The organism is Phyllobacterium sp. RCAM01083, assembly GCF_055685835.1.
Map to the genome: position 1 here is coordinate 3,331,070 of NZ_JBVFZN010000005.1, position 57,457 is coordinate 3,388,526.

The following is a 57,457-nucleotide window of genomic DNA, read 5'->3' on the forward strand; positions in this document are numbered from 1 at the left end:
GCCTCCAAGACCACAAAATCGCGCGATAGGCAAGAGAAAGCGCAAAAAGAGCCGGGTAAGGCCCTTTTTGCGGCTAAGCCTCCGGAACTAGGCGGCGAGCGCCGTTTCCGCCACGGAAACCCAATAGCTGATGCCATAAGGAATGGCATCGTCGTTGAAATCATAGGCTGAATTGTGGAGGGCCGCCGTGTCGCCATTGCCAAGGAAAATGAAGGCGCCGGGCCGCTTTTCCAGCATGTAGGAAAAATCTTCGGCACCCATGACCGGCGGCATGTTGGTGTTCACCGCGCTGTCGCCGGCAATCAGCTGTGCGACGCCCGTGGCAAAATCCGTCTCGCGGTCGTGGTTGAACGTGACCGGATAGCCTTGATCATACTTGACTTCCGCCCGGGCGCCGAAAATGGCAGCCGTGGCTTCGGCCACTTCGGTCACGCGCTTGCGGGCGAAATCGCGCACATCAGGCATCAGCGTGCGTACCGTACCCGAAAGGGTCACGGCGTTCGGAATGACATTGGTCGCATCGCCGCCGTGAATCATCGCCACCGAGATGACCAGCGACTTGAGCGGGTCGGTTTCACGCGACACCAGTGATTGCAGGGCGAGAACCGTATGGGCGGAGACGACCACGGGATCGACTGTCGTATGCGGCTTGGCGGCATGGCCGCCGCGGCCGATGACCTTGATTTCGAATTCGTCGGTGGCCGCCATGATCGAGCCCTTGCGCAGCGCGAACTGGCCGACGGGCAGGCCCGGCGCATTGTGCATGCCATAGACTTCCTTGATCGAGAACCGGTCCATCAGGCCGTCATTGATCATGGCCAGCGCGCCCGCGCCACCTTCTTCGGCGGGCTGGAAGATGACCGCGACCGAGCCCTTGAAATTGCGGGTTTCGGCGAGATACTGCGCCGCGCCGAGCAGCATGGCGGTGTGCCCGTCATGGCCGCAGGCATGCATCTTGCCCTTGGTCTTCGAGGCCCATGGCTTGCCGCTGGCTTCAAGAATCGGCAGGGCATCCATATCGGCGCGCAGGCCGATCACCGGTCCGTCGCCATGGCGGCCGCGGATGATCCCGACCACGCCGGTCTGGCCGATGCCGGTATCGACACTGTCGCAGCCGAAGGAGCGCAGCTTGTCCGCGACAAAACGGGAGGTTTCATGCACGTCGTAAAGGATTTCCGGATTCTCATGCAGATGCCGGCGCCATTCGGCGACATTCGGTTGCATTTCATGAACTCGGTTGATCAACGGCATGGTGAAGTTCCCTTTCTGATCGTGTCGCGCACTGCAAGTCCGGCTGCCGGTCAGCGCATCCTGTTGGCTTCCGTCAGGGCGGCCTTTATCTGGTCGTCGTCGAGGCCGTCCATGAAAGAGTCAAGTTCGGGGTCGGTCAATCCGGCCCGTCTGGCGACCATGTACCAGGCGGCTGCCTTGACCGAGTCACCTTCCACGCCAAGGCCCTGATAGTAAAGCTTTGCCAGCTGGGCCTGTGCTGCGACATTACCGCCTACGGCGGCGCGCAGGGTCCAGCCGAAACCCGACACATAATCGCGCGGGCCGCCGCGCCCCTCGACCAGCCAGCGGCCAAGATCGAGCTGCGCCGTATCGTAACCGCGATTTGCCGCCTTGGCGAGATATTCCCGGGCCTTGGCGTCGTCGCGCGGAACGGCGAGCGTGCCGTTGGATAGGATCTGGCTGACCGCATAGCTGCCATCGGGCAAGCCCTGTGCCGCTGCCTTCAGAAACCAGGGATAGGCATTGTCGATACCGATGTCGCCGGGGTGCTCCTGCAGCAGGATCTGGCCGTAATTGAACTGGGCCATGGCGTTGCCGCCGTCGGCGGCAGCCTTCATGAGCGTTTTGGCCTTGGCCGGGTCCTTGGGGGCATACTTGCCCTGGAGCAGGATCGCGCCATAGCGGAACTGGGCTTCGGGAACACCCTGGTCGGCGGCCTTGCCATACCATTTGGCCGATTCGGGCAGGTTGACAGGTATGCCGAGGCCGCGGGCCAGCATATCGGCCACCAGCACTTGGGCGGCGCCATCGCCATTTTCCGCGCGCGGCAGGGCGAGATTGTAGGCCGTCTTGTACAGGCCGCGCTGGTAAGCGCCGAATGCCTCGTCCACCGCGCCCTTGCCGAAGCGCGTGGGGTTGACGATGTCGACCGCCGGATCGCTGGCGAGTTTCGGCCTGTCATGCTTGGGGGTTGTCTGCGGCGTTTCCAGATGCTGGGGCGCGTCGGTCGGCGCGGATGTCACCGAAGGCGCCTGGCTTGTTGCGGGCGCCGGAGCCGTCTGGGCCATGGCGCCATGCGTCAGGACCGGGAAGGCTGCAAGCACGGCGGCGACGGCGCAAACGAGGTTTGCAGATTTTGCTCCCATGGGCCTATTCCTCAAATCGCGGCGCGTGCTCGTCGAGCAGCCGGTTCGCTTCCTTGATGGCGTCCGCCGGTTTGTCGTTGCCGAAAACCGCCGCACCAAGGGCAATGAACTCCGCACCGGTTGCGGCCGCGTCGGTGATGCTTTCCAGCGTGTTGCCCGCCTGGACGATGCAGGGAATCTCGATCATCGATGCCCACCAGTCCGCCAGTTCGACATTGCGCGGATGGGCTTCGGGTGTCGTATCCGCGCCAATCTTGCCGAACAGGACATAATCCGGCTGGGCTTCGCCGATTTCCAGCGCCGTGTGCCGGTTCTTGATATTGCCGGTCCCCACGATCAGTTTGGGGGAAAAGCGCTCGACATTGGCGGCAAGATCGCTGGCCGGGCCCTCAAGATGCAGGCCGTCGGCCTTGACCCGTCCGGCAACCTGCGTGTTGCCGACGATGATGGCGGCAGCGCCTGCATTCTGAATGATCGGAACGGCGGCTTCGGCCATGGTCTGGAACAGGGTTTCGTCCGTCTCGTAGGCGGGCAGAAGCACGGAGGCGACATCGCCGCCGGACAAGGCTTCGCTGAGTTTCCTGGCCAGTTCGTCGGCAGTCGCGGCGGGAGGCGCGATCAGAACGATACGGCAGCGTTGGGGTGTTTGTTCGTTGTTCATGGGCTGCAACCTTACAATCGTTCTCTATAGAATGGGCAATCGTGATGGAATTCGGGCATAGAGGATGGCCGTTCATTTGAACAGCCTTTTCGATAATCCAAGCCATCACACCCTGTTGCATATTAGTCTTACGACGTAATTACTTAGTAGCAAACAGGCACATGTTGCCAAAAAGCATTTTTCAAATGCCCCGGCGATCGGCTAGAGATGGAAGGCCCTCCTTGTGGATTTCCATCATGCACGATCTCCTGTTGAACCCATGGTTCTATGCTGCCGCCGTTCCAGCCACGATCCTGATCGGGCTGTCGAAGGGCGGGCTTGGCGGGGCCATGGGGCAGGTGGGGGTGCCATTGATGGCGCTGGTGATGCCGCCGGTGCAGGCGGCCGCCATCATGCTGCCGATCCTCATCATCATGGATGTCGCCAGCCTGTGGAGCTGGCGCGGCTACCGCGATGCAAAAACCCTCAAGCTGATGCTGCCGGGTGCATTGCTGGGTGTCGGAATAGGCTGGCTGACCGCATCGGTGGTGACCGATGACATGGTCAAGCTCATTGTCGGTGCCGTCGCGATCATCTTTTTTGCCCGCTATGTCTTTGCCAGTGCCGCCAAACGCGCCACCGCACAACCGCACAATGCCGGCGCCGCAACCTTCTGGTCGACCATCGCCGGGTTCACAAGTTTCGTCGCCCATGCGGGCGGCCCGCCCTATCAGGTCTACGCCCTGCCGCTGCGTCAGGATCCGAAGGTTTACAACGGCACGAGCGTGATTTTCTTCGCGATCGTCAATGCCGTGAAGGTCATCCCGTATTTTGCCTTGGGGCAGTTCGACGCCGAAAACCTCAAGGCGGCGGCGGTTCTGGTGCCCATCGCGCCGCTGGCCACCTTTGCCGGCGCGTGGATCGTCAAACGCATGCGGCCGGAGGTGTTCTATCCCTTCATGTACATCATGATCCTATTGATGGGATTGAAGCTTTCCTACGATGGATTAGCCGCCTTGTTATAATTATGAACGAAAGTTGATCAGCCGAATCGCAACTTTCGGACTATGTAAACATTATCAACTGCAACCGTCGGACCAACCGCTCCCTCACGAGGCCGGGAGTGCTGTGATTGAATATTGCATGACAGGAATGGGTGAACGCTATGACACAGACGCAGCTCAAACAGCGGGATACCCGCATTGATGTCTTTCGGGCTTTGGCACTGCTGACCATCTTCATCAATCACGTGCCGGGAACCGTTTTCGAACATCTCACCCACAGGAATTTCGGATTTTCCGATTCGGCCGAGGCCTTTGTGCTGATCTCCGGCATTTCCGTCGGTCTTGCCTATGGGGCCAAATTTGAACCGGGCAGCCGCTTCCTGATCACGCTGAAGGCATGGCGCCGGGCGGCGACGCTGTACAGCGCCCATATCCTGACGACGGTCGCCACGCTGGCGATCTTCTGCGCCGCCGGGCTTTATCTCAACCGCCCGGAATTCATGTCCTTCATCAATATCGGGCCGTTGATGGACAGCCCCGCCGAAGCACTCATCGGCCTTGCGACGATGGGGCATCAGCTTGGCTACAACAATATCCTGTCGATGTATGGCGTGCTGCTGCTCATGCTGCCGCTGTTCCTGTTTCTCGCCAATATCAACCTGTCGCTGATGGTCGGGGTGTCCGGGCTCCTGTGGCTGGTGTCGGGTGTCTACCGGATTGCACCGCCGAATTACCCGACCGAAGGCGTCTGGTTCCTCAACCCGTTGTCATGGCAGTTCCTGTTCGTCATCGGCATTGCCGGCGTGATGCATGTGCGCCGGGGCGGGCGAATCCCGTTCAACAAATACCTGTTCGGGGTCGCGGTCGGCTATATCCTGCTGGCGTTGATCTGGGTGCGGGTACCGCTGTGGGGCGTCAATACATCGATGGGATTGCCGATGGTGATCACCGGTTTCGACAAGACGTTCCTGTCGCTGACCCGTCTGGCGCATATCCTGGCGATCGCCTATGTCATTGTCTCGGTGCCAGCCATTTCCAATCTGGCGCGGACGCCGGAAGATCACCCGCTCGCCATCCTCGGCAAGCATTCGCTGCCGGTGTTTGTTGCCGGAACGATCCTTGCCATGGTCGCGCAGATCGTCAAGGTGATGAACCCCGGCGACGAGCTGGATGACACGCTGCTGATCGCCAGCGGAATCATGGCGCAGTTTGCCCTGGCCCATTACCTGGAATGGCTGCCGAGCATCGGTTGGGGCAACACGCGTCCTGCCCTGCCGCAGGCGCTGCCGGCGAAATCGAAGCTGGTGATTGCCGGCCGGCCGGTCAATGCCGCCGCGATGAGTTCGGGCATGAAATCGGGAACCGCCAAGTCGGCGGTCTCCTGACCGCACGCACCGGCTTTTGCCGGGTAGCCCGGAAAAACCGATAGCCATCGTTTGCTGGCTTGGTCTAAGCTTTCCCCACGGAAGCGTTGGGAGGCGTGCATGGGTGGAATCTTTGATCGTGATCTTGAGCGCAATGCGGCCAATTACCAGCCGCTGACGCCGCTGACCTATCTGGAACGGGCAGCGCGGGTCTATCCGTCGAGAACGGCGATCATCCATGGTGCGGAGCGCTTCGATTACGGCACGTTCTACCGCCGCACCCGGCAGCTGGCATCGGCACTGTCGCGCCGCGGTATCGGCAAGGGCGATACGGTCACGGTGATGCTGTCCAACACGCCGCCCATGCTGGAGGCGCATTTCGGTGTGCCGATGACGAAGGCGGTGCTGCATTCAATCAACACGCGCCTCGACGCGGCGGTCATCGCGTTCCAGCTCGATCATGCGGAAACCAGGATCGCCATTGTCGATACGGAATTTTCCGGCGTTTTCCGCGAGGCGCTGGCACTCGCCAGGGTCAAGCCGCTGGTCATTGATTTCGTTGACACGCAATATCCCGCCGATGCGCCCTATCCGCAGGGTGAGCCGTTCGGCGCGGTGGACTATGAGACCTTCGTCGCAGGCGGCGATCCGGATTACGCCTGGGCGATGCCCGATGACGAATGGGATTCGATCACCCTCAACTATACATCCGGCACGACAGGCGATCCGAAGGGTGTTGTCTATCACCATCGCGGCGCGGCGCTGATGGGCTATGGCAATGTGGTGGCCTCCGGCATGGGGCGCTATCCCGTCTATCTGTGGACCCTGCCGATGTTCCACTGCAACGGCTGGTGTTTTCCATGGACGCTGGCCCTGCAGTTCGGCACCCATGTCTGCCTGCGCTGGGTACGGGCAAAGCAGATCTACGATGCCATTGCCGATCTGGGCGTTACGCATCTGTGCGGGGCGCCGATTGTCATGTCGGTGCTGATCAACGCGGCTGACAAGGACAAGCGCGATTTTCCGCAAACGGTGACGTTCAACACGGCTGCCGCACCGCCGCCGGAATCCATTCTGGCCGGCATGGCTGAGGCGGGATTTGCGGTCACGCATCTCTATGGCCTGACAGAGACCTACGGCCCTGCCGTCGTCAATGAATGGCAGGATGAATGGGATGCGCTGGAGGCATCCTCGCGCACCGCCAAGAAGGCGCGGCAGGGCGTGCGCTATACGGCGCTCGAAGATCTGACGGTGCTCGATCCCGAAACCATGCAGCCCGTGCCGGCCGACGGCGAGACGATCGGCGAGGTGATGTTCCGCGGCAATATCGTCATGAAGGGGTACCTGAAAAACCGGCCGGCCAGCGATGCAGCCTTTTCAGGCGGCTGGTTCCACTCCGGCGATCTCGGCGTGATGTATCCGGACGGTTATATCCAGTTGAAGGACCGTTCGAAGGACATCATCATTTCCGGCGGCGAAAACATTTCATCCATCGAGGTGGAGGACGCGCTCTACAAGTTCCCGGCCGTGGCCGCCTGCGCGGTCGTGGCGCGGCCGGATGACAAGTGGGGCGAGACGCCGCTTGCCTTCGTCGAGCTGAAGCCGGGCCAGACGGCGACGGAAGAGGAGCTGATCGCCCATTGCCGCACCCTGCTGGCGCGCTTCAAGGTGCCGCGGCACGTGCTGTTCGAAGACATACCGAAGACATCGACCGGGAAAATCCAGAAGTTCGAGCTGCGCAAACGCGCCAGGCCGATGCAGGATTGAGGCGTTGCGGGGCGGATTGATTGCAACTGTGCTGTCGGTATTAACCACTTGTTAAGCATTACAAGCTATAAATTGATCATCCAGTTTTCTGGATTCTTACCAAGTGGTTTGGCCACTTTGTTTGACGCCTCCCTGTTAGACTCCTGAGAGCCGCCACGTTTTGCGGCTCTTTTTTTATGTTCATATCTCTGCGGCGACCCTGACGTTAACCCTTTATTAAGGATAAACTTGCGCTCATGTGTGCATACGGGCAGGTTGATGGGGAATACTACCCGTTGGCCGTTGTGGTGATCCGCTTGCTGTCCCAGTAAGAGAGCGCTGCTTTGAGAATCAGCGGATTTTTAATGACAGGGCATGACATGGTTGAACAGGAATACCACGCTGACAATACAATCCGGCTGGCCGACCGCATGGTCCGCTCGGAAACGTTCAATCATATCTATGACGAAGGCATGGGTCTGGTCGAGGAGGCGGCTGCCTATCTCGACGGCGAGGGCCGGGCGGAAGCCAAACGGCTGAGCCGCGTTGCCGCCACGCTCTATGCGGCCGAATCCATGCGGCTGACGACGCGTCTCATGCAGGTTGCCTCGTGGCTGCTGTTGCAGCGGGCATCGCGCAGCGGTGAAATGACCCAGGAACAGGTGCTGTCCGAAAAGGCGAAAGTGCGGCTCGATACGGATTCCGCCCCGGAAACCGTTGAAGGCTGGGACGAGATTCCCTTTGATTACTGCGATCTGGTGCACCGTTCGCTGCGCCTGCAGGCCCGCGTCCGCCAGATGGATGACGAGATCTATAATGAAGGCGCCAGCACGGCCCACAGGCGGATGCTGACCACCAACCCGGTCTCGGATCAGATCAGCCTGCTGGCCACCGCCTTCGCCCATCGCTGATGACAGCACGATAATCGTGCATAACAGGGCGGTTTGTTTCTCTTTTGTTCACCTTTCTGCTGTCAAGTTCCCTGACAGCTCGATAAGGTCCCGACATGAAAGAAGCGATTCGCATCATTGGCATTGATCCCGGCCTGCGCCGCACCGGCTGGGGCATCATCGAGACGCTCGGCAATTCGCTGCGCTTTGTCGCCTCGGGTACGATCCTTTCCGACGCCAAGCTTGATCTCGCCTCGCGCCTTTGCCAGCTGCATGACGGGCTTGCCGGAATCATCCACGGCCAGATGCCGCACGAGGCGGCGGTCGAACACACCTTCGTCAACAAGGATGCCACGGCGACGCTGAAACTTGGTCAGGCGCGCGGTATCGCCCTGCTTGTTCCCGCGCTGGCGGGATTGCCCGTTGCCGAATATGCGCCCAATGCGGTCAAGAAAGCGGTGATCGGCGTCGGGCATGGGGAAAAGAAACAGATTCACATGATGGTCAAGGTGCTGATGCCCAAGGCAACGTTCGATACGGACGATGCGGCGGATGCGCTGGCGGTTGCCATCTGTCACGCGCATCACCGGCAAAGCGCCATCGGCCGCATTGCCATCGAACGGAAACTGGCGGCACAGCTATGATCGGAAAACTCAAGGGCACTGTCGATGAAATCGCCGAGGATCACGTGATTCTCGATGTGCACGGCGTCGGCTACGTCGCCTATTGCTCGGCGCGGACGCTGTCGAACATGCCGGGTCCGGGTGAAGCGGTGGTGCTGCTCATCGAAACCTATGTGCGGGAAGACCTGATCCGGCTGTTCGGCTTCGGTACGGCGCTGGAACGCGAATGGTTCCGTCTGCTGCAGAGCGTGCAGGGCATCGGCGCCAAAGTCGCGCTGAGCGTTCTGGGAACCCTGTCGCCCTCCGATCTCGCCAATGCGATTGCGCTGCGCGACATCGCCATGGTCAGCCGGGCACCGGGTGTCGGCAAGAAGGTGGCGGAACGCATCGTCATCGAACTGAAGAACAAGGCGCCAGCCTTTGCCGGCGAGGCGATGGGCACCATCGGCCTCAAGCAGGAACTGGGCGAGGGCGTTGCCCCGGCGCCGGTGGCCGATGCCGTGTCGGCGCTGACCAATCTCGGCTATTCGCGCGACCAGGCCGCCAATGCAATCAGCGCCGCCCTGCGCGATGCGGGCGAGGAGGCTGATTCCGCCAAGCTGATCCGGCTTGGCCTGAAGGAACTTTCCCGGTGACATGGTTGCCTGATACCGCACACTGTGCGAGGACATCCGCATGAGTGATGTCAGCCGATTGATAACCCCCGACAAGCGCGGCGAAGACGCCGACACGTCGCTGCGCCCGCAGACGCTTAATGATTTTGTCGGGCAGGCAGCGGCGCGCGCCAATCTGAAGGTCTTCATCGAAGCCGCCAAATCACGCGGCGAGGCGCTGGATCACGTGCTCTTCGTCGGGCCGCCCGGCCTCGGCAAGACGACGCTGGCACAGATCATGGCCAAGGAACTCGGCGTCAATTTCCGCTCCACGTCCGGGCCGGTGATTGCCAAGGCTGGCGATCTGGCTGCGCTGTTGACCAATCTGGAAGAAAACGACGTTCTCTTCATCGATGAAATCCATCGTCTCAATCCGGCGGTCGAGGAAATCCTCTATCCGGCCATGGAAGACTACCAGCTTGACCTGATCATCGGCGAGGGGCCTGCGGCGCGTTCGGTCAAGATCGATCTGGCCAAGTTCACGCTGGTGGCGGCGACGACCCGCCTCGGGCTTCTGACAACGCCGCTGCGGGATCGTTTCGGTATTCCGGTCCGGCTGAATTTCTATACGGTCGAGGAGCTTGAGCATATCGTCCGGCGCGGCGCGCGCATCATGGGCATCGGCGTGACCGATGACGGGGCGCTTGAGGTGGCGCGGCGCGCCCGCGGCACACCGCGCATTGCCGGGCGGCTTCTGCGCCGGGTGCGCGACTTTGCCATTGTCGACGGCAAGGATTCCATCGACCGTCAGACGGCCGATTCCGCGCTCCTGCGTCTCGAGGTGGATGCGCTGGGGCTCGACCAGCTCGACCGGCGCTACCTCTCGATGATTGCGCACAATTTCGGCGGCGGACCCGTCGGCATCGAAACCATCGCCGCGGGGCTTTCCGAACCGCGCGATGCGATCGAGGATATCATCGAACCCTACCTGATCCAGCAGGGCTTTATCCAGCGCACGCCGCGCGGACGCATGCTGACCGCCAATGCCTGGAAACATCTGGGCCTGAACGCACCGTCCGACACCGTCCAGCAGATCAGCCTGTTTCAGGAAGACGAGGATTGACGGGGCCTGTCCCTGGAACGCGCATGCGGCACCGCGCATAATCGCACTGGACAAAACGCTGGCTGTACCGGCAAAAGGAGGGATCATGAGCGAAAACAATCCTTCCCTGCCGCCCCTCGGCGGCCTTGCCGGTGAACTCACTTCCTTCGGCCACCGTCTCCTGGCGCGGGTCTATTATGCCGATACGGATTTCTCCGGCATTGTCTATCACGGGCGTTATCTGGAATTTCTCGAGCGCGGCCGCACCGATTATCTGCGTCTGCTTGGCGTTCACCACTCGGAACTCGCCGACGGCAAGCATGGCGAAAGCATTGTCTGGGTGGTGCGGCGCATGGAAATCGACTTCCGGGGCGCCGCCCGCATCGATGACGTGCTGACGATCGAAACGCGCACGGCGGAAATCTCCGGCGCGCGGGTCAAGATGGCCCAGACCATCAAACGGGGCGATGATCTGCTGATTTCAGCGGCTGTCGAAGCGGCGCTGATCAACAATGCCGGACGACCGCGCCGGTTTCCCGCGGAATGGATCAAACTTTTTCAGCCGGAATCCTGATGTCATGGCGTTTAGAGCGGTTTGCGACCATATTGAATCGTTCTGCCGGAGGGAATTTGGTTCAAGGTCGAGGGGTTCGGCTAGGCCGATGCCTTTCCATCGGGCGAAGCCGAAGCCCGATGGTATTGAGCCAAATTCACCCGGCCCTTCGGGTTTCCGGCTGGCGGACACCCACTTTGTCAGGCAGCTTCGTCCGATGGGTCAACATCGGCCTCGCTACCTTCCGCGTGGATTGTCTCGCCATCCGGGAAACAGAACTGATCCAATATGGCCGCAAACCGCTCTAAATGACGCACAGGTGCTGAATCATAACTGATCCTTAACCATAACAAATCATGAATAAGGCCATGAAACGGGGTGTTTTGCGTTAACGCCTTCGTTTTACCAAAATTAACCGTGAGAAGCCGCGGTATGAATACTGGAAAAAGTCCGGTCTCAGAACGTGGCTTTCGAAATTTAGTGAGCGACGATGGATGCCGGTCAGGCGTTCGGCCGGGTTCCAAAGAAATAAAGTGGCGCGTGGTCGTATTGCCGGACCATTTATACTTCGGTGGACCAAGCACGGGTATGAGAGACGATTGCAGCCCGGTTGAAATACCGGGTTTTCGGATTCGAGGGTAGTGGATATGGAAAATTTAGCGGTTGCTGTTCAGACATCGGACGTCTCCCTCTGGGGATTGTTCTGGCAGGCCGGATTCATCGTCAAGCTGGTCATGATCGGCCTTCTGGGTGCTTCCATCTGGACCTGGGCGATCATCATCGACAAGGTACTCGGCTATGGTCGCGCCAAGCGCGCCTTTGACCGTTTCGAGCAGGTTTTCTGGTCCGGCCAGTCGCTGGAAGAGCTTTACCGCAACCTGGGCGAAAAGCGCACGACCGGCATGGGCTCCATTTTCATCGCCGCGATGCGCGAGTGGAAAAAGTCCTTCGAAAAGGGCGCCCGTTCCCCCATCGCCCTGCAGATGCGTATCGACAAGGCGATGGATGTCGCCCTTTCACGCGAAAGTGATATTCTTGCCGCCCGCCTCGGCTTCTTGGCGACCATCGGTTCGGCCGGCCCCTTCATCGGCCTGTTCGGCACGGTCATCGGCATCATGACATCGTTCATGGGCATTGCCGGTTCGAAGTCCACCAGCCTCGCGGTTGTCGCTCCCGGTATCGCCGAAGCGCTGCTGGCGACGGCCATTGGCCTGGTTGCCGCCATCCCGGCGGTTATCGCCTACAACAAACTGTCAAGCGATGCGGGCAAACTGACCGCACGCATGGAAGGCTTTGCGGACGAGTTCTCCGCCATACTCTCGCGGCAAATCGATGAGAAGCTGGCGCCGCGTTCTTAAGCAACTGATTTTACAAGTGCGGGATTGAATGCCATGGGCATGTCTGTTGGTAACAAGGGTTCAGGGGGACGCGGCCGGCGCGGCCGTGCCAGCAAGGCGTTGATGAGTGAAATCAACGTGACGCCGCTGGTCGACGTCATGCTCGTGCTCCTGATCATTTTCATGGTGACGGCACCGATGATGACGGTGGGCGTGCCCATCGACATGCCGGAAACCCAGGCCAAGGCGCTGAACAGCGAAACCAACCCGATCTATGTGACGATCAACCAGAAGGGCCAGGTCTTCCTGCAGGAAACTGAAATCCCGATCGAGGAAATCGTCCCGAAACTCCAGGCGATCGCCAAGACCGGCTATGAAGAACGCATCTTTGTCAAAGGTGACAAGGCTGCCGACTATGGCACGATCATGAAGGTCATGGCGCGCATTTCCGGTTCCGGATTCAAGAATATCGGTCTCGTCAGCCTTCCGGAAGGCAGCTGATAAGTCATGAAGACGAGTGTTGCATCCTCCGCCATTATCCACGCCGTTATCCTCGGCTGGGGGCTGTTGACCTTTTCTGCGCCAAAACCGATGGATTTGGCCAATTCCGAATCGCTGCCGATCGAAATCATCTCCGATACAAGCCAGTTGCAGAAGGGTGACGTAAAGGCGCCGAAGGCCGAAAAGGCAACGCCGAAGCCGACGGAAAAGCCGCAGACCAAACCGGATGCGCAGATCATCGGCGACGCTGAAACAGATGTCGAGACCAAGCCGATCCCTTCGACCAAGCCAAAGGTCGTGGAGTCGGCCGAGGCCCCGAAGCAATCGGACGTACCTGTTGCCAAGCCGGATCCGAAGCCTGAAGTGAAGCCGGAAACCAAACCGGTTCCGGTCCCGGCGACGGAAATAGCGCCGGAGGCAAAGCCGAAGCAGGACGTCACGCCGGACCCGATCACGGCGGCGATCAATGATTCCAAGCCGGCGCCGACACCGGATGCGCCGAAGGTCGAGCCAACGCCGCAGGCGGAAAAGCCGGCCGAGGAAGCCTTCAAGCTGCCGCAGAACGTGGCGAAGCCTGAGGACAAGCCCAAGCCTGCCCAGGCACAGACCGCGACGACGCCGGAGCGCAAGGAAACCAAGGAAACGCCGAAACCCACCAAGACCGCGCCGACACCGTCCAAAGACAAGAGCGGGATTGCCGATCAGGTTGCGGAATTGCTCAATCACGAGAAGCCTTCCGGCGGCGGTGCCAAGCGTTCGACGGAGCAGGCATCGCTCGGCGCCACCAAATCGACAGGCGGCGCCAAGCTCAGCCAGAACGAGATGGACGCGCTGCGCGGACTTATCTCGAAGAACTGGATCAAGCCGGTCGGAGCGCCTGACTTCCCGGACATGGTCGTGGTGGTCAAGTTCCGCCTCACCAAGACCGGCGAAATTGACGGCACGCCGACCGTCACCGGCAGCGGCGGTGACGCTGCGGTGCTGAGTGCGGCAAAGAGCAGTGCGCTGCGGGCGGTGATGCGCACCGCTCCGTACAATCTGCCGCAGGACAAATATGCAGGTGGCTGGGACGTTGTCGAACTGACGTTCCATCCCGCTGTAGATGACTAATAGGCCAGCCAAAAGAGGGCCCTGAACTTATGCTGAAAATTACCCGGACTATTTTCCCAATCTTCGTGACGCTTGTTGCGACATTGGCAATCGCGATACTGCCAGCACGGGCTGAGCTCAAACTCGATATCACCAAGGGTGTTGTCGAGCCGATGCCCATCGCCATCACGGATTTCCTTTCCGGCGATCAGCTTGGTGCCAATATTACGGGCGTCATTGCAGCCGATCTGGAACGGTCCGGCCTTTTTGCCCCGATCGACAAGGGCGCGTTCATCGAGAAGATTTCCAATCCCGATGCCGCACCGCGTTTCGAGGACTGGAAAGTCATCAACGCGCAGGCGCTTGTCACCGGCCGTGTCACCAAGCAGCCGGATGGCAGGCTCAAGGCGGAGTTCCGCCTGTGGGATACCTTCGCCGGCCAGCAGCTTGACGGGCAGCAGTTCTTCACCTCGCCTGACAGCTGGCGCCGCGTCGCCCATATCATTGCCGATGCCATCTACCAGAAGCTGACGGGTGAAAAAGGCTACTTCGACACGCGCGTCGTGTTTGTCGATGAATCCGGCACCCGGGAAAAGCGCGTCAAGCGTCTGGCCATCATGGATCAGGACGGCGCCAATGTGCGCTATCTGACCAATGGCAAGGACCTGGTGCTGACACCGCGGTTTTCGCCGAGCCGCCAGGAAATCACCTATATGTCGTTCGAAGGTGCCAAGCCGCAGGTTTATCTCCTGCAGCTGGAAACCGGACAGCGTGAACTCGTCGGCAACTTCCCCGGCATGACGATTGCACCGCGCTTCTCCTCCGACGGGCAGAAAGTGGCCATGAGCCTTCTGCAGGATGACGGCAGCGCCAATATCTATGCGATGGATGTGCGCAGCCGCACGACGACCCGCCTGACCAGCACGAGCGCCATCGATACCGGTGCATCCTATTCACCCGACAGTTCGCAGGTTGTGTTCGGATCCGACCGTGGCGGCCGGCCACAAATCTACAAGATGGGCGCGGATGGTTCGAACCCGCAGCGCATCTCGTTCGGCGACGGTTCCTACTCCACGCCGGTCTGGTCGCCGCGCGGCGATCTGATCGCCTTCACCAAGCAGTCGGGCGGACAGTTCTCCATCGGCGTGATGAAGACGGACGGTTCGGGTGAGCGCATCCTGACCAGCGGCTATCACGATGAAGGCCCGACCTGGGCTCCGAACGGCCGCGTCCTGATGTTCTACCGCTTCCCTCCCGGATCGAACAGCCCGCATCTGTTCACGATCGACCTGACGGGCCGCAACCTGCGCCAGATCCAGACACCCAATCTGGCATCTGATCCGGCATGGTCACCGCTTCTCGAGTGATCGCATCCTGATCAATCGATGATTTAAGACCATTCGCGGCGATGTTATCTCAACATTGCCGCGAATGTCGTTTTTCCGCCGCATTGTTTGCATTAAGGATGCAGGACATTCACTGATTTCGCTGTTAATCCTGGTGTTAAGAGTGGATTAACCCTGTTTCTTGAACTGGCCTTAACCTCGATATGGTTACTGCTTGTTCACCGAAACAATTCAATTCTTAAGGAGTCCAGGCTATGCGCCGCTTCGAAATGATCGCCCGCAGTCCAGTTGTCGTCGCCCTTTTCATGGCTCTCGCTATTGCGGGCTGTGCGAAGAAACCTATCAACAGCGCCGGTGATCTTGGCCTGAACGGCGCCGGTAGTGCCCGCCCGGGTTCGACCCAGGACTTCACGGTCAATGTTGGCGATCGCATTTTCTTCGATGTCGACTCCTCCGTCATCCGTGCGGATGCCCAGCAGACCCTCTCCAAGCAGGCTCAGTGGCTGCAGCGCTACCCCAACTACACCATCACCGTTGAAGGTCATGCGGACGAACGCGGCACACGCGAATACAATCTGGCTCTCGGCCAGCGCCGTGCGGCTGCGGCCCGCAACTTCCTCGCGTCGCGCGGCCTGCCGGCTGCCCGCATCAAGACCATCTCCTACGGTAATGAACGTCCGGTTGCCGTGTGCGATGCCGACTCCTGCTGGTCGCAGAATCGCCGTGCCGTTACCGTTCTCGGCGGTGCTGGCAGCTAAGCCATACATCTCTGATGTGACTGCAGAAAAGCGGCCTTCGGGCCGCTTTTTTTGTCTCACCCGCGATCACAACAAAATTTGGCCGAAGTCGCGTTGCTCGTGTTAGATAGGTTCGCCGTAAATCGTTGCGGTGGTTAAATTCCCATATCAGGGGCGGTAAAGGAATGAACAAACGACTGAAAAGATTGGTTATGGCTGTGGCGGTTCTGCCTTTTCTGGCAACCGGCGCCAGCCATGCCTCGAACCTTGATGGCAGCTTTTTTCCCGCTGCGCCGAAGGCAAATGCCGGGAAAAGTGATGCGCCGATCCTTATGGCTCAGGCAGGCGATCCGCGTGTCAGCCAGCTGGAAGAGCAGATCAGGCAGCTGACAGGCAAGATCGAAGACCTTAATTTCCAGTTGCTGCAAATGCAGGAGCAGATGCGCAAGGTTCAGGAAGACAATGAGTTCCGTTTCCAGGAACTGGAAAAGAAGGGCGGCGGTAAGAAAACCGATGCCGGCGGCAAGGGCGACCGTACGGTTGCCGGTGCCGCGCCTTCTCGGACAACAGGGGAGGCATCGCCAGATGCCTCCGCTTACCCCGCGGCTCCGTCGCGGACATCCCCATCCGACAGCACCGATTCCGCTGCTATTGACCCTCAGCCCAATGCTCCGCAGTCTCCGCAGGTCGGCGAACCGCCGCGCGCGCTTGGACAGATTGAGTTCGATGCCAATGGCAACGTAATCGGTGAAACAAGGAACGACACCGCTCCGGCAGCCAATCCCAGCCTTGCGTCGTTGCCGCAGACGGATGATCCCAATGCGCTGTACCGGCAGGCCTATCAATTGTTCCTGTCCGGCGATTATCGCAATGCCGAAGCTGCCTTCCGCAGCCATATCGAGCGGTTCCCGAAAGATCCCTCCGATCCCGACGCGCGCTACTGGCTCGGCGAATCGCTGTATGGTCAGGAACGCTACCAGGAAGCCGCATCGGTCTTCATCGACAACCACAAGCAGTTTCCCGATTCCAAGAAGAGCCCGGAAAACCTGCTCAAGCTCGGCATGACGCTGGCGAAGATGAAGGACCACGATGTCGCCTGCGCCACCTTTGCAACGGTGAGCTCACGCTATCCCAGCCTCTCGGTCGCGCTCAAAGAGCGCGTGAAGAATGAACGTGCCGCCAACAAATGCTGACCATCGCCTCGATCCGGAAGAGATTTTCGCTGGAATCGATTTCGACCGTCTGACGGCGGTCGTCGTTGCTGTTTCCGGCGGCAGCGATTCTCTTGCTCTGCTTTTCCTGCTTGATGATCTGCGCAGAAGCCGGGGCGCGTTTCCCCGTATCGTTGCCGTCACCGTCGATCATGGGCTGCGGGCGGAATCAGCGGAGGAGGCCCTGTATGTCGCCGACCTGTGCAAGGCGGCGGGTCTCGACCACCATATTGTCAACTGGGCCGGAGCCAAGCCCGCCACCGGGCTGTCCGCCAAGGCGCGCGAGGCCCGCTACCGGCTGCTTCGCGATGCCGCCGGCGAAGCGGCAACCGATGTGATCCTGACCGGCCATACGCTGGACGATCAGAACGAGACCTTCATGATGCGCGCGGCGCGCGGCGGCGAACGCGGCCTTGCCGGCATGGCGCGGTTCACCCTGCTCGAGCGGGCGACATGGCTGGTCAGGCCGCTGCTCGGGATCCGGCGCGAAGACTTGCGCGGCTATCTGCGCGCGCGGAGAATCGTCTGGCGCGACGATCCGTCCAATGCCAATCCGCAGTCCGAACGGGTGCAGGTCAGGACGGCGCTGCAGGAACAGGGCAGCGGTGACATTCCAGCGCGCGTTGCCCGCAACGGCGCGCAGCGGCTTGCCGTCAACAGCGAGGCGGCGAAGCTCTTGCTGGGTCATGTCACGGTGACGGACGGCGTCAGGGCCGAGGTGAACACTGCGGGCTTCGATCAATACGGCGATGCTGCCCAGCGTCTCGCCATGGGGGTTCTGCTGGCGGCCATGGGCGGTCTGTCGTTTCTGCCGTCCGTGCAGGAATGCGGCAAGGCCGTCCGCCACCTCACCGGCGCGGATGACCCCCGCCGCATGAGTCTTGGCCGCTGCATAATCCAGCGGGTTAAGACGGGCGTAACCATATACCGTGAAATGCGTTCGATTCCCGATGCCGTCATCGCACCCGGTTGCAGCATCGTCTGGGATGGTCGTTACCGCGTGTCGAATGGCGCGCCGATCGCGCTGCGGATCAGGGCAGCGGGCGATGACGGGGTGGTGTTTTTGCAGGAGAGCGGCTGCGGGAATGTGCACCGCGCTTCGATCGCATCCAGCCCGGCCTTGGTGGTCGAGGGCCGGATTGTTGCCGTTCCGGCATTGCCGTATCCGGGGCCGCATCACGGGAATGTGCCTGCGGGGGTCGAGGTGACACGACACGTCGCCCTGTTCGATCATATCCTTTCAGGCTATGATGAAAACCTTGCCGCCAGCGTGGCAAAATTGTTTGGTTTGCGGGATTACAAGCGATTTTCTGTAAACCAGATTGATAAGAATTGATCTCAGTTTGATTGCCAGCCTTGGCAAGGCCACGCTTCGAACCTATGTTACGTGTAAATTCCGCGTCCTTGCGGTTGTGATTGATGGGACCCGATAATGAATCCTAACTACCGGAACTTCGCACTGTGGGCGATTATCGCTTTGCTTCTGATCGCGTTGTTCAACCTTTTTCAAAGCCCTTCCCAGCGTTCGGCATCCAGTGATGTGCCCTATTCGACGTTCATAACGGACGTGAATAATGGCCGCGTGAAAACGGTGACGATCGCCGGCAACCGCATCACGGGCACCTATGCCGACAATAACGCAACGTTCCAGACCTATTCGCCTGGAGATGCCGGCCTCGTCGGCCGCCTCGAGAGCAAGAATGTCCAGATCGCCGCCCGGCCCGAGACCGATGGCTCGACATCGTTTGTCGGCATGCTGATCAACTGGCTGCCGATGATCCTGATCGTCGGCGTGTGGATTTTCTTCATGCGCCAGATGCAGGGCGGCTCGCGTGGTGCCATGGGTTTTGGCAAGTCGAAGGCCAAGCTGCTGACCGAGGCGCATGGGCGCGTGACGTTCCAGGACGTGGCCGGCGTTGACGAAGCCAAGGAAGACCTGGAAGAAATCGTCGAATTCCTGCGCGACGCGCAGAAATTCCAGCGGCTTGGCGGGCGCATTCCGCGCGGCGTGCTGCTCGTCGGCCCTCCCGGTACCGGTAAGACGCTTCTGGCGCGCGCCATCGCCGGTGAAGCCAATGTGCCGTTCTTCACCATCTCCGGTTCCGACTTCGTTGAAATGTTTGTCGGTGTCGGTGCATCGCGTGTGCGTGACATGTTCGAACAGGCGAAGAAGAATGCGCCCTGCATCATCTTCATCGACGAAATCGATGCGGTTGGCCGTCATCGCGGCGCCGGTCTGGGCGGCGGCAATGACGAACGCGAACAGACGCTGAACCAGCTGCTGGTCGAGATGGATGGTTTCGAGGCCAATGAAGGCGTCATCCTGATCGCCGCGACCAACCGTCCCGATGTTCTCGATCCGGCCTTACTGCGTCCGGGCCGTTTCGACCGTCAGGTCGTCGTGCCCAATCCGGACGTTACCGGCCGCGAAAAGATCCTGAAGGTTCATGCCCGCAATGTTCCGCTGGCACCCAATGTCGATCTGAAGATTCTGGCCCGCGGTACCCCCGGTTTCTCCGGTGCCGATCTGATGAACCTTGTCAACGAAGCCGCCCTGATGGCAGCGCGCCGCAACAAGCGCCTTGTCACCATGCTCGAATTCGAAGACGCCAAGGACAAGATCATGATGGGTGCCGAGCGCCGCTCGACAGCCATGACCCAGGCGGAAAAGGAACTGACGGCCTATCATGAAGCCGGTCACGCCATCGTGGCGCTGAACGTGGCGATGGCCGATCCCCTGCACAAGGCGACGATCATTCCGCGCGGCCGTGCGCTTGGCATGGTCATGCAGCTGCCGGAAGCCGACCGCTATTCCATGAGCTACAAGTGGATGATCTCGCGTCTGGCGATCATGATGGGCGGCCGTATTGCCGAAGAACTGAAATTCGGCAAGGAGAACATCACCTCCGGCGCATCGTCGGATATCGAGCAGGCCACCAAGCTTGCCCGGGCGATGGTGACCCGCTGGGGCTTCTCCGACAAGCTCGGCCAGGTTGCCTATGGCGAAAACCAGGAGGAAGTGTTCCTCGGTCACTCCGTTGCCCGGACGCAGAATGTGTCCGAGGAGACGGCGCAGCTGATCGATGCGGAAGTGCGCAAGCTGATTGACGATGCCTATACGCAGGCGCGCGCCATTCTGACGAAGAAGAAGAAGGAATGGATCGCCATTGCCGAAGGTCTGCTAGAATACGAGACGCTGACCGGCGAAGAGATCAAGGCCCTCATGGCAGGCAACAAGCCAGCCCGCGATCTTGGCGATGATACGCCGCCGTCACGCGGTTCGGCTGTTCCGAAAGCCGGTTCAGCCAAGAAGCCGCGCAAGGGCGATGAGCCTGACAAGGGGTTGGAACCCCAGCCGCAATCCTGATTGCGGCACGCGCCAACAAGCAACGGCCGGTATTCACCGGCCGTTTTTGCACGGATTGTTCACGGATTGAATGATAGTATAATCGCCACATAATTTGTGAAATGCGCAGGAAAAGGTCTTCTGCAATAAGCGTGAAGATCAGGCACAAGCACAACAGGCTGAACACCGGCGCCGCCGGATAAGAGTTGGCCGCACAGTTTGGATAGACATTATGGCTCGAAAATATTTCGGCACCGACGGTATTCGCGGACAGGCAAATGCCTACCCCATGACACCGGATATCGCGATGAAGGTCGGCATGGCTGTCGGCCTCGCCTTCAAGCGCGGCAATCACCGCAACCGGGTGGTGATCGGCAAGGACACCCGTCTTTCCGGCTACATGATCGAGAACGCGCTGGTCGCCGGCTTCACTTCCACCGGCATGGATGTCTTTCTGCTCGGGCCGATACCGACGCCCGCCGTGGCCATGCTGTGCCGCTCGTTGCGTGCCGATATCGGCGTGATGATTTCCGCCTCGCATAATCCCTACCATGACAACGGTATCAAGCTTTTCGGCCCGGATGGTTTCAAGCTCTCCGACGAGATCGAGCTTGAGATCGAACGGCTGATGGACGAGGACCTGTCGGGGCGGTTGTCGAGCTTTGAAGCCCTCGGACGAGCCAAGCGCGTTGATGGCGATATCTATCGCTATATCGAGTTCGCTAAGCGGACGATGCCGAAGAACATCTCGCTCGCCGGTTTGAGGGTCGTCGTGGATTGCGCCAACGGCGCGGCCTACAAGGTCGCGCCCGCTGCCCTGTGGGAGCTTGGCGCCGATGTCGTGACGATCAACGACAAGCCGAACGGCACCAACATCAACGAGGATTGCGGCTCGACGCATCCGCTGAGCCTGATCAAGAAGGTGCACGAGGTGCGGGCGGATATCGGCATCGCGCTGGATGGCGATGCGGACCGTGTGCTCATCGTCGATGAGAAGGGCTCGATCATCGATGGTGATCAGCTGATGGCGGTGATCGCGCAGTCCTGGCAGGAATCGGACCGGCTTGTCGGCGGCGGCGTTGTCGCAACGGTCATGTCCAACCTTGGCTTTGAACGCTTTCTCGGCGATCGCGGCCTGACCCTGGCCCGCACCAATGTCGGCGACCGCTACGTGGTCGAGCATATGCGCAACCATGGCTTCAACATCGGCGGCGAACAGTCCGGCCATATCGTCATTTCTGATTTCTCCACCACCGGCGACGGACTTGTTTCTGCTCTGCAGATTCTGGCCGTGGTTCAGGAGGAGGGGAAACCCGTCAGCGAGGTCTGCCGCAAGTTCGAACCGGTGCCCCAGGTGCTCAAGAACATCCGCACGGCGGGCGGCAAGCCGCTTGAGGACAAGAAGGTCAAGACGGCGATCGATGATGCCCGCGACCGTCTTGGGACATCCGGCCGTCTGGTCATCCGCCCGTCGGGAACGGAGCCCTTGATCCGTGTCATGGCGGAAGGGGACGACAGCCAGCTGGTCGATACCGTCGTCAATGATATCATTTCGGTGATCTCGTCGGTCAAATCGGCAGCCTGATTGCCGCCAGCCGCAACGCGCTGAATGGGCCCCTTTGCGGGCCCATTTTCACATCTGCCCGGCGGTATTGGGTTTGTTAACGTTAATGATCATGGTGAACAAACACGGTTAAGCGGGATTTAACTTTTTCCCTCCATATTCCCTTCTAGAACCTTAGTAGCATTCGCTGCGTTTCGATTTTTGGGCCTGACGAGGGATATGAAATGGGCATTATCAATAAATATGCTGCAGCGAGTGCAGCTCTGCTATGCCTGGGGGCAATCCCGGCTTACGCTGCGGATCCGGTGGAAGTACCGGTGGTCGAAGTGCAGCAGTTCGGCGGATGGTATCTGCGCGGCGATATCGGCATGAGCAACCAGCGCCTCGGCAATCTGGACTATGTCGGCTTCGGCGATGCAGCGCAGCACGGCTTTCTGGAGGACGGTACGTTCGATGCCGGGATCACCGGCCAGATCGGTGTCGGTTATCAGTTCAACGACTGGCTTCGTGCTGACGTAACCGGCCAGTATCGCGGCAAGACCGAATTCAGTGCCCTTGATTTCTATTCCAATCCCGCGCTGGGTCAGTATGGAACCAATCAATACCATGCGAAGAAATCCGAATGGCTGTTCCTGGCCAACGCCTATGCGGATCTTGGCACATTCAGCGGCATAACCCCCTATGTCGGTGGTGGTATCGGTGCGTCGCGCAATACGATCTCCAACTTCACCGATGACAACATACTCAATGGCGGCGGCGGTTATGCCGACAGTGCCTCGCAGTGGAACTTCGCATGGGCACTGCATGCCGGTGTCGGCATCAAGGCAACGGACCGCATGACCATCGATGTCGGGTACAGCTACGTCAATCTTGGCGATGGCCAGACTGCCAATGCGCATAATTATGATGATCGTTTCACACGCGCCAATCCTGAGCCGTTCAAATTCAAGGACATCACGTCGCATGATTTCAAGGTCGGCGTACGCTACGCTTTCTGATTGAAACGACTTGGTTTTTCGGGCGGCAGGAGCATTGCTCCTGCCGTTTTCGTTTGTGTTGCAGTCTGCCGGTCCTTGCAGATTTAATGTCGCACCCAAACATATTTCTTGACTGTGAACGACATTTCTCCTAGTTCCCGGAGTGGGCCACCTCTCCCCAACGAGAGGCGTGCTATCTGTGAGGATAGGAGAAAACATGACGACGCTTGTAAAGCCGGCGCAGCGCCCGGCTAACCCGAATTTTTCATCAGGTCCCTGTGCAAAACGTCCCGGATGGTCGCTTCAAGCGCTTTCCGACGCACCGCTTGGCCGCTCGCATCGCGCCAAGGTCGGCAAGACGAAGCTGAAACAGGCGATCGATCTTACCCGCGATATCCTGCAAGTTCCCGCCGATTACCGTATCGGCATTGTTCCGGCGTCCGATACCGGCGCTGTCGAGATGGCCCTGTGGTCGCTGCTCGGCGAGCGCGGCGTCGACATGGTTGCCTGGGAAAGCTTTGGCGCGGGCTGGATCACCGACGTGGTCAAGCAGCTGAAGCTTGGCGACGCCCGGACCATCGAAGCCGGCTACGGCGAACTGCCCGACCTTTCAACAGTCGATTTTGACCACGATGTCGTCTTCACCTGGAACGGCACGACCTCGGGCGTGCGGGTGCCCAATGGCGATTTCATTCCGGCGGACCGCAAGGGCCTGACCATCTGCGACGCCACCTCGGCGGCGTTTGCGCAGCGTCTTGATTTCGACAAGCTCGATGTCGTCACCTTCTCCTGGCAGAAAGTGCTCGGCGGCGAGGGTGCGCACGGCATGCTGATCCTCAGCCCGCGCGCCGTTGAACGGCTGGAAAGCTACAAGCCCGCCTGGCCGCTGCCGAAGATTTTCCGCCTGACCTCCGGCGGCAAGCTGATCGAAGGTATTTTCTCCGGTGAAACCATCAACACGCCGTCGATGCTCTGCGTCGAGGATTACATCGATGCGCTGAACTGGGCAAAATCGCTCGGCGGTCTGGATGGACTTGTCGGCCGCGCCGACCGCAACTTTGCCGCACTCGATGCCTTTGTCGAACGCACGCCATGGATTGCCAACCTGGCAAAGGTCCCGGCAACCCGGTCCAACACGTCCGTGTGCCTGACCATCGTCGATCCCGAGATCACGGCGCTAGACAAGGATGCCCAGGCCAATTTCGCCAAGAACCTGGTTGCGGTTCTGGAGAAGGAAGGCGTTGCCTATGATATCGGCGCCTATCGCGATGCTCCGTCGGGGCTGCGCATCTGGGCGGGTGCGACGGTCGAAACGGCCGATCTCGAAGCGCTGACGCTGTGGCTCGACTGGGCATTCCAGTCGCAAAAGGCCGCGCTGAAACAGGCTGCCTGATTTTTCCGGCTTGATGTGACCGCACCCGGTGCGGTCACCCCCATTCAAAATTTCACCGATTCAACGATGGAGGCCATGATGGCACCGCGCGTACTCGTATCCGATAAACTCTCCCCGACCGCCGTTCAGATCTTCAAGGATCGTGGCGTAGAGGTCGATTACCTGCCTGATCTCGGCAAGGACAAGGAAAAGCTGGCCGAAGTGATCGGCCAGTATGACGGTCTTGCCATCCGTTCGGCCACCAAGGTCACGGAAAAGCTGATTGCCGCCGCCACCAACCTGAAGGTCATCGGCCGCGCCGGTATCGGCGTCGACAATGTCGATATTCCCGCCGCGTCCCGCCGGGGTATCATCGTGATGAACACGCCTTTCGGCAATTCCATCACCACGGCCGAACATGCCATCGCGCTGATGTTCGCGGTTGCCCGCGAGCTGCCGGAAGCCGACGCGTCCACCCGTGCCGGCAAGTGGGAAAAGAACCGCTTCATGGGCGTCGAGATCACCGGCAAGACGCTGGGTATCATCGGTTGCGGCAATATCGGTTCGATTGTCGCCACGCGCGGCGTTGGCCTGAAGATGCACGTCATCGCCTTCGATCCGTTCCTGTCGGAAGGCCGGGCCGAAGAGCTGGGCGTCGAGAAGGTCGAGCTTGACGAACTGCTGGCTCGGGCCGATTTCATCAGCCTGCACACGCCGATGACCGACAAGACCCGCGGCATCATCAATGCGGGTACCATCGCCAAGATGAAGGACGGCGTGCGCATCGTCAATTGCGCCCGCGGCGGCCTGATCGTCGAGAAGGATCTCGTCGCGGCCCTGAAGGCGGGCAAGGTTGCCGGTGCCGGCATCGACGTGTTCGAGGTGGAACCTGCGACGGAGAACGAGCTGTTTAACCTGCCGAACGTCGTCTGCACGCCGCATCTTGGCGCGTCGACAAGCGAAGCGCAGGAGAATGTCGCGCTGCAGGTTGCCGAGCAGATGGCGGACTACCTGATCAAGGGTGCGGTTTCCAACGCGATCAACATGCCGTCGATCACGGCGGAGGAAGCGCCGCGCCTGAAGCCGTTCGTCAAACTGGCGGAAGTGCTGGGCGCCTTTGTCGGTCAGGTCACCGACGAGCCGATCCAGGAAGTGGAAGTGCTGTTCGACGGTTCCACCGCCGCGATGAACACCCGGGCGCTGGTCAGCGCGGCCTTGGCCGGGTTGATCCGCCCGCAGGTGGCGGATGTGAACATGGTTTCGGCACCGGTCATGGTGAAGGAGCGGGGCATTATTCTCTCCGAAGTGCGCCGTGACAAGTCGGGTGTGTTCGACGGCTATATCAAGCTGACGGTCAAATCCGCTTCTTTGACCCGTTCGATTGCCGGCACCTGTTTTTCCGACGGCAAGCCGCGTTTCATCCAGATCAAGGGCATCAATCTCGATGCCGAAGTTGGCCAGCACATGCTGTACACGACCAACAACGACACACCAGGCATGATCGGCATGCTCGGCACGATCTGCGGCAAGAACGGTGTCAACATCGCCAACTTCTCGCTGGGCCGCGACAATCCCGGCGGCAACGCCATCGCCATGCTCTATCTCGATGAGCGGATTCCGGATCATGTTCTGGAAGAACTGCGCGTGAACAAGGCAATTGTTTCGGCCAAACCGCTGGAATTTGACATCGGCTGATTGTAGGGATGGCGTATGTCGACATCCCAAACGCACACACTGAACTGGCGCCGGATGGAAGCGGGGGACCTCGCTTCCGTCATCGCCATGGCTGCCGTCATCCATACGGATTTTTTCGAGGATGATGCGATCTATCTGGAACGCATGCGTCTTTACGGCAAAGGCTGCTTTGTCCTCGAGGGGCAGGGCGGTGAACTTTTTGGCTATGCGATCACGCATCCGTGGCAGCTCTTTGCCACGCCGGCCCTGAACAGCCTGCTCGAGCGCCTGCCGGATCATCCGACGACCTATTATCTGCACGATATCGCGCTCCTGCCCGCCTCGCGCGGCAGCGGTGCGGCGGCGCGCATCGTGTCGATCCTTGCCGATCAGGCGCGTGCCGAGGGGCTGGAAACCATGTCGCTGGTCTCGGTCAACAATTCCGCCGGCTTCTGGCAGAAGCAGGGTTTCGCGGTGGTGCACCGGCCGGAACTCGATGCAAAACTCAAATCCTATTCGGATGATGCCTGTTTCATGCTGGGCAGGCTTGCCTGATCAGGCGGCGGCGTGCTTGCGCCCGCTGATTTCGGCAATGCCGATGCCGCCGAGAACCAGCACCAGGGCGACGGCGTGATAGAGGTGAAATGCCTCGCCCAGCAGGATCACGGCCAGCAACGTGCCGAAGATCGGCACCGCATTGATGAACAGGCCGGCGCGATTGGCGCCGATATATTCGACCCCCTTGATGAACAGCACCTGTGCGGCAAGCGACGGCAAAAGCGCGGTGTAAAGCACGACCATCGTGCCGGTGAAATCCGGTGCGACCAGCGCGCCGTCCAGCCATTCCCAAATCGTGAACGGGATGGCGGTGGCAAAGGCAAAGAACGTCATGACCGTCATCAGGCTCTGCCAGTGAATGGCCGGGCGAAGCCGCAATGCCACGGTATAGCCACTGTAGAACAGCACGGCGAGCAGCATCAGCGCATCGCCCTGGTTGACCTCGAGTTCCGCCAGCTTGAGGAAGCTGCCATGCCCGGCGGTCAGGGCCACGCCGACGAGCGACAGGCTGAAGCCGAAGATTTGGCCGGGGCGCACGGCCATGCCGAACAGCAGCAGGTTGGCAACGAAGATCACCATCGGCATGCCGGCCTGTTCGATGGTGACGTTGATGGCCGAGGTATAGTTCAAGGCGGTGTAGAGGGCCATGTTGAAGAAGGTGAAGCCGAACCCGCCCAGGGCGGCGAGTAGCGGCAGATGGGCGCGCAGCACTTTCCAGTCCCGCCTGACCTGGCTGCCGCTGATTGCGGCGACGACCGCGAAGGCGATAAGCCAGCGCAGCATGGTCAAAAGCATCGGTGATATGTGGCCGACCGCGAGCTTGCCCGCCACGGCATTGCCACCCCACAGCAGGGCGGTCACGAGCAGAAAGATGTATGCGGTGCGATTCATGGCGGGCTGCTTATACTTTGGCGGGAGAAGTGTTGCGGTGTGGCCAGAACAATAGGTTTATTCGTTTAATAATGGCAAATTGGCCACGCTTCAGCCGAAAGAATTGTCGCGCTTTTATGAACCAGCCTGTATAGAAGCACCGCATTTAGCAAAAAATGCATGACGAGGTTATGACTCGAGGAGTTTTGAATGGCAAATGTTGTGGTGATCGGCTCCCAGTGGGGTGACGAGGGCAAGGGCAAGATTGTCGATTGGCTTTCCGAACGGGCCGATATCATTGTCCGCTTTCAGGGCGGGCACAATGCCGGCCATACGCTGGTTGTCGATGGTGTCACCTACAAGCTGTCGCTGTTGCCATCGGGCGTGGTGCGCAAGGGCAAGCTCTCGATCATCGGCAACGGTGTTGTCTTCGATCCGCATGCATTCATCGCTGAAAAGAAAAAGCTCGAGGCGCAGGGCGTTGTCATCACGCCGGAAACGCTGAAGATCGCCGAGAACACGACACTGATCCTGTCGATCCATGGCGAGCTTGACCGCCGCCGCGAAGCCTCCAATTCCGGCACCAAAATCGGCACGACCGGCCGCGGCATCGGTCCGGCCTATGAAGACAAGGTCGGCCGCCGCGCCATTCACGTGCTTGATCTGGCTGACCCCGACACGCTTCCGGCGAAGATCGAACGGCTGCTGGCCCATCACAATCCGCTGCGCCGCGGTCTCGGCATCGAGGAAGTCGATGGTTCCAAGCTGCTGGCCGAACTGCTTGAGGCCGCGCCGCACATCATCCCGTTCATGGACCGCGTCTGGTATGTTCTCGACCAGAAGAAGCGGGCCGGCGAGCGCATCCTGTTCGAAGGCGCGCAGGGTACCCTGCTCGATATCGACCATGGCACCTATCCGTTCGTAACATCGTCGAACACCGTGGCCGGTCAGGCATCCGCCGGTTCCGGCATCGGACCCGGCTCGCTGCACTATGTTCTCGGCATCACCAAGGCCTATACGACCCGCGTCGGCGAAGGTCCGTTCCCGACCGAACAGCAGAATGAAGTTGGCGAATTCCTCGGCCAGCGCGGCCATGAATTCGGCGTCGTCACCGGACGCAAGCGCCGTTGCGGCTGGTTCGATGCGGTGCTGGTGCGCCAGGCCGTTGCCAACAACGGCATCAGCGGTATCGCGCTGACCAAGCTCGACGTGCTTGACGGTCTCGATGAGATCAAGGTCTGCACCAGCTATGAACTCGATGGCGAGGTCATCGATTACCTCCCGGCCAGCCAGGGCGCGCAGGCGCGCGTCAAGCCGATCTATGTGACGCTGGAAGGCTGGAAAGAGACAACGGCCGGGGCACGCAGCTGGAGCGAACTGCCGGCGCAGGCGGTGAAATATGCCCGCTATCTGGAAGAGCTGATCGGTGCGCCGATCGCGTTGCTTTCGACCAGCCCGGAACGGGACGACACAATACTTGTTACCGACCCGTTTCATGATTAGACTCACAAACGAGTTTCGATGTTAATCTCACAACAAAACCATAGGTTTGGGTGAATGGCTGATTTCGTTGCAGTATTGAGAAAGACAATTGACGGGCTCGCGGACCCAAAGCCCGAGCTCCGTCAACGTGTGTATGCAAAGGCTCGCGCAACGATTGAGCAAAAGCTTGCGACGCTGAATGCGCCGGAAGCTGTCGCCGTTCGCCAGAAACAGGCACTGGAAGATGCGATCACCGAAGTCGAGTCGGATTTCGCGCCTGCTCTCGACGATCTGACGCATGTCCCCGGCCCGGTTCCCGTTGCGGCTCCTGTTCCGCCACCACCGCCGCCGCTGCCGGTTGCCCCGGCACCGGTTGTGGCAAAGCCGGAGCCTGCTGCGGCGATGCCGCCAAAGCCGGCACCCGTCGCAACGCCTCCGGTCGTGCCCGCGCCATCCTTTACCAAGCCCATCGCCCAGTCCGACGCGCTTGAGGATTTCCTGACCACCCACACGCCGAGCGGCGCCAAGCCGATCGAGCACCGGGAGGACGGGTTCCACAACGAACGATCGGATGAGCGCCCCCTTGCCGGATCTTTTTCCGGCATGGCCGGCAAGCTGAAATCCGGTCGCGGACCGGAAGAGGAGCTTGACGACGAGCCGGAACTGAAACCGGAGGATCGCGGGCCCACGGACTATGGCGTTTACTCGCGCGGACCGCTGAAGCAGCCGAAACAGAAGCGTTCGCTGGTTCCCCTGGTCAGCCTTCTCGGCCTGCTCGTCCTCATTGGCGGCGGTGCCTATGCCGGCTGGACCTACAAGGACCAGATCGCTGCACGGGCCGCATCGGTCAAGACCTACCTTGCCAGCCTGACAGGCGGCGGCGACAAAGCTCCGGCGAAACCGGCCGAGACTGCCGGCAACCAGCCGGCAACACCGCCCGCAAAGACAGAACAGCCCGCGCAACCCGCGGCACAGCCTGCAACGCCAACGGCACCGGCGGGCGAAGCAAAGCCCGAAGCGAAATTGACGCAGCGGCTGTTGCCGGACGGACAGGAAATCAATCCGGGCCCGGCCAACGACACGCCGTCGCTGGGCGAGGGCACATCGGTTGCCGCGTCGACGCCGGATCAGCAGCCTGCAACACAGCCGCCAGCGCAGGGACAGCCGACGGCTCCGGCCGGACAGACAGCGCCCCCGCCAGCGGCGCTGCCGATCGGCCAGAAGGCATTTTTCTATGAGGAGCGCTCCGGACAGGATGCCGGCACGGCGGATGCGGGCGGTGTCGTCTGGTCCGTGGTGCAGGAATCGCCGGGCAACGATCTGCCGCCCGAACCGGCAATCCGCGCCGAGGTGACTATCCCGGACCGTGGCATCAAGCTGCGTATGGTCATCCGCCGCAACGGTGACAAGACGCTGCCGGCCAGCCATCTCGTCGAAATGATCTTCACGGTTCCCGAAGGGTTCCCCGGCGGGTCCATCGATGCGGTGTCGCGCATGACGCTGAAGGATACCGAACAGGCTCCCGGCAGTCCGCTCGTCGGCATCCCGGCCAAGATTGCCGACAACTTCTTCATCATTGCGATGAATGACGCGAAAACCGCGGTTGATACCAACATGGCTCTGCTGCGCCGGCAGTCGTGGATCGATATCCCGATTGCCTACAAGACGGGACGCCGTGCGCTGCTGACGCTGGAAAAAGGCTTGCCGGGCGAGAAGGCCTTTGACGACGTGCTGAAAGCATGGGCTGCCAAGGCGGGCGGCTAAGTCCGTCGCACCCCAACGACCGATGAAAAAGGCTCCGTGGAAAACGGAGCCTTTTTTCATCGCAATTGTTTTTCCATGGGTTGCCCGCCAACCTCGCGGGCTGGCTCCCCGCTTGTTCGCGGCGGGCGCCGGTAATAGACATCCCATTCGTCCTCGCCCGTCTGCGTAAAACCGTGGCGGGCATAAAAGCGTCCGGCGTCGCTTTGCTGGAGCACGCTCAGGCGGATCGGCAGGCCGGCGGCGTCGGCTTCGCCGAGCAGCCGCTGCAGAACCATGCTGCCCAGACCTTTTCCCTGCTGCTCGGGCGCGATGTAGAAATGCTCAAGCAGCAGATCTTCGTCTGCCGGTCCCATCGCCACGCATCCGGCCAGTTCCCCCTGGGGCCGCATGATGAGTCTTGTATAGTGCGGGCGGTATGAATTGCGAAAGCGGTCATAGGCGCGCCACTCGTCGAACCGCCCGATCCGTTCCAGGCTTTCACGCATGCAACGAAGGCGTAATTGCAGAAGCCGGTCGAAATCTTCTACGGTGGCGGGTTCTAAGGTAAACATGGAAAGCTGCCTGTGGTGAATCGTTTGCCTACAGGCTGGTTTTAGCGCAAGTCTTTGTCAATATTGTCATGGTCCGCAGGGGGATTTGGAGGAGACGGGGATGATCGGCTACACGATGATCGGAACGAATGACCTGGAAAAATCCCTGCGTTTCTATGATCCGCTCATGGCGGCAATGGATCTTGATCAATGCTGGCGCGATGAGCAGTCGGTTTCATGGGGCAAGCGCGCGGATGAGTCCGTTCCGCGATTCTTCGTCGGCTATCCTTTTGACGGCGGGGCTGCAACGGTGGGCAATGGCAGTATGACCGCCTTCCTGTTCGACAATGCGGGGATCATCGACCGGCTCCATGCGCTGGCGATGCAGAACGGCGGAAGCGACGAGGGCGCGCCGGGGCGAAGGCCGCATTACGGCGCGGGTTTTTACGGCGCTTATGCGCGCGATCCGGACGGCAACAAACTGGCTTTCGTCTGCTACAACGCCGGATGAGACGGGCGGCGCAGCGGCTGAAAATGCAAAAGGCCCCGGATATCCGAGGCCTCTTGTCTCATTCGCGATGCGCTAGTCAGCGCGCGTCGGAACCGGTCGAAACCAGCGCCTTCAATTGTTTGCTGGCTGCTGCTTTCACCGCATCCTGCACCTTCTCGAAAGCACGCACTTCGATCTGACGCACGCGCTCGCGGCTGATGCCGAACTCGGTCGACAGGTCCTCGAGCGTTACCGGATCGTCGGCCAGGCGGCGGGCCTGGAAAATGCGCCGTTCGCGGTCATTGAGCGATGACATCGCGCCGGAGAGCATTTCGCGACGGTTTTCGAGCTCATCCTGTTCGATCAGCATGTCCTCGGCGCTGTCGTGGTCGTCAACCAGCCAGTCCTGCCAGTCACCGCCGGCTTCGCCATCGGAAGAGCGGATCGGAGCATTGAGCGATGCGTCACCGGACAGCCGGCGGTTCATCGATACGACCTCGTCCTCGGACACGCTGAGACGGGTGGCTATTTCCTTGACCTGTTCAGGGTTGAGGTCGCCGTCGTCCAGCGCCTGAATCTTGCTCTTCACCTTGCGCAGGTTGAAGAACAGGCGCTTCTGGTTGGCTGTCGTGCCCATCTTGACCAGGCTCCACGAGCGCAGGACATATTCCTGGATCGAGGCCTTGATCCACCACATGGCATAGGTCGCCAAACGGAAGCCGCGTTCCGGCTCAAACCGCTTGACCGCCTGCATCAGGCCGACATTGCCTTCGGAAATGACCTCGCCGATTGGCAGGCCGTAGCCGCGATAACCCATGGCAATCTTGGCGACGAGCCGCAGATGGCTGGTCACGAGTCTATGGGCCGCTTTCGGATCGGCATGCTCCAGATACCGCTTGGCGAGCATGTACTCTTCCTGCGGTTCGAGCATGGGAAAACGGCGAATCTCTTCGAGATAACGGGTCAGTCCCCCGTCACCGGCAACAATACTTGGAAGATTTTGGGCCACTGAGCACCCCTCCTCATTGTGAGATGAACCCCCATTATCGGCGGGTTCGCAGCAACCGGCCGCCCGCATTGCGCGGCACGACCGGACCAGTGCTATCCATATATAGGTAGCATTTTGTCAAAAACACGATGCATTAAGAACCGAAACAATTTGTCACATAAACGTGAACAACAGAGTCAAGATTTCCGCCTGCGTTCTATAACGTACGGTATGAAATAAAGTTCCGCAAGTGTTTTCGATTTTTTCTGCGGGGATCCCTAAAGCGGAGTTGTCCGGAATACGGTCAGCAGTTCGGCCATATCCTCCGGCACATCCGCTTCGAAGCGCATGATCTCGCCGGTGGACGGGTGTTCGAACGCCAGCACCTGCGCATGCAGTGCCTGCCGTGAAAAGCCCTTGACCACGCTCTGCAGCGGTTCGGCCAGCTTGTTGGCCTTGGTCTTGTAGGCGCTGCCATATTCCACGTCGCCCACCAGGGGGTGGCCGATATGGGCCATGTGCACGCGGATCTGATGGGTCCGTCCGGTTTCGAGGCGGCATTCGATGAGCGAGGCGACCGCGGTCGAATCCTCTTTGGCACCGAAGCGTTCCTGCACGTCGAAATGCGTGACGGCATGGCGGGCATCGTCGCGTTCCTCATGTACGACCGCCTGCTTGGTGCGGTCGCGGTGCGAGCGGCCGAGCGGCGCGTCGATGGTGCCGGTCTTGCGGTCGGGCGTGCCCCAGACAAGCGCGAGATAGGCGCGTTCCAGATCGCCGGTGCGGCCGTGATCGGCAAACTGGGCGCTGAGGTGGCGGTGGGCAAGGTCGTTCTTGGCCACGACCATGACGCCGCTGGTTTCCTTATCGAGACGGTGCACGATGCCCGGACGTTTCACGCCGCCGACGCCGGACAGCGTATCGCCGCAATGGTGGATCAGCGCATTGACCAGCGTGCCGGTCCAGTTGCCGTTGCCGGGATGTACCACGAGACCGGCGGGCTTGTTGATGACGATCAGGTCGGCATCCTCGTAGAGAATGTCGAGCGCGATGTCTTCGCCCGCGGGCGTCGCATCTTCCGGTTCGGGAATTTCAACCGTGATGCTGATGCCTTCGCGCAGCTTGTGTTTCGTCTCGCGCATGACCTTGCCGTCGACGCTTACCTGCCCGTCGCCGATGAGCGCCTGGATGCGGTTGCGGGACAGATCCGGTGCCAGCTGCGCCGAGAGCCATGCGTCAAGTCGCTTGCCCGTTGCCTCGTTATCGGTAATTAGCTCTTTCAAAGACCGCGTCCCTTCGTTACAGAGGCTTGGTTTCGAAACCTCGGAGAATGCCATACATGGCCAATATCAATGCTGATACGGAAACGGAAGAGCAGCCGCTCGATCCAGCAATGGAACGGGTGCGCCGCAAGATGATCCGGCTTCTGGCTGTTTCCATCGGCATCATGGTGATTGGTCTTATGGCGGTGCTTGCGGCCATTGTCTACAAGATTAACCAGCCGGTGGGCGGCGCGGCCAAACCGGCAGCGGTCCGTTCCGAGGCGCCGGGGCAGCCGATCGGCGATGCGCTGGTGGGTGAAGCCATCACGCTTGATCCCGGCACGCGCGTGCTGTCCCACAATCTTTCCGGATCGATGCTGTCGCTGGAAACGCGGCTGGCAAACGGCACGCGGCAGATTCTCGTCTATGACGTGGCGACAAAACGCGTCGTGGCGCGCATTTCGGAAGCGGCCAATTAGATATTGCAGACCGCAGCAATGACCATTCTCTTGCAAATGGTCATTGCACTTTTCGATTTGCTTGATTATACCCGCGCAATCGACTGCGCGCCCATCGTCTAGCGGTCAGGACGGCGCCCTCTCACGGCGCAAACAGGGGTTCGATTCCCCTTGGGCGTACCACTCACCTGAATTGCGAAGAAGAATGTCTGGCCGGTTTGCACCGGCCATTGATCGTATCAGGCACGCTTTTTCCTGGGCGCGGCCGCGCGCGGCCTGGTTTCAAGGCCGCTCTTGTAAAGATTGTTGCGGTCAAGGTTCTTGACGTCGCGTTCGCCGCACAGCGCCATGGTGACGTCGAGCTCGTTGCGGATAATCTCCAGAGCTTGCGTGACGCCCTGCTTGCCGCCGGCACCCAGCCCGTAGAGGAAGGCGCGGCCGATGAAGGTGCCCTTGGCGCCGATGGCGAGCGCCTTCAGCACATCCTGACCGGAGCGGATGCCGCCATCGAACAGCACTTCGATCTTGTCGCCGACCGCGTCGACGATATCGGCGAGTGCTGAGATCGAGGAGGGAGCGCCATCCAGCTGGCGGCCGCCGTGATTCGACACGATAATGGCATCGGCGCCGGTCGAGACGGCCATGCGCGCATCCTCGACATCGAGAATGCCTTTGAGGATCAGCTTGCCGCCCCAGCGTTCCTTGATCCAGGCGACATCGTTCCAGGACAGGCGCGGGTCGAACTGTTCATCCGTCCATGTGCCGAGCGAAGAGAGATCGCCGACACCCTTGGCATGGCCGACGATATTGCGGAACGTGCGGCGCTCGGTCTTCAGCATGCCGAGGCACCATTGCGGGCGGGTGGCCATCTGCCAGATGTGCTTGGCGGTGAATTTCGGCGGGGCGGACAGTCCGTTGCGCACATCCTTGTGGCGCTGGCCGAGAATCTGCAGATCGAGCGTCAGCACCAGTGCGGAGCATTTGGCCGCCTTCGCGCGGTCGATCAGGTCTTTGACGAAGTCGCGGTCGCGCATGACATAGAGCTGGAACCAGAATGGCTTCTTCGTCACCGAGGCGACGTCCTCGATGGAACAGATGCTCATGGTCGACAGGGTGAACGGCACGCCGAATTCCTCGGCCGCCTGCGCCGCCAGCATTTCGCCGTCCGCATGCTGCATGCCGGTCAGGCCGGTCGGGGCGAGGGCAACCGGCATGGAGACCGTCTGGCCCGCCATGGTGCTTTCCAGTGTCCGGTCGCTCATATCGACGGCCACGCGCTGGCGCAGCTGGATCTTGCGGAAATCCTCCTCGTTGGCGCGGTAGGTGCTTTCCGTCCAGGCACCGGAATCCGCATAGTCGAAAAACATTTTCGGCACGCGGCGCTGGGCAATTCTCTTCAAATCGGCAATTTCAACGGTCTTGGGCATGGGTTCCGTCCGGAGGTTTCTGTTTTTGATTTTCGACAATAGCAAGGTTGGGAAGACAAGCACGAGAATTGTCAGAACGTGCCAAAAGTCATATACGATTAATTGCTTTACAGGTAAATTCTTATTGAGGGTTTGGCATAAGCCCGGCGATTTGGCTATGATCGCGCTCCTGGCTCGTTATTTTCCGAAGGATATCCATTCATGACAAAACAACCGGTTCTCGTGCTCGGCCCCCTCATGCCCTATCTGCTGGCGGAGCTGGAGAAAAGATATGCGGTGGAGAAACTCTACGCGGAAAAGGATGCGCTGAAATTCCTGCAGGAGAATGCCGGGCGTTTTCGCGCTGCGGTGACCAGCACGTTCACCGGCATCACCGCCGATATGATCGACCTGTTGCCTCAGGTGGAGATCATTTCGTCCTTCGGTGTCGGAACGGACTCGCTGGATGTCGCCTATGCCAATACCAGGGGAATCCGGGTCGCCAATACGCCCGATGTGCTGAATGAAGACACGGCCAACATGGCGCTGCTGCTGCTGCTCGCCGCGACGCGCGATCTGGTCAAGAACGATCGGTTTGTGCGCGAGGGGCGCTGGGCCAGGGGCGAAAGCGCACCGCTGGCGCTGGGTATCGAAGGCAAGCGCGTCGGTCTTGTCGGGCTCGGGCGTATCGGCAGCGTCATCGCCAAGAAGCTTCTGGCATTCGGATGCGACGTTGCCTACCACACCCGCAGCAGGAAGGCTGACGCGCCCTATGCCTATTACGACAATCTCGTCGAGCTCGCCCGCGACAGCGCCGCTCTCATCGCCATCCTGCCGGGCGGCGAGGCAACACGGGGCGTGATTTCCCGCGAGGTCCTGCAGGCGCTCGGTCCAGACGGAACATTCGTCAATGTGGCGCGCGGCACGGTGGTCGACGAGGCGGCGCTGGTGGAACTGCTGCAATCGGGCGAACTTGGCCGCGCCGGACTTGATGTGTTCGCCGATGAGCCGTCCGTGCCGGAAGCCCTGTTCAAGCTCGACAATGTCGTGCTGCAGCCGCATATGGGCAGCGCCACGCTGGAGACGCGCCGCGCCATGGCGGATCGCGTCGTCACCAATCTGGAACACTATTTTGCGGAAAAGCCCTAGCCGAACACCACGGTCTTGTGGCCATTGAGCATGACGCGGGATTCGAGGTGCTTCTTGACGGCACGGGCGAGCACCCGGCTCTCGATATCGCGGCCGGTGGCGACAAAGTCCTCGGCGCTCATGGCATGGCTGACCCGCTCGGTCTCCTGTTCGATGATCGGGCCCTCGTCGAGGTCGGGCGTGACATAATGCGCCGTCGCGCCGATCAGCTTCACCCCGCGCTCGAACGCCTGGTGATAGGGCTTTGCCCCCTTGAAGCTCGGCAGGAATGAATGGTGGATGTTGATCACCTTGCCGAACAGCCGTTTTGACAGGTTGTCCGACAGCACCTGCATGTAGCGGGCGAGGATGACGAGATCGGCGCCGGTGTCCTTGACGATCTTCAGCAGCGCCTCCTCCTGCGCCGTCTTGTTGTCCTTCGACACGGGCAGCACGTGGTAGGGGATGCCCTCATGCTCGGCAAAGCGGCGGCTGTCCTCGTGGTTGGAGACGATGGCGGCCACTTCCGCATCGAGCCAGCCGACCTTGATCTGGTAGAACAGGTGCAACAGCGCATGGTCGAACTTCGACACCATGATGACGATCTTCGGCTTCTTGGCCTGGTCGATCAGCGTGGTCTTCATGCCGAAGCGCTCGATGGCTGGCTTCAGCGCCCGCTCGACATCGTCCTTGGAGGTTTCTTCCGAGGCGGCAAAGGCGATGCGCATGAAGAAGCGGTTGGTCTGGCGGTCCCAGAACTGGTTGCTCTCGGCGATATTGGCATCCAGCGCCGCCAGCTCCGTCGTCACCGATGCCACGATCCCCGGCTTGTCTTCGCACGACAGGGTGAGGACATAGTTCTTGTTTGGCATGGGAAACTCCAGGGATACGGGCGACAATGGACGGCGATCATAGTGAGGGCGGAAGAAACGCGTCGACACAAATGCGAAGCGCTCAGTCCTTTTTCCGGCATTCGGGTGCCCGGTCAAATGATCTTTCGTCACCGGGCGATGAGATTCCCTTCAACCGGCGGGCTTGGTTCCGTACCAGCGCGGAGTATAGACCCACTGGCCGCCATCCACCCGGTCAAAGCTCCGGGTGAGGGATGATCCAACGAGAATGACCGTGCGCATGTCGACCTGCTCGGGTGTGAGGTCCGCCAGGGTGATGACGCGCAGGGTTTCCGCCGGACGGCCGATGTCGCGGCCAAGCACGATGGGCGTTTGCGGCGCCCGGTGCTGGCGCAGGATTTCGATGGCGCGCGGCAATTGCCAGGGGCGCGGTTTGGAGATCGGATTGTAGAAGGCCATGGCGAAATCCGCTTCGGCCGCCAACGCGATACGCTTTTCAATGATGTCCCACGGTTTCAGATTGTCGGACAGCGACAGGATGCAGAAATCATGGCCGAGCGGTGCACCGCTGCGGCTGGCGGCCGCCATCGCGGCGGAAACGCCGGGAAGAATCTGCAGGTCGACCCCGTGCCAGGCCGGATTGTCGGATTCATGCAAGGCCTCGACCACGGCGGCAGCCATGGCGAACACACCGGGATCGCCGGATGAAATCATCACCACGGAACGGCCGGAGGCGGCTAGTTCGAACGCGTGGCGGGCACGCTGCATTTCCTCGCGATTGTCCGTCATGTGAATGATTTGATCGGGCCGGAAAGACCCGGCCATGCGTACATAGGTCTCGTAACCGAGAACGTCCTCGGCACGCTGCAGTTCCTGCCTGACGGCCGGGATCATGAAGTCAGGGTCACCGGGTCCAAGGCCGATGACCGCAAGGCGGCCGCGCCGATGTCCGGCGCGTGTCACGTCATCGGGCGTGGCCGCAACGGCGATGGCAAGCCTATCGTTGCCGCTTTGGCGCACCGGCTCCTTGATGAAGGCCGATAGGATATCTCCGGCACTGTTTCCGTTTGCCGGAAGCAGCCGCAGCGGCAGGCCAAGCTCAGCCGCAAGATGGTGGAGCGGGGCGCTTGCACTGCGTTCTTCGCTGGCGGCAAGGCAGACGACGGAAGCAAGCGCGATATTCTCCGCCGCAAGCGCGGCCCGCACCTCTTCAGCACTGAAATCACCGGCAATGCCGACAACCGCCACCTTGGGATGAAAGACCAGCTCGTTCTTCTGCGGGGTACTATCCGACGGTGTGACGCGGATATGCATCGTGCCGTTATCGGCGACCGGCAGGCGCGCCTCTTCCAGCCATGGCGCCGGACCATCGATCCGCACGGTCTGGCCGGCGAGAAGATCGGCGATGAAGCGCTTGCCGTCCTCGGGGTTCTGCAGATGGAATTCCGCCGGCGGATTGAGCAGGCAGGTGCCGAAGCGCAATTCGCCCGATGTGGTGATTGCAGGCGATACGCGAAGAATTGTAGAAAGCTGCCGCGCCAGCACATTGACGCCGGTGGTTCCGCCAAGCAGCGGCACCACGGCGCTGCCGTCATCGGCAATGGCGAGTACCGGCGGTTCGCCGCCCTTGTTTTCCAGCAACGGTGCAAGCGCGCGGATGGTGATGCCGGCGGAGCACAGGGCGGCAACGGCGTTGCCGTTGCGGTAGTGCGTGCGCAGCGTTTCGCCGAAATTGGTGTAGGTGTGATCGGCACCCTGCACGCGGCCTTCCAGCCCGTGAATGACCGCTTCGGGATAGTCAGCCTTGATCCGCAGCGCTGTTTCCATGCCCTGCGCGCTCAAAACCATCAGGACCAGCGGGGCTGTCATTCGCCGCCACCCTGCCATTTCTCGCCAGGCACCAGGATGAGCGAGAAATAGGGTGAGGACTCCGGATCGACATCGCGCAACGGCACAATGCGCTGCGCGTCCATGGTGGCGCGCTCGACGTAAAGGGCGCGGTCCATCAGCCCGAGGTCGGCGATGACGTCACGCACCTTCGCCAGATTCTTGCCGAGCTTCATGATGGCGGCCGCTTCCGTCGCGGCGAGGCGGGTTTTCAGCTCATGGGCCGGAAGCACGCCGGAGAGCACCGTCAATGTCTGGTTGCGGTAGACCAATGGCGCACCGAGCACGGCCGCGCCACCCAGAATGGAGCAGACGCCGGGCACGACTTCCGTCTCATACTGTTCGGCCAGCCGGTCGTGGATATACATGAAGGAGCCGTAGAAGAACGGATCGCCCTCGGCAATGACGGCGACATCCTTGCCCGCATCCAGATGCGTTTTGAGACGTTCGGTGATCTCGCCGTAGAAATCGCTGACGATGGCTTCATAGTTCATGTGCGCGGGCAGCTTTTCCGTGGTGACCGGATAGATCAGCGGCACAAGCAATTGGTTGTCGTTGAGATAGGTCTCGACGATGGTCAGCGCATTGCCCTTCTTGCCCTTGGCCGCGTGGTAGGCGACAACCGGCGCCGCCTGCAGCAGCCGCAGGGCCTTGAGGGTAATGAGTTCGGGATCGCCGGGACCAACGCCCAGTCCGAAAAGCCGTCCAGGCTGCGGCATTATTCTTTCTCCGAAGCGAGTGCGTTGAGTGCGGCTGCGGCCATGGCGCTGCCACCCCGCCGTCCGTGCACGACGACGAAGGGAACGCCGCGGCTGTTTTCGGCCAGCGCCGCCTTCGATTCCATCGCGCCGACGAAGCCGACGGGAAAGCCGAGAATGAGCGCGGGTTTCGGCGCGCCTTCATCGAGCATTTCGAGGAGACGGAACAGGGCGGTCGGCGCATTGCCGAAGGCCACCACGGCACCGGCGAGATGCGGGCGCCACAGTTCGAGCGCCGCCGCCGAACGGGTATTGCCCATGTCGCGGGCGAGGGCCGCGACGGACGGGTCCGAGAGCGTGCAGATGACGTCATTGTTGGCGGGCAGGCGCGCGCGCGTCACCCCTTCGAGCACCATGCGGGCATCGCACAGGATGGGTGCGCCGTTGGCGAGTGCGGCAACACCCGCTGCGCCCGCGCCTTCGGAAAAGGCGAGGTCCCCGATCACATCGACCATGCCGCAGGCATGGGCGACACGCACGGCCAGCTTTTCCAGATCGGCGGGAATGCGGCTGAGATCGGCCTCGGAGCGGATGATGGCGAAGGAGCGATCATAGATCGCCTGACCGTCGCGGATATAGTCAAGCATGCGGTGGCCCCCCAGAGCCGGAAGTGAGCGGCCTTTGGGTCAATGGCCGGGAATTCAACGGAAGGTTGCCGATCCAGTCGGCAGCTTCCTCGATAGTAACATGTGCAGCCAATAGCTTGCCAAAACGCGACGGTCCATTGGTCGCACGCAGAAATATGTTGTAGTACCCCGGTTCGGTTGCAACCAGCGTGACCGGTTTTGCCGAAGGCGAGGCGCAGGATTTGGCGCAGCCGGTCAGGTGAACCGCCATATCAGGAGCCATCTTGCGCAGCAATGCGCCGAGCTTGAGGCCATCGGCCTGCGTTGCGCCGAGCGCCGATCCGCAACCGGCGGAGCCTGAACAACTGATCATGGTTGCAAGCGGACTATCCGGCCGGGCGGCGAACCCAAGGGCTTCAAGCTCCCGCACTGTTTGCGATGCCGTGGCTTCGGGCACTTCAGGCAACATTATGCTCTGCCACGGCGTTATCAGCAGCTTTCCATTGCTGTTTTTTGCAGCCAGTGCCGCCACGGCGTCCAGCCTGTCGGGATCAAGGCGCCCGAGCGGCGGCATGGCGCCGGCAAGGCGGTGGTCGCTGCCGCGTTCCGGCATCAGGCCGAGATGACCGTGCGGGCGGGGCAAGGACCGGCGCCATTGATCGGCCTGTTCATTGCGTATTGAAAAATTCAGACGCTTTTCCAGCTGGGCGGCGAATGCGTCGCGCCCGATGGCTGCGATCATGTGGCGGAGCCGCGACGCCGCCGGATTGGCGGCATTCCAGTCGATGAACGCATCGAGAATCGCCGTAACCAGCTGCATGGCCCGGGATGCGCCGACACTGCCGAGGGCGGGCGTATCATCCGCTCCCGTCGGCGGTATGCCGGCAACGCCCAGGGCAAACCGGGGGCTCTCTGCGCCGATTGCGCTCAGCCAGATATCGTGGGGATGCTCCACCATAGCAACGCTTTCGCCGCCGTCGACGAGAATGGAAAATTTCGGCGACAGGCGCTGGTAGGAGGCATCGGTCTGCAGGATTTCGAGCAGCTGCAAGGCCAGCGGCCGCACGTCGAAACTGCCCGGCACGACACCGGCGATCGGGCTGACCATGACATTGCGCACATCGTCGCCCCGGTCGGTCAATGGCCCGAGCCCGGCGGCCAGCAGCGCTGCGATCAGCGGATTTTCCGTATCGGGCCGCACGCCGCGAATCTGCAGGTTGGCCCGGTTGGTGATCTCGATGACGCCATTGCCGAACTGCCGGGCTGCATCGGCAATGCGGTGCGCCTGTTCGGCACTCAGCGTACCGAACGTCAGTTTCACCCGGCATATCGCGCCATCAAGCGCCTTGGCCATGCGAAACAATCCGGGGCAGGCGGACCGCCGGTCTTCAATTCTGTTCGGGACTGCGTCCATGGTGCTTAACTGGCTCATCGGATCAGGGTTTTACAGGATGGCCGGTGCGGAGGAAAGAAATATGATCCGCAATTGCAACGGGCATGCTGTTTGAGCTTCGTTGACCCTTCCGGCGCTTTCGGGCATGCATAGCCTCTGCAATCAACGGGACATGACATGACGCCTTGGCTGACGATTATCGGGATTGGTGAAGACGGCTATGGCGGACTGGGTGCCAATGCCCGCGCCGCGCTGGACCATGCCACCACGGTTTTCGGCGGCAGGCGGCACCTCGAATTCCTGCCGGAAACACTTGGCGCAATGCGGATCGCGTGGCCGACGCCCTTTTCCGATGTCTATCCCACCCTGACGGCGTTGCGCGGCACCCAAGTGGTGGTGCTTGCCAGCGGCGATCCCATGCATTTCGGCATGGGGGCAACGCTGACGCGGTTCATCGACCGGAGTGAAATGCGCATTCTGCCCGCGCCGTCCTCCTTTTCCCTTGCGGCGGCGGCCATGGGCTGGCCGGTGCAGCAAGTCCAATTGCTCAGCGTGCACGGGCGGCCCGTGGAAACCCTGTTCAGATCATTCACGCCGGGAGCAAAGCTGCTGATCCTCAGCAATGATGGCGGCACGCCGGCGCAGGTCGCGCAGATGCTGGCGGCCAATGGCTTTGGTTCTGCCCGGCTTACGGTGCTCGAACATATGGGCGGGGCGGCGGAGCACCGCGTCGAGGGATTGGCCGGGGAATGGCATCACCCCCGGGGCGCCGATCTCAATGTTCTCGCGGTGGATTGCGGACCGGCCGAACCGGAGGCGCGGTCCTATCCCATCCTTTCGGGCCTGCCTGACGAGGCCTATGAGAATGACGGCCAGTTGACCAAGCGGGATGTCCGCGCCGTCACCCTGGCGCGGCTCGGACCGCGTCCGGGAGAGCTGTTGTGGGACGTGGGAGCGGGGTGCGGCTCCATCGGCATCGAATGGATGCGGAGCGATCCCTCCTGCCGGACAATCGCCGTGGAGGCCAATGACGGGCGGCAAGGCGTCATCGGGCGCAATGCCCGCGCGCTGGGTGTTCCGGATCTGCAGCTGGTCCGGGGGGAAGCCCCGGCAGCATTCTCTGGTCTGGCCAGCCCGGACGCCATTTTCATCGGCGGCGGCGTTACCGACAGCGGCGTGATGGAGGCCTGCTGGAACGCGCTGAAGCCGGGCGGGCGGCTTGTGGCCAATGCCGTGACCCTGCAGAGCGAGGCGGCACTGATCGGCTGGCGCGGCAGGTTCGGCGGCGAGCTGACAAAACTTGCCGTTGCGCAGGCGCAGCCGCTCGGTTCCTTTGATGCGTGGCGCTCCGCCTTGCCCGTGGTGATCTATTCGGTCCGCAAACCCGCGGATTGACAGCCGGACCGGAGCCGCGACAGGATTGCGACAGGATTATGCAGTCTAAGGGGGGCGGGTGATTGCTATTGCGCGCGAATTCATATTCAACCGGTACACAAGTTCCGATCTCTCGGTCGTGACCGCCGTTTTGATTTCCGGCCCCGATAGCAATCTGGGAGACTCTAGCAGGAATTAAATATGGCAACTTACAAGTACTTCACCTGGCCGTTTCTGTTCACGGCGGTTGGACTGGCGCTCGGCGCGTGGATAGGGTTCGTCTATTCGGGAACGGTCGAAGGCACATTATCAGTCCTCTTCATCTGTGCGGTGCTGGGCATTCTTGAAATTTCGCTGTCCTTCGACAATGCGATTGTGAACGCCAGGATTCTCCGGGACATGACGCCGGTCTGGCAGCGACGGTTTCTGACCTGGGGCATCATCATCGCCGTGTTCGGCATGCGGATCATCTTCCCGCTGGCGATTGTTGCGATCGCCGCGTGGATCGATCCGATTTCGGCGCTGAAGCTGGCCATTTCAAATCCGGAGCAATATGCGCGGATCATGCAGGACGCCCATGTCGGCATTTCCGCCTTTGGCGGTACGTTTCTCCTGATGGTCGGCCTCAAGTTCTTCTTCGATCATGAGAAAGACGTGCACTGGATTCGCGTCGTTGAAAGCCGCGCGTCCCGCTTTGCTTCGGTGCAGGGCATCGAGGTCGGCGTGGTCCTGGCATTGATCATCTTCTTTTCCAGGCAGCTCGAGGGTGCGGAGTCGGTGACGTTCCTGACGTCAGCCATTTACGGCCTGCTGACCTTCCTCGTGGTGGAGGGGCTTGGCGCGATTCTCGATGCTTCGCAGGAACAGATGGACACGGTCCACAAGGGCGGGCTTGGCGCTTTCCTGTATCTGGAAGTGCTCGATGCGAGTTTTTCGTTCGATGGTGTCATCGGTGCGTTCGCCCTGTCGACCAATCTGTTTGTCATTGCGATCGGTCTGGGCATCGGTGCGTTCTACGTGCGCGCGCTGACCATCATGATGGTGGAGAAGGAGACGCTCGGCCAGTACCGCTATCTCGAGCACGGGGCATTCTACGCGATCCTCGTGCTTGCGGTGATCATGTATTGCCAGACCTTGTTTCATATTCCCGAAGTGATCACCGGTTTCATCGGCGCGGCACTGATCATCTTCTCGCTCTGGTCGTCGATCCGCTACCGGCGCCGGCATCCGGATCAGGCGGAACACGCCTGATCCGCTTCAATGTCCCGACAAAAAGCCATCCGGGTTCCGGATGGCTTTTTTGCAGGTGAAATGAAGGGTTCTAGAGCCTGGCAGCGAGGGCTGCGAGCTGGTCGGTGCACAGACCCCAACCTGCATGAAAGCCCATTTTTTCGTGGGCTTCCCGGTCGGCCACCGTCCAGTGCCGGACAAGCGCGGTGTATTTCGTCTTGCCGCCGCCGGCATCTTCCAGCGTGATGATGCCGGTCATGAACGGTTTCTCCGACGGCTTCCAGTCGCTGGTATAGGCATCGGTGAAGACGAGCCGTTCGTTTTCGACGACTTCGAGATAGACGCCTTGATTGGGAAACTCGGTGCCATCGGGTCCGCGCATGACGATGACGCTGGTGCCGCCGGCGCGCACGTCCAGCTCGGCGTGCGGCGTTGTGTAGGGCAGTGGCGCGAACCACTGCTTGAGAAGGTCGACCTCGGTCCAGGCCCGGAATATGTTTGCACGGGGCGCATCGATGATGCGGGTAATGACGAGGTCGCGGTCGGTGATTTCGCTGGTGGATGTCATGATGGTCTCCTGCGTGAAGGGTTTCGATGCAAGGACGAATGGCAATCGGCGAGACCGACACGGCATCCGAATTTTTCCTATTTTTCCGCGATCAGTTCTGGCTGAGGCGGTCGAGATGCATGCGGATGTGGGCGGCTTCCGCCGGTGTATTGGCAAGGGCTATCGCGCGGTCGAAGGCAATGCGCGCCTCCCGGCTGCGGCCAAGCTGCATCAACAGCCCGCCCTTGACGCCGAAGAAGTGAAAATAGCCGGAAAGCCTGTCTTCCAGCGGCTCGATCAGCAGCAGCGCCGCTTCGGCACCATGCACCTTGGCCACCGCTATGGAGCGATTCAGCGTGACAACGGGTGAGGGGCTTATCCGTTCGAGCGCGGCATAGAGCTGATCGATTTCCAGCCAGTCCGTATCCTGCGGCTGCCGGGCCCGCGCATGCAGGGCGGCAATGGCCGCCTGCACCTGATAGGCACCCGGCTGCCGGTGGCGCATGGCCTTGTCGATCAGGGCAAGCCCTTCGGCGATCATCGTCTGGTTCCACAGGCCGCGGTCCTGATCGTCCAGCAGAACGACCGCGCCTTCCGCGTCGAATCGGGCCTTGGCACGGGCGTGCTGCAGCAGCAGAAGGGCGGTCAGCCCCATGATTTCCGGTTCCGCGGGGAAAATGCGCAGGAGCAGGCGCGCCAGCCGGATCGCCTCGTCGCAGAGCGGAAACCGCGCCGCCACTTCCGTGCTGCCTGCTGAATAGCCCTCGTTGAAGATCAGGTAGATCATTGCACTCACGGCCGAAAGCCGTTCTGCCCGCTCGAAGGCATCGGGTGTGTCGAACGGGATTTCGCCGGAGGAAATCCGCCCCTTGGCTCGGGTGATGCGCTGCTCCATGGCGCTTTCACCGACAAGAAACGCCCGGGCGATCTGACGGACCGAAAGTCCCGACACGATGCGCAGTGCCAGCGCAATCTGCTGCGTGGCCGGAAGATCGGGATGACAGCAGATGAACAGCAGCCGGAGGATATCGTCGCGGTAGTCGGCGCTGTCGATCTTCTCGGCGATGGCCGATTCGGCATCTCCGAGGTCGGACAGCAGGTCTTCGGGCGGCAGCGGTTGCTGCTTGGCCTGACGCCGGACGGTATCGATGGCGCTGTTGCGGCCGACGAAGATCAACCACGCCGTGGGATCGCGCGGCGGGCCGTTCTTCGGCCAGTTCTTCAGCGCGCGCAGACAGGCCTCCTGGAAGGCTTCTTCCGCCGTGTCGAGATTGCGGAAATAGCGCAACAGGGCACCCACGGCCTGCGGGCGCGCGGCTGTCAGCGCGGCATCGATCCAGGCCGGGTCGGTCATTGGGAACCCGATCCGGGTCTGAACAGGGCGATCGGGCGTATCTCGTAGGACCCCTGTCCGGGATTGGCCTGCGCCAGATCGCGGGCGATATCGAGTGCCTCGTCGAGCGATTCGCAGTCAACCACGTAGAATCCGAGAAACTGTTCCTTGGTCTCGGCGAAGGGGCCGTCGATGACGAGCGGCTCGCCGCGGGATTTGCGCAGCGTTGTCGCAGCAGTCGTGGGCAGCAGCCGGGCGACAGGCCCCAGCTTGCCTGATTTGGCGAGCTTGTCCTGCACGACACCAAGCCGTTCCATGACAAGGTCGTCTTCCTCCTTGGACCACGAACCGACCACGTCCTCCATGTTGTAGCAAAGTATGGCGTAAAGCATCCCGTTACTCCTTCTTCCTCAAGACGAACCACTATCGCTGATCCCGACATGAGGTCGAGAAAAATTGCAAGCCTGCGTCGGCTCGCCTTGCGGAGTGAAATTCGTTGGCAACCAGCGGTTGACGCTGGAAACGAAACTGCTCTCTAATGCCTGGCAGGCGAACATGCACAGCCAGCCGGCGGTTAAAGAATCAAGTGACGGGGTAATGAATGGGACACAGTATGCGCAATGCGGCCATGTACGGTATCGGCGTTGTTTTCCTTGCTCTGGCCTGGGCAAAAAACAAGCTGCAGGGCTATACGACGCCCAACAAGGTCGACCGTTCCGACACCGATGGCCGCATCGACTATGTCTACGACACCGTCGCCTCGTGGAAGCGGTATCTGCCCGCCGGCTTCGATCTGGAGGGCAAGGACGTCCTTGAGCTGTGTCCGGGGTCGTCGCTCGGCACCGGCGCCATCCTGCTCGGCTATGGCGCCAAGTCCTATCGTGCCGTTGACGTGTTCGAACTCGCGGGCACGGAGCCAGCCGCCTATTTTGCCAGACTTTTCGACCGGTTTCCGGAGCGCGAAGCCTATGCTCCCAGTATCGACCGGGCGAAACAACTGACCGAAGGCCCCGATTCCGACCTATTCAGCTATCGCGTCGGCCGGGATTTCGACATTCCACGGCTGGCGGACAACAGAAAGTTCGACCTGATCCTGAGCTGTGCCGCATTCGAACACTATGACGACATCGAAGCGACGATTGCCAATATCTCCAAGGTTGCCCGTAGCGGCTGCATCGCCGAGCACATTGTCGATTATCAGACACACTCCCGCTGGATCCGCGAGCAGGATCCGAACAATATCTATCGATACTCGGAAGGTCTTTACCGGCTGTTTTCCTTTCCCGGACAGCCCAACAGGCGCCGCCCGCTGGACTATGTCAGGGCATTCGAAGCCAATGGCTGGAAAAATGTCCGCGTCATCAATGCCCGTGCAATCCCGCAGGAGCATCTGGCCCGTTCCGTTTCGGGAATGGCGCCGCCCTTCGACCGGCCTGATATGCAGATGGACATGCTGTCCGGCGTGGTCATTGCGGAATGGCCGTGAACGGAAATCCCGATACGCCGCGACTTATTTGGGTGCCGGAGACCGCAGCTGCTTGACGGTGGCGCGCACCACATAGCGCGCACGGCCCAGCGTGTTGCTGCGCAACCGCCGCAATTTCCAGCGCATGCCAAGGTCGGTTTTGATCTTCTTTGCGTCGAAACTCATCTTCATTGCCGAAGCGTCCCGGGCTGTCTTGATGGGGTCGGCGTAAAATTCATGGATTTTTGCCTTGGACATGCCCGCACTTTTGAACCAGCGCGGAATATATGTGTTGCACAGCCGGTCCACGTCGGTGAGGGCTTTTTCAATCCCCGTGCCGGTGATCGGGCAGACGACGCAGAAGGCGTCCCCGATGAGAACAACCCCATCCTGTTCGTGATTGTGCACCTGTACCAGGTCAATGGGGCGGGCAATGACCGGACCGGCAATGGTGATTTCGCCAAACACCCTTTCCAGACCCGGCATCACTGTGCGCAGACCCTGCGCGGGCTGATCCCGGAATGTGCGGGTCCATTCCTCCGACGATGTCCGATAAACGAAGAAGTTGGCGCGAATTTTATCGCCTATTGGAAAGAGCGTGAGGTAGGACACGCGGTCATTGAATTTTGCCCCGTTCCACACAAGGGATGGAAAGGGAAAATGCGATCGCGGCTGTACCAGATCGAAACCGCAGCACAGCGAATGCTGCGGGCTTATGATGTCCCGTTCGATCCCGAGCTTCTTGCGGATCGTATCGCCGAGCCCCGTGGCAACGATCAGGAGCCGTGCGGTGAATTTCCGGCTATCGGACAATGTCACATGCTGCAGGTTTTCGCTGGTCGTAATGTCATCGACCCGGCCGACAATGGAACGCACGCCCGCAGGGATGGCACGGCGCACTGTATTGACCAGATCGGAATAATCGCCGCCATATTCGGGCGTCGTGGTTCGCTCGAACCGGCCGAATCGGTGGAGCCATACGCCGTCAAACGCGGTCACCTCGGCACGCACGACATCGCCAAGACCGATGCGCTCGAACAGCTCCATCTGGGTTTGCGCGACTTTCTCGGCGCGAAAGTCCGGCGGATGACGCTCGTGACTGCTGATCAGGGTCACATCGTAGCCCTGACGGAACAGCGCGGTGGCGGCACTGGCTCCTGCCAGCCCGCCTCCGATGATCACCACGTCGGTCTGGATGGGCTGTGCCTCCGTCCCTTGAATTGCCAATTCCGGTTCAACCATGCATGCTCCGCAGACCTGTAGACAGCTCGATCAATCAATGTGAAGCCGGATAATACAGCGTAAATAAGATGTATGTTAAACAATCGATTATGCTGGTTGTGGATGGAGTGTTCACGTATGCGTCTGTCGTGAAGGGGTGAATGTTTGTGATTCCAGAATATGATATCCGGGTTTACAGCCATCCCGATCAGCTCTCGCCTCAATGGCCGGCGGCCGGTACGGCCACGGATGCAAGGCAGTATATTTTCCAGACGACCACATTCCTGCAGACGTGGCTGGCATCCTATGGCACCCGGCCGGGCAATCGGCTTTGTCTGGTCGAGGTCTGGGATCTCTCCGGAAATCCGCTGTGCTTTCTGCCGTTCAGCCTCTCGTCCCGGCATGGCGGGCGCGTCCTCACCTTCGTCGATGATGGCGTGGCGGATTACAACGCGCCGATCCTGTTTCCCAACGGCGATGAATGGACGCGGACATCCGCCGAACAGCTGTGGAACCGGATTGCGAAAGCCTTGCCGCCGTTCGACATGGCGATCTTCGACAAAATGCCTGAGCAAATCCGCGACCGCACGAATCCGTTGTTCCTGCTGGCTGAAGACTTGAACGGCGAGTCGTGCCACCTGACAAACCTCAAGCGCAGCTGGCCGGAGGTCGATCAGTCGCAGCCGGGGTCGAAGAACCTGCGGAACCGGCATCGGGCGTTGGAGCGGCTGGGCGAATGCCGGCTGCTGATTGCCGGGACACCGGAAGAACGCGCCTTTGTTCTGGAGACGCTGCTTGCCCAGAAACAGCGCCGGTTTGAAGAAACGCAGGTGCCGGGTTTCGACAAGGAGCCGGAGAAGCAGAGCTTTTTCACACTGGGAACCGACAATTTTGCCGCGGCAAATGCGCTGCACCTGTCCGCGCTTGTCGTGAACGGCCAGGTTATCGCGGCGATGTGGGGGCTGGTCGAAGGCAGGCACTATTACGGGCTGGTGTTCACGTTTGAATCCGGCGAATGGTCCAAATATTCTCCGGGGCGGGTGCTGCACTATCTGCTGCTGCGCCATTTGCTCGATAGCGGCTATGATTGCCTGGACCTCGGCATCGGCGACGAGCCATGGAAGCTGAATTGCTGCGACGTCACCATCGACCTGAAGAAGATGACGCTTGTCCGCACGGCGCGGGGACGGATCATTGCAACGCGGTTGCGGGTGATGGAGAGGCTGCGTGCGACGCCCTTGTGGCAGAAACTCAGGCCGCTCAAGTGGAAAGTCTTACGCGCGTTGCGCTAATGCCATAAGAGATACGATAGTGAATACGCCATTGCGGGATGGCGGTGCAGTGTAGCGGTTTCCAGACTGGGGCAGGACTTGATTGATGACCGTTTCGATTATCATGAAAACGCTGAACGAAGAAAAGCGCATCGCAGCGGCCATTGAAAGCGCGCTGGAGGCCTTGCCGGGCGGCACGGTCGAAATCATCGTGGCCGATAGCGGTTCCACCGACCGGACGGTCGAAATCGCCATGCGCTATCCGGTGACCGTGGCGCAGATTGTCAATCCGGCCAAGCCCAGCTGTGGCATCGGCCCGCAATTGGGCTTCCAGTACAGTCATCACGATCTTGTCTGCCTCATGGATGGCGACATGCTGCTCGACAAGGATTTCCTCGCTGCGGCCATTGCATTTCTCGAAGCCAATCCCCGGGTTGCCGGGGTGACGGGACATGTGGTGGAAATGAACGTCGACAATCTCGAATTCACCCGCCGGGTGCGCCGGGTGTCGCCGGAAAACCGGACGGGATCGATTGACCGCATGAATGGCGGCGGCCTTTACCGCCGCGCCGCCATCGCCGAGGCCGGCTATTTCTCCGACCGCAATCTGCATGGCTATGAGGAATTCGACCTGGGCGTGCGCCTGCGGTCGCTCGGATGGGAGCTGCACCGGCTTGACCGCCGTTTCGTCGCGCATTTCGGCCACTCCATCAACGCTTACACGCTGCTGGTGCGGCGCTGGCGGTCGAAATATCTGCGGGGCGTCGGCGAATTGCTGCGTGCCGCGCTTGGCCGCCCCCATTGGAACAAACTGGTGCACGAACTGCCGGAACTTCGCCTGTGGGCCGGGGTCTATCTGTGGTGGCTGGCGATGATCGGGCTTCTGGTTTTCCTGCCCGACAAGAAGACGGCGCTATTGATCGATGCTGCTTTGATCGTTCTCGTCGTTGCCGCGATGAGCCTGAAACAGCGCAGCCTGTCGCTGGGCGTCTATGCCGTTGTTGCCTGGTGTTTCCATGCCGCCGCCCTGCCGCTCGGCTTTTTCCATCCCCGCCGCCAGCCGGATGACTGGATCGAGAGTAAGGTCGTCTCCAAGGATCACTAGGCTGCCCTCAAAGACACAGGAATGCACCGCATCATGTCCACGCTGAGATTGGCCGCCTTCGCTCTCGGTTTCCTGCTCGTCGCGGGCGCGGCGAGGGCGGGCGATGTCTGGTCGCCGGTCCGGGAGGTGTCGCTCGAGCTGCAAAGCGGCAGTCCTCTCGATTTTTCCACGCTGCTGCCCAATCCGCCGATCAGCGAGCAGAGCCGGATCGTCATCAATGGGGACGGCCGGCTGGCCCGTGCGGATGCGGAGACGAGCCCCGTGCGGTTCCTGTGCGCATCGCTGGGCTGGAGCCCGGCCTCCGGTGGCTTTCCCGACCATGACGGGGCTGACCGCTATGCCCGCCAACTGAAAATGCATGGCTACAACATCGCGCGCTTTCATTTTGTCGATGCGGCGCTGATGTTCGGCCGTGCCGCTGATTTCGATTTCGATCCGGAAACCATGGACCGTTTCCGCTATCTGATGGCGGCGTTGAAGCGCAACGGCATTTACTGGATGATGGACGGTCTGAGTTCCACCCGCGGCGCCTATGGCGGATATGACGATCGCTGGAATCTCACCGGCGACATGAAGCTCGAGGTGCAGATCGATGAAAAGACCTTTCAGCACTGGCTGAAATTCCAGCAACTGGTACTGGCGACCGTCAATCCCTATACGGGAATCGCGCCGATCCGCGATCCGGCTCTGGTGGCGATCATCCCGTTCAACGAAAACAGCATCGAGTTTGACAGCATCCTGCATCAACGCGATGGCCAGCCGCAATATTCACGGCTTCTGCAACCTCCATTCAATGCCTGGTTGCAAAAACGCTATGCCTCGACGGCAGCGCTTTCCCGTGCATGGGGCGCGGTGGAGGCTGGCGAACGGCTGGAAGACGCAACGGTCGGGTTGCCGGGCAATCGTTATGAAAAGACGCCGCGCATGCGCGACCTGCAGGCCTTCTTCGTCGATGTGGAAACGCGTTCCGCCGAACGGATGACGGCGGCGCTGCGCGATCTCGGCTACCGGGGCATGGTGGCGCCCTACAACAACTGGCCGAGTGTCCAGACAAGCCTGACGCGGGCAGGGCAGCAGGCGGTGTCGATGAACACCTATCAGGATTGGGTCGGGGGCTACGAGCCGGGCAGTTCGCTCGGTCAGAAGAGCTCGATCGCCGACGGGGCGGCGTACATGCGGATGATGGCGGCGGCGCGCTGGCTGAACCGCCCCTTTATCGTCACGGAATATGATCACCTCTTCTGGAGCCATTATCGTTACGAGGCCGGCATTGTCATGCCCGCCTACGCGGCATTGCAGAATTGGGATGTGCTGTGCCGCCATGGGCATGGGCCCATCGTGCTGGCCTATGGCGAGGATTTTGCCCATAAACGCCAGATGCTGCCCTATGCCATTGCGCTCGATCCGGTTGCGCGTGCGGGCGAAACGCTGGCGGCCCTGCTGTTCAGGCGCGGCGATGTGCAGGGCTCGCCGGTTTCCATCCCCTTCCGCATCCGGGGAATGGAGGATTTGACGCAGAACATGTATGAGCGGGAACCCGATGCATTGACGACGCTCGCCCTGCTTGCGGCAATCGGGTTGCAGAAGGATGCGCCATCGGCACCAGCCCACGGTCTGGTAGCGGCATCGCCCCGCGATCCCGCGTCCGGCGGCAAACTCATCGCCGCGATGCGCGACAGCAGGCTGCTTGTGCCCGAAAACAGCACGGATGCCGGCAAGGGTCTCTTTGAGAGTGACACGAATGAGATCCGCCTGGACCAGAACAAGCTGCGCATGACGGTGAAAACCGGGCGAACCGAAGCCATTGCCTTCGCCGACCTTGCCGATACGGTCACGCTTGCCAACCTGACCGTCGGCAATGCCACGGGCAAGGGCCTGTTTGCCGTTTCAGCGCTGGATGACCGGCCGGTCGGCAGCAGCCGCCGCCTGCTGGTCATCTACGCGACCGATGCCCAGAACACCGCCATGCGCTTTTCGGATGGGGAAGAACGGGTCATCGCCGATTTCGGCCGCCTGCCCGCCCGCATCAAGGTGGGAAGCGTCGATTTCTCCCTGCCTGGGAAAGGACGCTGGACCGTCTCGCCGGTGGGGCTGGATGGCAGGGTGCGGCCTGCGATTGCCCGGGGAAGCGGCGCGGTTGCAACGCGGCTTTCCAACGACGGACCCGAGGGACCCACCACCTATTTCCTTATTGAACGGCAAGAGTTCTAGAAGAAGTCCGATACGAGCCGGCTCCACGATTCACCGGCCAGTCCGCCAATATACATGTCGTTGCGGTCGATGGCGTTGAGGACGCCGGCATGACGCGTGCTGACGCAGGTATGGGCGCGATGCTTGTAATACATTGCCCTTTGCCGGGATAATGCGTCGAGTTGCCGGGGCTGCACGTGACCGCGGGCCGCCACAAGCCCGGCCTGTTCCAGATGATACATCATCCGGTTGATCACGAGCGCATCCTTGCCCTTCTGGGAAAATATGTTCATCACCTGGGCAATCATTCCGGGGCGTCCGAAATAGACAAAGCAGCCGATCAGCTCGGCGTTCTGATCCCAGACCGAGCGGATGTTCAGATCTCCCAGGCTTGCATTCAGTCTGGCGACATCCAGAATCCAGTTCAGCTCCGGCCCCGACCAGACAGGACGGACCGGATAGTCGGAGAGAAAGTCCTGGACGGTTGCCACAAACAGCTCCGGCGCCATGTCCTCATCATGCATTCCCGCGCCCGGCTCGACATGCAGCCCCGGTATCATCCGTCTGATGATATGGTCGACCGGCCGTGCTATCGGCAGCCGGGCGGCATGGCGGCCAAGGGTTGACCGGCTGGCCGCCGACCGGGCAAAAAAACCGGCCGGCTGGAAAACCCGGCACCAGTCCAGCCCGTGGACCGGCAACAGGGCGGCACGTGCCGCCTTGAACGCCCCGGCGCTGGCGGGGGAGGCGCTGTCGGTGAAACAGAGATCCTGATTGCGCGGCCGCATGGTCAGCGCGAGTTCGGCTGCGCCATGGCAGGGCATGTCGGGGTCCGTCATGAAAGCGCAGAGAAGACGCGCCGTTATGATCCCGCCGTCGACCATGTATTGCATCGGCACGGCCGAAACGACGCTGCTGATGTGCCCTGCCGAAGTCTCGTGAACGATGCTGCCATATTGCTGCTGGTAGATCGGGCTGCCGAAAAACAGCTGTTGGAAATAATCGTTGAAGGCGTTGCTTGAATTGCTGGCCCGGTTGCGGAACGTTTTATAGAATAGGCGTCCGACCTGAGGAATATCGTCCACAGTCATCGGACGTATCTGTCTTCCCCGCTTCATCTCCATCCCCATGCAGACGTATATCCCGACTAAGAGTCTGCACTATCTCGATGTTCGAAGCATATAGTCAATGCAACCAGGGCGCGATTCTTCAATTCCGATGGCAAGATGTTCTACGTGGTAAACGATCTTTCCTGCGCAGCGACACGGCTGTTGCGCGCCAGACGAAGCAGAACCAGCCATGCGGCGATCATGATGGCGATCTCGATGACATATATCGAGACGAATGTTCCGAGCGGCGGCGCGACCCAGGTGGCCCAGGCAATCAGTCCCGCGCCAACCGCATTGGCGGTGTTGAGAATTGCCGCCCGGGGACCGTGATATCCCGCCGCCCCAAGCGCATCGATTGCCACCGACCAGATGGCAAGAAAGACCACCGTTCCGCTCAAAATCCGGCAGAACGAGACCAATGACACATATTCGCGGCCGAAGAGAATGGGCAGGAACGGGGCAATGATGAAGATTGCAAGGGCCGAGCCGATGCCGATCCCCAGGGCGGCCAGCAATATCTTCTTGGTCCGCCCGATCGCGTTGTGAATGCCATCGATGCTCAGGCGGGCAAGGCCCGGATAAACCAGCCGGTTCATGGCATCGATGGAGAGATAGCTGCTGTCAACGATACGGCGCACGACACCGTAGCTGCCGACGACCTCGGGATTGGCCATGATGCCGAGCATGAGAAGATCGACATTCTGGCGGATGGCGCGGAAGATGAAGGGGGTTGCAAAGAGAATGCCGAGGCGGATTTCCTCGCGCACGATCCGGTATTGCGGCCGGCCCAGTTTGCGCAATGACCACATATAGACGATCAGGACCAGCACATGGGCTGTGAATTGCCATATGGCCCAATCAACCAGGCTGGTCACGCCGAAAACCAGACAGGCAAGCGCGGCGGCGGCGGTCCGGGCAAAGGCGAAGCCGACCACGGAGCGGTTGGCCGCAGGAAACTGCGAATGACCGATAAAGATCTGTTCGGTCAGCAGAATGATGCGGACCAGGATGATGTTGGTGATGAGGATCAGCAGGATCGCGATGACATTCTCGGTGGGATCGGGCGAAAGCTTCATCCAGAAGGGCAGAATGGCGATGCCGAGCAGCACCAGCACGACACCGCTCGTCAGGGTCAGGATCAGGTTGTGCCCCATCATGACGGGGTACATGGCATGGTCGCGGGCGACGCGCCGCACCAGGCATTCCGAGGCGCCGAGGCCGCACAGATGCACGGCGATGCTGGTCACCGCCGTTACGGAAACGAAGACGCCGAATTCGACGGCGCCAAAGGAGCGGGCAAGAATGGCGAACGTCACCAGCTGCGCCGCATTGGCGATCAGCAGGCTGCCGCTCGACGCCGCGTAGGACATGATCATCGGCAGGAGCCGCGGCAGTCCAGCGATGATTTCCGCAGCACTCAACTTCTTCATGTTCTACGACCTGGGCGGAGGGCTGGCATTTTCATCTTTATTGTTCAGCAGGCCAAAGGGAGATAGCCATTTATTAACCAAAATTTGCAATCTATCGTTTAGATATACATTACCGTTAAACCGTTACGGTTTGATTGATGCTTACAGAGTATTGTTGAATGTACAAACTGCGTGACGCGACGGGTAAACTGCAGCCGGCAGCTCCTATCAAGGGACCTGTCGTCGAGCCTCCTGTGCGTGACGATCGGAAACCGGCCCCGGCCGCTGCCTTTTCCCTGCCGCACATCGATGTGAGTTCGCTGATTTCCTGGCTGCTTGCCCGCTGGTATTGGGTTTTGATTGGGGCCGTCGTTGGCGCGTTGATCGGCATCGGTTACGGGATGGGCGCGAAGCCGCGTTATACCGTCTATACGGACCTGCTCGTGCCGCCGGCCAATCTTCAGGTCCTGCCGAACGACATCTATGTGCAGAACCAGCAGGGCGACACGCAGCTGCTCGACGTTGAAAGCAAAATGCTCGTGCTGACCTCCGGCAATGTGTTGCGGCGCGTCGTCAATGAGCTTGGCCTTGCCAGCGATCCGGAGTTTGTCGGCACGGATGGTCCGGGCTTCAGTCTCGGTTCATTGTTCGGCAGCAAGCCGGCGGTCGCCGACAAAACGCTGGCAGCCATGCGCAGCCTGTCCGAGAGAATAACCGCACGCCGCCAGGAACGCTCCTACATGGTGACCATCGCGGCCTGGGCCA

The 57,457-nt window shown here is 60.7% G+C and carries 52 protein-coding genes and 1 tRNA gene (1 of these 53 only partly in view); 34 read left to right on the forward strand and 19 right to left on the reverse strand.

What is annotated here, in order from left to right:
* Positions 1–87: 87 nt before the first annotated feature.
* The 3 genes from ACZ25R_RS23235 to ACZ25R_RS23245 all read right to left on the reverse strand — a co-directional run bounded on the left by ACZ25R_RS23235 (position 88) and on the right by ACZ25R_RS23245 (position 3,039).
* A complete protein-coding gene (locus ACZ25R_RS23235; RefSeq protein WP_464661590.1) occupies positions 88–1,251 on the reverse strand; it encodes a M20 aminoacylase family protein in 1,164 nt (387 codons plus the stop codon).
* Positions 1,252–1,301: 50 nt separating this feature from the next.
* A complete protein-coding gene (locus tag ACZ25R_RS23240) occupies positions 1,302–2,300 on the reverse strand; it encodes a tetratricopeptide repeat protein (RefSeq protein WP_472462545.1) in 999 nt (332 codons plus the stop codon).
* Positions 2,301–2,382: 82 nt separating this feature from the next.
* Positions 2,383–3,039 (reverse strand): thiamine phosphate synthase, encoded by a 657-nt coding sequence (locus ACZ25R_RS23245; RefSeq protein WP_223613661.1) that lies wholly within the window; start codon positions 3,037–3,039, stop codon positions 2,383–2,385.
* A gap of 236 nt (positions 3,040–3,275) precedes the next feature.
* Here ACZ25R_RS23245 and ACZ25R_RS23250 point away from each other — a divergent pair, with 236 nt between their 5' ends.
* The 21 genes from ACZ25R_RS23250 (at position 3,276) to ACZ25R_RS23350 (ending at position 26,602) form a co-directional block, all read left to right on the forward strand.
* Complete coding sequence (locus ACZ25R_RS23250; RefSeq protein WP_223613660.1) at positions 3,276–4,043, forward strand: sulfite exporter TauE/SafE family protein; 768 nt, start codon at positions 3,276–3,278, stop codon at positions 4,041–4,043.
* A 140-nt stretch (positions 4,044–4,183) separates the two neighbouring features.
* Positions 4,184–5,407 carry an OpgC family protein gene (locus ACZ25R_RS23255; RefSeq protein ID WP_472462340.1) on the forward strand — a complete coding sequence of 408 codons (1,224 nt, stop codon included), beginning with the start codon at positions 4,184–4,186 and terminating at the stop codon, positions 5,405–5,407.
* 99 nt (positions 5,408–5,506) lie between these two features.
* The gene (locus tag ACZ25R_RS23260; protein WP_472462341.1) at positions 5,507–7,153 is read left to right on the forward strand and encodes an acyl-CoA synthetase; all 1,647 of its coding nucleotides are present in this window, start codon (positions 5,507–5,509) and stop codon (positions 7,151–7,153) included.
* Between the two features lie 359 nt (positions 7,154–7,512).
* The gene (rcdA, locus tag ACZ25R_RS23265; RefSeq protein ID WP_426136507.1) at positions 7,513–8,043 is read left to right on the forward strand and encodes a protease adaptor protein RcdA; all 531 of its coding nucleotides are present in this window, start codon (positions 7,513–7,515) and stop codon (positions 8,041–8,043) included.
* A gap of 95 nt (positions 8,044–8,138) precedes the next feature.
* A complete protein-coding gene (ruvC, locus tag ACZ25R_RS23270) occupies positions 8,139–8,666 on the forward strand; it encodes a crossover junction endodeoxyribonuclease RuvC (protein WP_105734445.1) in 528 nt (175 codons plus the stop codon).
* The gene (ruvA, locus tag ACZ25R_RS23275) at positions 8,663–9,280 is read left to right on the forward strand and encodes a Holliday junction branch migration protein RuvA (protein WP_472462342.1); all 618 of its coding nucleotides are present in this window, start codon (positions 8,663–8,665) and stop codon (positions 9,278–9,280) included. Before ruvC ends, ruvA begins: the two co-directional genes overlap by 4 nt.
* Positions 9,281–9,320: 40 nt before the next feature.
* On the forward strand, positions 9,321–10,361 hold the full coding sequence (gene ruvB / locus ACZ25R_RS23280) for a Holliday junction branch migration DNA helicase RuvB (RefSeq protein ID WP_472462343.1): 1,041 nt from the start codon (positions 9,321–9,323) through the stop codon (positions 10,359–10,361).
* A gap of 85 nt (positions 10,362–10,446) precedes the next feature.
* Positions 10,447–10,914 carry a tol-pal system-associated acyl-CoA thioesterase gene (gene ybgC, locus ACZ25R_RS23285; protein ID WP_223613654.1) on the forward strand — a complete coding sequence of 156 codons (468 nt, stop codon included), beginning with the start codon at positions 10,447–10,449 and terminating at the stop codon, positions 10,912–10,914.
* A gap of 626 nt (positions 10,915–11,540) precedes the next feature.
* Positions 11,541–12,251: a protein TolQ gene (gene tolQ, locus ACZ25R_RS23290; protein ID WP_105734448.1), complete on the forward strand. Its 711-nt coding sequence runs from the start codon at positions 11,541–11,543 to the stop codon at positions 12,249–12,251.
* 33 nt (positions 12,252–12,284) lie between these two features.
* Entirely contained in the window at positions 12,285–12,731 is a 447-nt protein-coding gene (gene tolR / locus ACZ25R_RS23295) for a protein TolR (protein WP_105734449.1), read from the forward strand.
* Positions 12,732–12,737: 6 nt separating this feature from the next.
* Positions 12,738–13,841, forward strand: coding sequence for a cell envelope integrity TolA family protein (locus ACZ25R_RS23300; protein ID WP_223613653.1), 1,104 nt, complete (start codon positions 12,738–12,740; stop codon positions 13,839–13,841).
* Between the two features lie 29 nt (positions 13,842–13,870).
* Positions 13,871–15,187: a Tol-Pal system beta propeller repeat protein TolB gene (tolB, locus tag ACZ25R_RS23305; RefSeq protein ID WP_223613652.1), complete on the forward strand. Its 1,317-nt coding sequence runs from the start codon at positions 13,871–13,873 to the stop codon at positions 15,185–15,187.
* Positions 15,188–15,420: 233 nt separating this feature from the next.
* Positions 15,421–15,924: a peptidoglycan-associated lipoprotein Pal gene (pal, locus tag ACZ25R_RS23310; protein ID WP_223613651.1), complete on the forward strand. Its 504-nt coding sequence runs from the start codon at positions 15,421–15,423 to the stop codon at positions 15,922–15,924.
* A gap of 191 nt (positions 15,925–16,115) precedes the next feature.
* On the forward strand, positions 16,116–17,096 hold the full coding sequence (ybgF, locus tag ACZ25R_RS23315; RefSeq protein ID WP_472462344.1) for a tol-pal system protein YbgF: 981 nt from the start codon (positions 16,116–16,118) through the stop codon (positions 17,094–17,096).
* A complete protein-coding gene (gene tilS, locus ACZ25R_RS23320) occupies positions 17,077–18,450 on the forward strand; it encodes a tRNA lysidine(34) synthetase TilS (protein WP_472462345.1) in 1,374 nt (457 codons plus the stop codon). Before ybgF ends, tilS begins: the two co-directional genes overlap by 20 nt.
* 96 nt (positions 18,451–18,546) lie before the next feature.
* Positions 18,547–20,481 (forward strand): ATP-dependent zinc metalloprotease FtsH, encoded by a 1,935-nt coding sequence (ftsH, locus tag ACZ25R_RS23325; RefSeq protein WP_464661584.1) that lies wholly within the window; start codon positions 18,547–18,549, stop codon positions 20,479–20,481.
* A 211-nt stretch (positions 20,482–20,692) separates the two neighbouring features.
* The gene (gene glmM / locus ACZ25R_RS23330; RefSeq protein WP_403180631.1) at positions 20,693–22,045 is read left to right on the forward strand and encodes a phosphoglucosamine mutase; all 1,353 of its coding nucleotides are present in this window, start codon (positions 20,693–20,695) and stop codon (positions 22,043–22,045) included.
* A 203-nt stretch (positions 22,046–22,248) separates the two neighbouring features.
* Positions 22,249–23,022, forward strand: a complete 774-nt coding sequence (locus tag ACZ25R_RS23335) for an outer membrane protein (protein WP_464661583.1) — start codon at positions 22,249–22,251, stop codon at positions 23,020–23,022.
* Positions 23,023–23,218: 196 nt separating this feature from the next.
* A complete protein-coding gene (locus tag ACZ25R_RS23340; protein ID WP_472462346.1) occupies positions 23,219–24,394 on the forward strand; it encodes a phosphoserine transaminase in 1,176 nt (391 codons plus the stop codon).
* Positions 24,395–24,472: 78 nt separating this feature from the next.
* Positions 24,473–26,068 (forward strand): phosphoglycerate dehydrogenase, encoded by a 1,596-nt coding sequence (serA, locus tag ACZ25R_RS23345; protein WP_464661581.1) that lies wholly within the window; start codon positions 24,473–24,475, stop codon positions 26,066–26,068.
* Between the two features lie 15 nt (positions 26,069–26,083).
* The gene (locus ACZ25R_RS23350; RefSeq protein ID WP_472462347.1) at positions 26,084–26,602 is read left to right on the forward strand and encodes a GNAT family N-acetyltransferase; all 519 of its coding nucleotides are present in this window, start codon (positions 26,084–26,086) and stop codon (positions 26,600–26,602) included.
* Here the strand turns inward: ACZ25R_RS23350 and ACZ25R_RS23355 are convergent, their stop codons facing one another.
* Positions 26,603–27,496 (reverse strand): DMT family transporter, encoded by an 894-nt coding sequence (locus ACZ25R_RS23355; RefSeq protein WP_223613642.1) that lies wholly within the window; start codon positions 27,494–27,496, stop codon positions 26,603–26,605.
* Positions 27,497–27,685: 189 nt separating this feature from the next.
* On the opposite strand from ACZ25R_RS23355, the gene ACZ25R_RS23360 reads away from it, so the two are divergent.
* Both ACZ25R_RS23360 and ACZ25R_RS23365 read left to right on the forward strand, forming a co-directional pair.
* On the forward strand, positions 27,686–28,978 hold the full coding sequence (locus ACZ25R_RS23360; RefSeq protein ID WP_223613641.1) for an adenylosuccinate synthase: 1,293 nt from the start codon (positions 27,686–27,688) through the stop codon (positions 28,976–28,978).
* Positions 28,979–29,032: 54 nt separating this feature from the next.
* Positions 29,033–30,721, forward strand: coding sequence for a hypothetical protein (locus tag ACZ25R_RS23365; protein WP_472462348.1), 1,689 nt, complete (start codon positions 29,033–29,035; stop codon positions 30,719–30,721).
* Between the two features lie 56 nt (positions 30,722–30,777).
* Here the strand turns inward: ACZ25R_RS23365 and ACZ25R_RS23370 are convergent, their stop codons facing one another.
* Positions 30,778–31,272 (reverse strand): GNAT family N-acetyltransferase, encoded by a 495-nt coding sequence (locus ACZ25R_RS23370; RefSeq protein ID WP_472462349.1) that lies wholly within the window; start codon positions 31,270–31,272, stop codon positions 30,778–30,780.
* 100 nt (positions 31,273–31,372) lie between these two features.
* On the opposite strand from ACZ25R_RS23370, the gene ACZ25R_RS23375 reads away from it, so the two are divergent.
* On the forward strand, positions 31,373–31,762 hold the full coding sequence (locus ACZ25R_RS23375; protein ID WP_472462350.1) for a VOC family protein: 390 nt from the start codon (positions 31,373–31,375) through the stop codon (positions 31,760–31,762).
* Between the two features lie 76 nt (positions 31,763–31,838).
* Here the strand turns inward: ACZ25R_RS23375 and rpoH are convergent, their stop codons facing one another.
* Both rpoH and ACZ25R_RS23385 read right to left on the reverse strand, forming a co-directional pair.
* Positions 31,839–32,750 (reverse strand): RNA polymerase sigma factor RpoH, encoded by a 912-nt coding sequence (gene rpoH / locus ACZ25R_RS23380; RefSeq protein WP_223613638.1) that lies wholly within the window; start codon positions 32,748–32,750, stop codon positions 31,839–31,841.
* Positions 32,751–33,007: 257 nt separating this feature from the next.
* The gene (locus ACZ25R_RS23385) at positions 33,008–34,066 is read right to left on the reverse strand and encodes an RluA family pseudouridine synthase (protein ID WP_472462351.1); all 1,059 of its coding nucleotides are present in this window, start codon (positions 34,064–34,066) and stop codon (positions 33,008–33,010) included.
* 2 nt (positions 34,067–34,068) lie between these two features.
* On the opposite strand from ACZ25R_RS23385, the gene ACZ25R_RS23390 reads away from it, so the two are divergent.
* On the forward strand, positions 34,069–34,470 hold the full coding sequence (locus ACZ25R_RS23390) for a fimbrial protein (RefSeq protein ID WP_319025543.1): 402 nt from the start codon (positions 34,069–34,071) through the stop codon (positions 34,468–34,470).
* Positions 34,471–34,557: 87 nt separating this feature from the next.
* Positions 34,558–34,632, forward strand: a tRNA-Glu gene (locus ACZ25R_RS23395).
* 56 nt (positions 34,633–34,688) lie between these two features.
* Here ACZ25R_RS23395 and ACZ25R_RS23400 read toward each other — a convergent pair.
* The gene (locus ACZ25R_RS23400) at positions 34,689–35,876 is read right to left on the reverse strand and encodes an alpha-hydroxy acid oxidase (RefSeq protein WP_472462352.1); all 1,188 of its coding nucleotides are present in this window, start codon (positions 35,874–35,876) and stop codon (positions 34,689–34,691) included.
* A 201-nt stretch (positions 35,877–36,077) separates the two neighbouring features.
* Here ACZ25R_RS23400 and ACZ25R_RS23405 point away from each other — a divergent pair, with 201 nt between their 5' ends.
* Complete coding sequence (locus tag ACZ25R_RS23405) at positions 36,078–37,004, forward strand: 2-hydroxyacid dehydrogenase (protein ID WP_223613635.1); 927 nt, start codon at positions 36,078–36,080, stop codon at positions 37,002–37,004.
* Here ACZ25R_RS23405 and purU read toward each other — a convergent pair.
* From purU to cobG, 5 genes are all read right to left on the reverse strand, one after another.
* Complete coding sequence (purU, locus tag ACZ25R_RS23410) at positions 37,001–37,855, reverse strand: formyltetrahydrofolate deformylase (protein ID WP_403180675.1); 855 nt, start codon at positions 37,853–37,855, stop codon at positions 37,001–37,003. The genes ACZ25R_RS23405 and purU overlap by 4 nt on opposite strands.
* A 150-nt stretch (positions 37,856–38,005) precedes the next feature.
* Positions 38,006–39,703: a precorrin-3B C(17)-methyltransferase gene (gene cobJ / locus ACZ25R_RS23415; protein ID WP_472462353.1), complete on the reverse strand. Its 1,698-nt coding sequence runs from the start codon at positions 39,701–39,703 to the stop codon at positions 38,006–38,008.
* Positions 39,700–40,440 (reverse strand): precorrin-2 C(20)-methyltransferase, encoded by a 741-nt coding sequence (locus ACZ25R_RS23420; RefSeq protein ID WP_346305830.1) that lies wholly within the window; start codon positions 40,438–40,440, stop codon positions 39,700–39,702. The genes cobJ and ACZ25R_RS23420 overlap by 4 nt, the downstream gene beginning before the upstream one ends.
* Positions 40,440–41,066 (reverse strand): precorrin-8X methylmutase, encoded by a 627-nt coding sequence (locus ACZ25R_RS23425; RefSeq protein ID WP_472462354.1) that lies wholly within the window; start codon positions 41,064–41,066, stop codon positions 40,440–40,442. The genes ACZ25R_RS23420 and ACZ25R_RS23425 overlap by 1 nt, the downstream gene beginning before the upstream one ends.
* A complete protein-coding gene (cobG, locus tag ACZ25R_RS23430) occupies positions 41,059–42,477 on the reverse strand; it encodes a precorrin-3B synthase (protein ID WP_472462355.1) in 1,419 nt (472 codons plus the stop codon). The genes ACZ25R_RS23425 and cobG overlap by 8 nt, the downstream gene beginning before the upstream one ends.
* Before the next feature lie 138 nt (positions 42,478–42,615).
* On the opposite strand from cobG, the gene cbiE reads away from it, so the two are divergent.
* A complete protein-coding gene (gene cbiE, locus ACZ25R_RS23435) occupies positions 42,616–43,833 on the forward strand; it encodes a precorrin-6y C5,15-methyltransferase (decarboxylating) subunit CbiE (RefSeq protein WP_472462356.1) in 1,218 nt (405 codons plus the stop codon).
* A gap of 180 nt (positions 43,834–44,013) precedes the next feature.
* Entirely contained in the window at positions 44,014–45,063 is a 1,050-nt protein-coding gene (locus ACZ25R_RS23440; protein ID WP_472462357.1) for a DUF475 domain-containing protein, read from the forward strand.
* 70 nt (positions 45,064–45,133) lie between these two features.
* On the opposite strand, the gene ACZ25R_RS23445 is transcribed toward ACZ25R_RS23440, so the two are convergent.
* From ACZ25R_RS23445 to ACZ25R_RS23455, 3 genes are all read right to left on the reverse strand, one after another.
* Complete coding sequence (locus tag ACZ25R_RS23445; protein WP_346305826.1) at positions 45,134–45,610, reverse strand: SRPBCC family protein; 477 nt, start codon at positions 45,608–45,610, stop codon at positions 45,134–45,136.
* Positions 45,611–45,701: 91 nt separating this feature from the next.
* On the reverse strand, positions 45,702–46,943 hold the full coding sequence (locus tag ACZ25R_RS23450; protein WP_472462358.1) for an RNA polymerase sigma factor: 1,242 nt from the start codon (positions 46,941–46,943) through the stop codon (positions 45,702–45,704).
* The gene (locus ACZ25R_RS23455; RefSeq protein WP_223613625.1) at positions 46,940–47,314 is read right to left on the reverse strand and encodes a YciI family protein; all 375 of its coding nucleotides are present in this window, start codon (positions 47,312–47,314) and stop codon (positions 46,940–46,942) included. The genes ACZ25R_RS23450 and ACZ25R_RS23455 overlap by 4 nt, the downstream gene beginning before the upstream one ends.
* A 209-nt stretch (positions 47,315–47,523) precedes the next feature.
* Between ACZ25R_RS23455 and ACZ25R_RS23460 the strand changes: the two genes are divergently transcribed.
* Entirely contained in the window at positions 47,524–48,408 is an 885-nt protein-coding gene (locus ACZ25R_RS23460) for a methyltransferase domain-containing protein (protein ID WP_472462359.1), read from the forward strand.
* A gap of 24 nt (positions 48,409–48,432) precedes the next feature.
* On the opposite strand, the gene ACZ25R_RS23465 is transcribed toward ACZ25R_RS23460, so the two are convergent.
* Positions 48,433–49,629 carry an FAD-dependent oxidoreductase gene (locus ACZ25R_RS23465; RefSeq protein ID WP_472462360.1) on the reverse strand — a complete coding sequence of 399 codons (1,197 nt, stop codon included), beginning with the start codon at positions 49,627–49,629 and terminating at the stop codon, positions 48,433–48,435.
* Between the two features lie 140 nt (positions 49,630–49,769).
* Here ACZ25R_RS23465 and ACZ25R_RS23470 point away from each other — a divergent pair, with 140 nt between their 5' ends.
* The 3 genes from ACZ25R_RS23470 to ACZ25R_RS23480 all read left to right on the forward strand — a co-directional run bounded on the left by ACZ25R_RS23470 (position 49,770) and on the right by ACZ25R_RS23480 (position 54,195).
* On the forward strand, positions 49,770–50,900 hold the full coding sequence (locus ACZ25R_RS23470) for a GNAT family N-acetyltransferase (protein ID WP_472462361.1): 1,131 nt from the start codon (positions 49,770–49,772) through the stop codon (positions 50,898–50,900).
* An 85-nt stretch (positions 50,901–50,985) separates the two neighbouring features.
* On the forward strand, positions 50,986–51,984 hold the full coding sequence (locus ACZ25R_RS23475) for a glycosyltransferase family 2 protein (RefSeq protein ID WP_472462362.1): 999 nt from the start codon (positions 50,986–50,988) through the stop codon (positions 51,982–51,984).
* Between the two features lie 33 nt (positions 51,985–52,017).
* The gene (locus tag ACZ25R_RS23480) at positions 52,018–54,195 is read left to right on the forward strand and encodes a glycoside hydrolase (protein ID WP_472462363.1); all 2,178 of its coding nucleotides are present in this window, start codon (positions 52,018–52,020) and stop codon (positions 54,193–54,195) included.
* On the opposite strand, the gene ACZ25R_RS23485 is transcribed toward ACZ25R_RS23480, so the two are convergent.
* Positions 54,192–55,265 (reverse strand): GNAT family N-acetyltransferase, encoded by a 1,074-nt coding sequence (locus ACZ25R_RS23485; RefSeq protein ID WP_464661562.1) that lies wholly within the window; start codon positions 55,263–55,265, stop codon positions 54,192–54,194. The genes ACZ25R_RS23480 and ACZ25R_RS23485 overlap by 4 nt on opposite strands.
* A gap of 140 nt (positions 55,266–55,405) precedes the next feature.
* Positions 55,406–56,713, reverse strand: coding sequence for a lipopolysaccharide biosynthesis protein (locus ACZ25R_RS23490; protein WP_472462364.1), 1,308 nt, complete (start codon positions 56,711–56,713; stop codon positions 55,406–55,408).
* A 158-nt stretch (positions 56,714–56,871) separates the two neighbouring features.
* Between ACZ25R_RS23490 and ACZ25R_RS23495 the strand changes: the two genes are divergently transcribed.
* Positions 56,872–57,457, forward strand: partial view of a GumC family protein gene (locus ACZ25R_RS23495; protein ID WP_472462365.1) — the start only. 893 nt of this gene lie beyond the right edge of the window; the window shows 586 of its 1,479 coding nt (coding positions 1–586); it begins with the start codon at positions 56,872–56,874; the stop codon falls past the right edge of the window.

Coding starts and splice junctions, on each gene's coding strand:
- tolR (WP_105734449.1), top strand. CDS start 12,285: ATGGGCATGTCTGTTGGTAACAAGGGTTCAGGGGGACGCGGCCGGCGC.
- ACZ25R_RS23440 (WP_472462357.1), top strand. CDS start 44,014: ATGGCAACTTACAAGTACTTCACCTGGCCGTTTCTGTTCACGGCGGTT.
- ACZ25R_RS23485 (WP_464661562.1), bottom strand. CDS start 55,265: ATGACTGTGGACGATATTCCTCAGGTCGGACGCCTATTCTATAAAACG.
- serA (WP_464661581.1), top strand. CDS start 24,473: ATGGCACCGCGCGTACTCGTATCCGATAAACTCTCCCCGACCGCCGTT.
- ACZ25R_RS23470 (WP_472462361.1), top strand. CDS start 49,770: ATGTTTGTGATTCCAGAATATGATATCCGGGTTTACAGCCATCCCGAT.
- ACZ25R_RS23355 (WP_223613642.1), bottom strand. CDS start 27,496: ATGAATCGCACCGCATACATCTTTCTGCTCGTGACCGCCCTGCTGTGG.
- ACZ25R_RS23350 (WP_472462347.1), top strand. CDS start 26,084: ATGTCGACATCCCAAACGCACACACTGAACTGGCGCCGGATGGAAGCG.
- ybgF (WP_472462344.1), top strand. CDS start 16,116: ATGGCTGTGGCGGTTCTGCCTTTTCTGGCAACCGGCGCCAGCCATGCC.
- ruvC (WP_105734445.1), top strand. CDS start 8,139: ATGAAAGAAGCGATTCGCATCATTGGCATTGATCCCGGCCTGCGCCGC.
- ACZ25R_RS23245 (WP_223613661.1), bottom strand. CDS start 3,039: ATGAACAACGAACAAACACCCCAACGCTGCCGTATCGTTCTGATCGCG.
- ACZ25R_RS23340 (WP_472462346.1), top strand. CDS start 23,219: ATGACGACGCTTGTAAAGCCGGCGCAGCGCCCGGCTAACCCGAATTTT.
- ACZ25R_RS23475 (WP_472462362.1), top strand. CDS start 50,986: ATGACCGTTTCGATTATCATGAAAACGCTGAACGAAGAAAAGCGCATC.
- ACZ25R_RS23335 (WP_464661583.1), top strand. CDS start 22,249: ATGGGCATTATCAATAAATATGCTGCAGCGAGTGCAGCTCTGCTATGC.
- ACZ25R_RS23405 (WP_223613635.1), top strand. CDS start 36,078: ATGACAAAACAACCGGTTCTCGTGCTCGGCCCCCTCATGCCCTATCTG.
- ACZ25R_RS23420 (WP_346305830.1), bottom strand. CDS start 40,440: ATGCCGCAGCCTGGACGGCTTTTCGGACTGGGCGTTGGTCCCGGCGAT.
- ACZ25R_RS23385 (WP_472462351.1), bottom strand. CDS start 34,066: ATGGCATTCTCCGAGGTTTCGAAACCAAGCCTCTGTAACGAAGGGACG.
- tolQ (WP_105734448.1), top strand. CDS start 11,541: ATGGAAAATTTAGCGGTTGCTGTTCAGACATCGGACGTCTCCCTCTGG.
- ACZ25R_RS23400 (WP_472462352.1), bottom strand. CDS start 35,876: ATGCCCAAGACCGTTGAAATTGCCGATTTGAAGAGAATTGCCCAGCGC.
- rcdA (WP_426136507.1), top strand. CDS start 7,513: ATGGTTGAACAGGAATACCACGCTGACAATACAATCCGGCTGGCCGAC.
- ACZ25R_RS23370 (WP_472462349.1), bottom strand. CDS start 31,272: ATGTTTACCTTAGAACCCGCCACCGTAGAAGATTTCGACCGGCTTCTG.
- ruvB (WP_472462343.1), top strand. CDS start 9,321: ATGAGTGATGTCAGCCGATTGATAACCCCCGACAAGCGCGGCGAAGAC.
- ACZ25R_RS23480 (WP_472462363.1), top strand. CDS start 52,018: ATGTCCACGCTGAGATTGGCCGCCTTCGCTCTCGGTTTCCTGCTCGTC.
- glmM (WP_403180631.1), top strand. CDS start 20,693: ATGGCTCGAAAATATTTCGGCACCGACGGTATTCGCGGACAGGCAAAT.
- ruvA (WP_472462342.1), top strand. CDS start 8,663: ATGATCGGAAAACTCAAGGGCACTGTCGATGAAATCGCCGAGGATCAC.
- tolB (WP_223613652.1), top strand. CDS start 13,871: ATGCTGAAAATTACCCGGACTATTTTCCCAATCTTCGTGACGCTTGTT.
- ACZ25R_RS23375 (WP_472462350.1), top strand. CDS start 31,373: ATGATCGGCTACACGATGATCGGAACGAATGACCTGGAAAAATCCCTG.
- ftsH (WP_464661584.1), top strand. CDS start 18,547: ATGAATCCTAACTACCGGAACTTCGCACTGTGGGCGATTATCGCTTTG.
- ACZ25R_RS23235 (WP_464661590.1), bottom strand. CDS start 1,251: ATGCCGTTGATCAACCGAGTTCATGAAATGCAACCGAATGTCGCCGAA.
- ACZ25R_RS23445 (WP_346305826.1), bottom strand. CDS start 45,610: ATGACATCCACCAGCGAAATCACCGACCGCGACCTCGTCATTACCCGC.
- ACZ25R_RS23390 (WP_319025543.1), top strand. CDS start 34,069: ATGGCCAATATCAATGCTGATACGGAAACGGAAGAGCAGCCGCTCGAT.
- ACZ25R_RS23360 (WP_223613641.1), top strand. CDS start 27,686: ATGGCAAATGTTGTGGTGATCGGCTCCCAGTGGGGTGACGAGGGCAAG.
- ACZ25R_RS23250 (WP_223613660.1), top strand. CDS start 3,276: ATGCACGATCTCCTGTTGAACCCATGGTTCTATGCTGCCGCCGTTCCA.
- ACZ25R_RS23260 (WP_472462341.1), top strand. CDS start 5,507: ATGGGTGGAATCTTTGATCGTGATCTTGAGCGCAATGCGGCCAATTAC.
- cbiE (WP_472462356.1), top strand. CDS start 42,616: ATGACGCCTTGGCTGACGATTATCGGGATTGGTGAAGACGGCTATGGC.
- ACZ25R_RS23450 (WP_472462358.1), bottom strand. CDS start 46,943: ATGACCGACCCGGCCTGGATCGATGCCGCGCTGACAGCCGCGCGCCCG.
- ACZ25R_RS23465 (WP_472462360.1), bottom strand. CDS start 49,629: ATGGTTGAACCGGAATTGGCAATTCAAGGGACGGAGGCACAGCCCATC.
- ACZ25R_RS23490 (WP_472462364.1), bottom strand. CDS start 56,713: ATGAAGAAGTTGAGTGCTGCGGAAATCATCGCTGGACTGCCGCGGCTC.
- cobJ (WP_472462353.1), bottom strand. CDS start 39,703: ATGACAGCCCCGCTGGTCCTGATGGTTTTGAGCGCGCAGGGCATGGAA.
- pal (WP_223613651.1), top strand. CDS start 15,421: ATGCGCCGCTTCGAAATGATCGCCCGCAGTCCAGTTGTCGTCGCCCTT.
- ACZ25R_RS23300 (WP_223613653.1), top strand. CDS start 12,738: ATGAAGACGAGTGTTGCATCCTCCGCCATTATCCACGCCGTTATCCTC.
- cobG (WP_472462355.1), bottom strand. CDS start 42,477: ATGAGCCAGTTAAGCACCATGGACGCAGTCCCGAACAGAATTGAAGAC.
- ACZ25R_RS23455 (WP_223613625.1), bottom strand. CDS start 47,314: ATGCTTTACGCCATACTTTGCTACAACATGGAGGACGTGGTCGGTTCG.
- ACZ25R_RS23240 (WP_472462545.1), bottom strand. CDS start 2,300: ATGGCCCAGACGGCTCCGGCGCCCGCAACAAGCCAGGCGCCTTCGGTG.
- ACZ25R_RS23460 (WP_472462359.1), top strand. CDS start 47,524: ATGGGACACAGTATGCGCAATGCGGCCATGTACGGTATCGGCGTTGTT.
- ACZ25R_RS23365 (WP_472462348.1), top strand. CDS start 29,033: ATGGCTGATTTCGTTGCAGTATTGAGAAAGACAATTGACGGGCTCGCG.
- ACZ25R_RS23425 (WP_472462354.1), bottom strand. CDS start 41,066: ATGCTTGACTATATCCGCGACGGTCAGGCGATCTATGATCGCTCCTTC.
- ACZ25R_RS23255 (WP_472462340.1), top strand. CDS start 4,184: ATGACACAGACGCAGCTCAAACAGCGGGATACCCGCATTGATGTCTTT.
- purU (WP_403180675.1), bottom strand. CDS start 37,855: ATGCCAAACAAGAACTATGTCCTCACCCTGTCGTGCGAAGACAAGCCG.
- ybgC (WP_223613654.1), top strand. CDS start 10,447: ATGAGCGAAAACAATCCTTCCCTGCCGCCCCTCGGCGGCCTTGCCGGT.